This window comes from Mediterraneibacter sp. 210702-DFI.3.120 (genome assembly GCF_020561005.1).
Lineage (GTDB): Bacteria > Bacillota > Clostridia > Lachnospirales > Lachnospiraceae > Mediterraneibacter > Mediterraneibacter faecis.
This window is the reverse complement of sequence record NZ_JAJCNG010000011.1, coordinates 1-57,671: the sequence shown is the minus strand read 5'-3', so window position 1 is coordinate 57,671 and position 57,671 is coordinate 1. Positions and strand designations below refer to the sequence as shown.

General features: G+C 41.1%; 58 protein-coding genes and 1 pseudogene (1 of these 59 running past the window's edge). 4 read left to right on the top strand and 55 right to left on the bottom strand.

All coding sequences use genetic code 11. From position 1 onward, the window contains the following. From LI162_RS07565 to LI162_RS07550, 4 genes are all read right to left on the bottom strand, one after another. On the bottom strand, positions 1–1,437 hold the 5' portion of the coding sequence (locus LI162_RS07565) for a TIGR03960 family B12-binding radical SAM protein (RefSeq protein ID WP_020435988.1). 429 nt of this gene lie to the left of the window's left edge; 1,437 of the gene's 1,866 nt are visible here — the first part of the coding sequence; its start codon is at positions 1,435–1,437; its stop codon lies off the left edge, out of view. Positions 1,438–1,555: 118 nt separating this feature from the next. Then, positions 1,556–2,371, bottom strand: coding sequence for a helix-turn-helix transcriptional regulator (locus LI162_RS07560; protein ID WP_055163226.1), 816 nt, complete (start codon positions 2,369–2,371; stop codon positions 1,556–1,558). A 90-nt stretch (positions 2,372–2,461) separates the two neighbouring features. After that, positions 2,462–3,859 carry an MFS transporter gene (locus LI162_RS07555; protein WP_195941740.1) on the bottom strand — a complete coding sequence of 466 codons (1,398 nt, stop codon included), beginning with the start codon at positions 3,857–3,859 and terminating at the stop codon, positions 2,462–2,464. A 169-nt stretch (positions 3,860–4,028) separates the two neighbouring features. Continuing rightward, positions 4,029–7,067 carry a glycoside hydrolase family 2 TIM barrel-domain containing protein gene (locus LI162_RS07550; protein ID WP_195941741.1) on the bottom strand — a complete coding sequence of 1,013 codons (3,039 nt, stop codon included), beginning with the start codon at positions 7,065–7,067 and terminating at the stop codon, positions 4,029–4,031. 202 nt (positions 7,068–7,269) lie between these two features. Here LI162_RS07550 and LI162_RS07545 point away from each other — a divergent pair, with 202 nt between their 5' ends. After that, the gene (locus LI162_RS07545; RefSeq protein WP_055145504.1) at positions 7,270–8,133 is read left to right on the top strand and encodes an AraC family transcriptional regulator; all 864 of its coding nucleotides are present in this window, start codon (positions 7,270–7,272) and stop codon (positions 8,131–8,133) included. A 375-nt stretch (positions 8,134–8,508) separates the two neighbouring features. Here the strand turns inward: LI162_RS07545 and LI162_RS07540 are convergent, their stop codons facing one another. From LI162_RS07540 to LI162_RS07445, 20 genes and pseudogenes are all read right to left on the bottom strand, one after another. Beyond that, a complete protein-coding gene (locus LI162_RS07540; RefSeq protein ID WP_055163192.1) occupies positions 8,509–9,033 on the bottom strand; it encodes a flavodoxin family protein in 525 nt (174 codons plus the stop codon). Between the two features lie 120 nt (positions 9,034–9,153). Continuing rightward, positions 9,154–9,456, bottom strand: a pseudogene (locus LI162_RS07535) (VirD4-like conjugal transfer protein, CD1115 family); the annotation flags it as partial. 15 nt (positions 9,457–9,471) lie between these two features. After that, positions 9,472–9,903: a flavodoxin family protein gene (locus tag LI162_RS07530; RefSeq protein ID WP_020436648.1), complete on the bottom strand. Its 432-nt coding sequence runs from the start codon at positions 9,901–9,903 to the stop codon at positions 9,472–9,474. A 24-nt stretch (positions 9,904–9,927) separates the two neighbouring features. Next, positions 9,928–10,335, bottom strand: coding sequence for a PAS domain-containing protein (locus tag LI162_RS07525; protein WP_020436647.1), 408 nt, complete (start codon positions 10,333–10,335; stop codon positions 9,928–9,930). Between the two features lie 12 nt (positions 10,336–10,347). Further along, on the bottom strand, positions 10,348–10,740 hold the full coding sequence (locus LI162_RS07520) for a pyridoxamine 5'-phosphate oxidase family protein (RefSeq protein WP_020436646.1): 393 nt from the start codon (positions 10,738–10,740) through the stop codon (positions 10,348–10,350). Between the two features lie 177 nt (positions 10,741–10,917). Next, positions 10,918–12,213, bottom strand: a complete 1,296-nt coding sequence (locus tag LI162_RS07515; protein ID WP_015529179.1) for a dicarboxylate/amino acid:cation symporter — start codon at positions 12,211–12,213, stop codon at positions 10,918–10,920. A 1-nt stretch (position 12,214) separates the two neighbouring features. Further along, a complete protein-coding gene (gene rfbD, locus LI162_RS07510; RefSeq protein WP_015529178.1) occupies positions 12,215–13,066 on the bottom strand; it encodes a dTDP-4-dehydrorhamnose reductase in 852 nt (283 codons plus the stop codon). A 124-nt stretch (positions 13,067–13,190) separates the two neighbouring features. Next, positions 13,191–13,535, bottom strand: coding sequence for a hypothetical protein (locus tag LI162_RS07505; protein WP_020436645.1), 345 nt, complete (start codon positions 13,533–13,535; stop codon positions 13,191–13,193). A gap of 85 nt (positions 13,536–13,620) precedes the next feature. After that, entirely contained in the window at positions 13,621–14,904 is a 1,284-nt protein-coding gene (gene hisIE / locus LI162_RS07500) for a bifunctional phosphoribosyl-AMP cyclohydrolase/phosphoribosyl-ATP diphosphatase HisIE (protein WP_081016830.1), read from the bottom strand. Positions 14,905–14,930: 26 nt separating this feature from the next. Next, positions 14,931–15,521: an imidazoleglycerol-phosphate dehydratase HisB gene (gene hisB / locus LI162_RS07495; RefSeq protein WP_020436643.1), complete on the bottom strand. Its 591-nt coding sequence runs from the start codon at positions 15,519–15,521 to the stop codon at positions 14,931–14,933. Positions 15,522–15,543: 22 nt separating this feature from the next. Further along, positions 15,544–16,836 carry a histidinol dehydrogenase gene (gene hisD / locus LI162_RS07490; protein WP_020436642.1) on the bottom strand — a complete coding sequence of 431 codons (1,293 nt, stop codon included), beginning with the start codon at positions 16,834–16,836 and terminating at the stop codon, positions 15,544–15,546. 4 nt (positions 16,837–16,840) lie between these two features. Further along, positions 16,841–17,485 (bottom strand): ATP phosphoribosyltransferase, encoded by a 645-nt coding sequence (gene hisG, locus LI162_RS07485; RefSeq protein ID WP_015529174.1) that lies wholly within the window; start codon positions 17,483–17,485, stop codon positions 16,841–16,843. A 12-nt stretch (positions 17,486–17,497) separates the two neighbouring features. After that, the gene (gene hisZ / locus LI162_RS07480; protein ID WP_020436641.1) at positions 17,498–18,757 is read right to left on the bottom strand and encodes an ATP phosphoribosyltransferase regulatory subunit; all 1,260 of its coding nucleotides are present in this window, start codon (positions 18,755–18,757) and stop codon (positions 17,498–17,500) included. A 95-nt stretch (positions 18,758–18,852) separates the two neighbouring features. Beyond that, positions 18,853–19,386 carry a Holliday junction resolvase RecU gene (locus tag LI162_RS07475; protein ID WP_055157616.1) on the bottom strand — a complete coding sequence of 178 codons (534 nt, stop codon included), beginning with the start codon at positions 19,384–19,386 and terminating at the stop codon, positions 18,853–18,855. 1 nt (position 19,387) lies between these two features. Next, entirely contained in the window at positions 19,388–20,416 is a 1,029-nt protein-coding gene (locus LI162_RS07470; RefSeq protein WP_020436639.1) for an RluA family pseudouridine synthase, read from the bottom strand. 13 nt (positions 20,417–20,429) lie between these two features. Further along, the gene (locus LI162_RS07465) at positions 20,430–21,008 is read right to left on the bottom strand and encodes a hypothetical protein (protein ID WP_020436638.1); all 579 of its coding nucleotides are present in this window, start codon (positions 21,006–21,008) and stop codon (positions 20,430–20,432) included. A 19-nt stretch (positions 21,009–21,027) separates the two neighbouring features. Next, positions 21,028–21,786, bottom strand: a complete 759-nt coding sequence (locus LI162_RS07460; protein ID WP_117539854.1) for an SDR family NAD(P)-dependent oxidoreductase — start codon at positions 21,784–21,786, stop codon at positions 21,028–21,030. Positions 21,787–21,831: 45 nt separating this feature from the next. Next, positions 21,832–23,799 (bottom strand): YgiQ family radical SAM protein, encoded by a 1,968-nt coding sequence (locus LI162_RS07455; protein WP_227156192.1) that lies wholly within the window; start codon positions 23,797–23,799, stop codon positions 21,832–21,834. Between the two features lie 13 nt (positions 23,800–23,812). Continuing rightward, the gene (locus tag LI162_RS07450) at positions 23,813–24,538 is read right to left on the bottom strand and encodes a pseudouridine synthase (RefSeq protein ID WP_117497655.1); all 726 of its coding nucleotides are present in this window, start codon (positions 24,536–24,538) and stop codon (positions 23,813–23,815) included. Further along, the gene (locus LI162_RS07445; RefSeq protein WP_227156190.1) at positions 24,535–25,917 is read right to left on the bottom strand and encodes an RsmF rRNA methyltransferase first C-terminal domain-containing protein; all 1,383 of its coding nucleotides are present in this window, start codon (positions 25,915–25,917) and stop codon (positions 24,535–24,537) included. The genes LI162_RS07450 and LI162_RS07445 overlap by 4 nt, the downstream gene beginning before the upstream one ends. A gap of 127 nt (positions 25,918–26,044) precedes the next feature. Here LI162_RS07445 and LI162_RS07440 point away from each other — a divergent pair, with 127 nt between their 5' ends. After that, positions 26,045–27,001 carry a transporter gene (locus LI162_RS07440; RefSeq protein WP_227156188.1) on the top strand — a complete coding sequence of 319 codons (957 nt, stop codon included), beginning with the start codon at positions 26,045–26,047 and terminating at the stop codon, positions 26,999–27,001. Positions 27,002–27,014: 13 nt separating this feature from the next. Here the strand turns inward: LI162_RS07440 and LI162_RS07435 are convergent, their stop codons facing one another. The 7 genes from LI162_RS07435 to LI162_RS07405 all read right to left on the bottom strand — a co-directional run bounded on the left by LI162_RS07435 (position 27,015) and on the right by LI162_RS07405 (position 33,391). Beyond that, positions 27,015–27,602, bottom strand: coding sequence for a hypothetical protein (locus LI162_RS07435; RefSeq protein ID WP_015529166.1), 588 nt, complete (start codon positions 27,600–27,602; stop codon positions 27,015–27,017). A gap of 2 nt (positions 27,603–27,604) precedes the next feature. Then, positions 27,605–28,096, bottom strand: a complete 492-nt coding sequence (coaD, locus tag LI162_RS07430; protein WP_015529165.1) for a pantetheine-phosphate adenylyltransferase — start codon at positions 28,094–28,096, stop codon at positions 27,605–27,607. Next, positions 28,090–28,686, bottom strand: coding sequence for a 16S rRNA (guanine(966)-N(2))-methyltransferase RsmD (gene rsmD, locus LI162_RS07425; RefSeq protein WP_081016831.1), 597 nt, complete (start codon positions 28,684–28,686; stop codon positions 28,090–28,092). The genes coaD and rsmD overlap by 7 nt, the downstream gene beginning before the upstream one ends. 149 nt (positions 28,687–28,835) lie before the next feature. After that, positions 28,836–29,042 carry an alpha/beta-type small acid-soluble spore protein gene (locus tag LI162_RS07420; RefSeq protein WP_015529164.1) on the bottom strand — a complete coding sequence of 69 codons (207 nt, stop codon included), beginning with the start codon at positions 29,040–29,042 and terminating at the stop codon, positions 28,836–28,838. A gap of 145 nt (positions 29,043–29,187) precedes the next feature. Further along, entirely contained in the window at positions 29,188–31,248 is a 2,061-nt protein-coding gene (recG, locus tag LI162_RS07415) for an ATP-dependent DNA helicase RecG (RefSeq protein WP_055172564.1), read from the bottom strand. Between the two features lie 109 nt (positions 31,249–31,357). After that, the gene (locus LI162_RS07410; protein WP_227156186.1) at positions 31,358–33,019 is read right to left on the bottom strand and encodes a DAK2 domain-containing protein; all 1,662 of its coding nucleotides are present in this window, start codon (positions 33,017–33,019) and stop codon (positions 31,358–31,360) included. A gap of 12 nt (positions 33,020–33,031) precedes the next feature. Next, on the bottom strand, positions 33,032–33,391 hold the full coding sequence (locus tag LI162_RS07405; RefSeq protein ID WP_015529162.1) for an Asp23/Gls24 family envelope stress response protein: 360 nt from the start codon (positions 33,389–33,391) through the stop codon (positions 33,032–33,034). A 185-nt stretch (positions 33,392–33,576) separates the two neighbouring features. Between LI162_RS07405 and rpmB the strand changes: the two genes are divergently transcribed. Then, positions 33,577–33,762, top strand: a complete 186-nt coding sequence (rpmB, locus tag LI162_RS07400) for a 50S ribosomal protein L28 (protein WP_015529161.1) — start codon at positions 33,577–33,579, stop codon at positions 33,760–33,762. A 70-nt stretch (positions 33,763–33,832) separates the two neighbouring features. Here rpmB and LI162_RS07395 read toward each other — a convergent pair whose 3' ends face one another. The 12 genes from LI162_RS07395 to LI162_RS07340 form a co-directional block, all read right to left on the bottom strand. Next, entirely contained in the window at positions 33,833–33,970 is a 138-nt protein-coding gene (locus tag LI162_RS07395) for a hypothetical protein (protein WP_020436619.1), read from the bottom strand. Positions 33,971–34,009: 39 nt separating this feature from the next. Further along, complete coding sequence (locus LI162_RS07390) at positions 34,010–34,393, bottom strand: GerW family sporulation protein (protein WP_015529160.1); 384 nt, start codon at positions 34,391–34,393, stop codon at positions 34,010–34,012. A gap of 14 nt (positions 34,394–34,407) precedes the next feature. Beyond that, the gene (locus LI162_RS07385) at positions 34,408–35,217 is read right to left on the bottom strand and encodes a DUF2953 domain-containing protein (RefSeq protein WP_207661847.1); all 810 of its coding nucleotides are present in this window, start codon (positions 35,215–35,217) and stop codon (positions 34,408–34,410) included. A gap of 98 nt (positions 35,218–35,315) precedes the next feature. Then, the gene (locus LI162_RS07380) at positions 35,316–35,669 is read right to left on the bottom strand and encodes a hypothetical protein (RefSeq protein WP_117861247.1); all 354 of its coding nucleotides are present in this window, start codon (positions 35,667–35,669) and stop codon (positions 35,316–35,318) included. Between the two features lie 14 nt (positions 35,670–35,683). Next, the gene (locus tag LI162_RS07375) at positions 35,684–37,033 is read right to left on the bottom strand and encodes a peptidoglycan D,D-transpeptidase FtsI family protein (RefSeq protein ID WP_118113512.1); all 1,350 of its coding nucleotides are present in this window, start codon (positions 37,031–37,033) and stop codon (positions 35,684–35,686) included. Between the two features lie 37 nt (positions 37,034–37,070). Continuing rightward, positions 37,071–38,699, bottom strand: coding sequence for an FtsW/RodA/SpoVE family cell cycle protein (locus LI162_RS07370; RefSeq protein WP_227156184.1), 1,629 nt, complete (start codon positions 38,697–38,699; stop codon positions 37,071–37,073). A gap of 12 nt (positions 38,700–38,711) precedes the next feature. Continuing rightward, positions 38,712–41,126: a U32 family peptidase gene (locus LI162_RS07365; protein WP_227156176.1), complete on the bottom strand. Its 2,415-nt coding sequence runs from the start codon at positions 41,124–41,126 to the stop codon at positions 38,712–38,714. 179 nt (positions 41,127–41,305) lie between these two features. Next, entirely contained in the window at positions 41,306–41,716 is a 411-nt protein-coding gene (gene zapA / locus LI162_RS07360; protein WP_005609966.1) for a cell division protein ZapA, read from the bottom strand. 74 nt (positions 41,717–41,790) lie between these two features. Then, positions 41,791–42,789, bottom strand: coding sequence for a Holliday junction branch migration DNA helicase RuvB (ruvB, locus tag LI162_RS07355; RefSeq protein ID WP_118142791.1), 999 nt, complete (start codon positions 42,787–42,789; stop codon positions 41,791–41,793). A gap of 47 nt (positions 42,790–42,836) precedes the next feature. Further along, on the bottom strand, positions 42,837–43,445 hold the full coding sequence (gene ruvA, locus LI162_RS07350; RefSeq protein ID WP_020436612.1) for a Holliday junction branch migration protein RuvA: 609 nt from the start codon (positions 43,443–43,445) through the stop codon (positions 42,837–42,839). A 51-nt stretch (positions 43,446–43,496) separates the two neighbouring features. Further along, positions 43,497–43,994: a Gx transporter family protein gene (locus tag LI162_RS07345; RefSeq protein ID WP_020436611.1), complete on the bottom strand. Its 498-nt coding sequence runs from the start codon at positions 43,992–43,994 to the stop codon at positions 43,497–43,499. Next, the gene (locus LI162_RS07340; protein ID WP_081016832.1) at positions 43,984–44,361 is read right to left on the bottom strand and encodes a NusG domain II-containing protein; all 378 of its coding nucleotides are present in this window, start codon (positions 44,359–44,361) and stop codon (positions 43,984–43,986) included. Before LI162_RS07340 ends, LI162_RS07345 begins: the two co-directional genes overlap by 11 nt. A 124-nt stretch (positions 44,362–44,485) precedes the next feature. Between LI162_RS07340 and LI162_RS07335 the strand changes: the two genes are divergently transcribed. Continuing rightward, entirely contained in the window at positions 44,486–45,487 is a 1,002-nt protein-coding gene (locus LI162_RS07335; RefSeq protein ID WP_226865919.1) for an FAD:protein FMN transferase, read from the top strand. Between the two features lie 76 nt (positions 45,488–45,563). On the opposite strand, the gene LI162_RS07330 is transcribed toward LI162_RS07335, so the two are convergent. The 12 genes from LI162_RS07330 to LI162_RS07275 form a co-directional block, all read right to left on the bottom strand. Next, complete coding sequence (locus LI162_RS07330) at positions 45,564–46,361, bottom strand: RnfABCDGE type electron transport complex subunit B (protein ID WP_015529149.1); 798 nt, start codon at positions 46,359–46,361, stop codon at positions 45,564–45,566. Between the two features lie 12 nt (positions 46,362–46,373). After that, positions 46,374–46,988 (bottom strand): electron transport complex protein RnfA, encoded by a 615-nt coding sequence (locus LI162_RS07325; protein WP_227156174.1) that lies wholly within the window; start codon positions 46,986–46,988, stop codon positions 46,374–46,376. Between the two features lie 15 nt (positions 46,989–47,003). Further along, complete coding sequence (gene rsxE / locus LI162_RS07320; RefSeq protein ID WP_015529148.1) at positions 47,004–47,720, bottom strand: electron transport complex subunit RsxE; 717 nt, start codon at positions 47,718–47,720, stop codon at positions 47,004–47,006. Next, entirely contained in the window at positions 47,713–48,327 is a 615-nt protein-coding gene (locus LI162_RS07315) for an RnfABCDGE type electron transport complex subunit G (RefSeq protein WP_054751181.1), read from the bottom strand. Before LI162_RS07315 ends, rsxE begins: the two co-directional genes overlap by 8 nt. Next, positions 48,327–49,259, bottom strand: a complete 933-nt coding sequence (locus LI162_RS07310; RefSeq protein ID WP_020436606.1) for an RnfABCDGE type electron transport complex subunit D — start codon at positions 49,257–49,259, stop codon at positions 48,327–48,329. The genes LI162_RS07315 and LI162_RS07310 overlap by 1 nt, the downstream gene beginning before the upstream one ends. A gap of 16 nt (positions 49,260–49,275) precedes the next feature. After that, complete coding sequence (gene rsxC / locus LI162_RS07305; RefSeq protein ID WP_054751180.1) at positions 49,276–50,595, bottom strand: electron transport complex subunit RsxC; 1,320 nt, start codon at positions 50,593–50,595, stop codon at positions 49,276–49,278. Between the two features lie 197 nt (positions 50,596–50,792). Beyond that, positions 50,793–51,869 (bottom strand): 30S ribosomal protein S1, encoded by a 1,077-nt coding sequence (rpsA, locus tag LI162_RS07300; protein WP_020436604.1) that lies wholly within the window; start codon positions 51,867–51,869, stop codon positions 50,793–50,795. Beyond that, a complete protein-coding gene (gene ispH, locus LI162_RS07295; protein WP_055145579.1) occupies positions 51,850–52,704 on the bottom strand; it encodes a 4-hydroxy-3-methylbut-2-enyl diphosphate reductase in 855 nt (284 codons plus the stop codon). Before ispH ends, rpsA begins: the two co-directional genes overlap by 20 nt. Before the next feature lie 20 nt (positions 52,705–52,724). Beyond that, positions 52,725–53,384 (bottom strand): (d)CMP kinase, encoded by a 660-nt coding sequence (cmk, locus tag LI162_RS07290; protein WP_015529143.1) that lies wholly within the window; start codon positions 53,382–53,384, stop codon positions 52,725–52,727. Positions 53,385–53,482: 98 nt separating this feature from the next. Further along, the gene (locus tag LI162_RS07285) at positions 53,483–54,718 is read right to left on the bottom strand and encodes an NAD(P)/FAD-dependent oxidoreductase (RefSeq protein ID WP_226865920.1); all 1,236 of its coding nucleotides are present in this window, start codon (positions 54,716–54,718) and stop codon (positions 53,483–53,485) included. Positions 54,719–54,721: 3 nt separating this feature from the next. Continuing rightward, entirely contained in the window at positions 54,722–55,675 is a 954-nt protein-coding gene (locus LI162_RS07280; protein ID WP_015529141.1) for a MurR/RpiR family transcriptional regulator, read from the bottom strand. A 94-nt stretch (positions 55,676–55,769) separates the two neighbouring features. Beyond that, complete coding sequence (locus LI162_RS07275) at positions 55,770–57,560, bottom strand: aminopeptidase P family protein (protein WP_226865922.1); 1,791 nt, start codon at positions 57,558–57,560, stop codon at positions 55,770–55,772. Positions 57,561–57,671: the final 111 nt, after the last annotated feature.

Here is a 57,671-nt window from a genome sequence, read left to right as displayed (position 1 = left end):
TGCACGTCTCATATATTCTTCTGCTTTACACATCGGAGCCCACTGGAACGGTGTGAACGGCTTCGGTACAAAGAAAGAAGAACTTGCCGTGATCTGACATTTTCCATGTCTCTGATCTTTTGGAATCTCATAATATCTGCGGGCAACCTTTTCCGCAAGGTGAGCAATCTCTTTCATATCCTCCTCAGTCTCTGTAGGAAGTCCAAGCATAAAGTAAAGTTTTACCTTTGTCCATCCACCTTCGAAAGCTTCTCCGGCTCCATTTAAGATCACTTCTTCTGTCAGACCTTTATTGATCACGTCACGCATTCTCTGTGATCCGGCCTCCGGTGCAAATGTCAGACTACTCTTGCGGATATCCTGAACCTTACTCATTACATCAAGAGAGAAGGCATCGATTCGAAGAGACGGAAGAGAAATATTAATTCCCTTATTCTTAAACTCATCGATCAGATATGTTACCAGTTCTTTCAATTCAGAATAATCACTGGAACTTAATGAACTAAGAGAAATCTCCTCATGACCGGTATTCTGCAGCATATCATGCGCATACTGTTTCAATCGCTCAACATTTCTTTCTCTGACCGGACGGTAAAGCATTCCTGCCTGGCAGAAACGACACCCACGGATACATCCTCTCTGGATCTCAAGAACAACTCTGTCCTGCGTTACTTTGATAAAAGGAACAACCGGTTTCATCGGATACGGTGCATCTGTTACATCCATAACAATCTGCTTCTTAACTACAGCCGATGCATATTCATTATTCGGTGTAAATGATTTCAAAGTACCGTCTTCATTATATTCTGCATCATAAAAAATCGGAACATACAGACCCTCGATCTGCGCTGCACGTTCTAAGAACTCCCGGCGGCTCTTTCCTGAACCTTTCCATTCCTTATAAGCGTCAAGCAGCTCATCATAAGCCGTCTCACCTTCTCCGATATAAAAGATATCAAAGAACTCTGCGATCGGCTCCGGATTGTATGTGCACGGGCCACCGCCAATCACAAATGGATCATCTAAAGTTCTGTCCTTTGCATGCAGTGGAATCTGACTCAGATCAAGGATCTGCAGAATGTTCGTATAACACATCTCAAACTGAATTGTGATTCCGAGGAAATCAAAGTCCTTGATCGGATCCTGGGACTCCAGTGCAAAAAGCGGAATCTTCTGTTCTCTCATCACTTTATCCAGATCATGCCATGGAGAGTAAACTCTCTCACACCACACATCCTCTCTGCGGTTAAACATATCATAAAGAATCTGAATCCCCAAATGAGACATACCGATCTCATAGACATCCGGGAAACACATCGCGAATCGCACGTCGATGTCTTCCACGTTCTTCATCACCGCATTCACCTCTCCGCCGATGTAACGGGCAGGTTTCTCGATTTCTAATAAAATATCATCATCTAATGCTAGTTTTCTCATGGATTTCTCCTTGTATTTTGTACTTATGCATTTATATTACAAAATTGTAAATGCTACTTTTAACATCATATCTTTTGACGATAAAAAAAGCAACCTATTTTCTCTTTTTATGTAATTGTTAACTTGCTAAGCTTGTTACAGTCATATCTTTCAGACATGTACTCCGGTAGTCACTCGGTGATATTTTATATCTTTCTTTAAATACTCGGTTAAATGTTCTCTGACTTTCAAATCCACTATCTAGACAAATTTTTGTAATAGAATCACTCGTATTTTCCAAACGCTGGCATGCATAGTTCAGCCTTGCATCGTTAAGATATTGATTAAAGTTTCTATGGAATGTTTTGGAAAAGAGTCTGGATAAAACATATTTGCTCACACCCAGATCTTTTGCCATCTCTTCCAGAGAAAACTTCTTCTTGAAATTTGCTGATATATAGGAAACTGTCTGGTAAATGAGATCGTTGCTCCCCACATTACTCTTTTCTACCAAATTTAATTTTCCTATGCAGCGTGCCAACACAATTTGAAGATATGCCTGTGCAACAGTAATATCCGACTGTTCTGTCTCTAAAATTGCATTTATAACCCTATATACCTCCGGTTCAACCTTTTCCGCTTTGATGATTGGGTATTCAGGAGCCATGGATTGCATGATATCTGCAAATTTGGCTATCGTAAATGGCGATGCAATCAGATAAGTCGCTTTATTTACACCGGGTGTCAGTACCTGATAGTGATGAATAACATCTGGAAATACAAAGCCTATATCTCCTTTTTCCATATGGTATAGTTCCTGTCCGACACCAAGTTCTAATGCTCCACTTGTTACACAAACGATCTCCAGTGCATTATGAAGATGTGGTTCAATATGTTTTGACTTCCTATTTATTGCTATGATCTCCTCTTTTGTGTCAACATATTTTAACTGCATGAAATACTCCCCTTTGCAACGTTTGTCTATATATAGAAAAAAGCACTGTCTCATCGAGCAATGACTAGACAATGCTTTCTCCTGTTAATTCTAATTTATGTCTGATGCATCTGTTACTTCATCTGTAACAATTCCTTTTTCTGCTTTCAGTTTTTTATTTGCATCTTCTACATTCATTCTTGAAAGTACAAACATAATCAATACATCAAAGATTAACGGAAGCCAAAGATACATAAACTGCATCATATCAAGTGCAGACTGCGGCTGAGTTGCATTTGTTCCGATATATCCGCTGAACTCAAGCAGCCATCCAACAACAGCGGTTCCAATACCTCCACCAATTTTTACGCCAAGAGAAGTACAAGAGTACATCGTTCCGTCAATTCTCTTTCCCTGTGTAAGATAAGTGTACTCAGAGCAGGATGCGATAACTGCATTCATATCTCCCTGCCATGGTCCCTGACCTAAGGCTGCAAGAGCTGTAAACGCCATCATCAGCGGAACACTGCCCATATATCCTGCAACAACAACAAGTGCTCTACCGATGACTGCTAAGACATAACCTCTTAAGTTCAGTTTATACATACCTTTCCACTTACCAACTAATGTCGGTGTGAAAATCAGGGCAATGATCAGTGGAATATTTACTGCCCATGCAAATTGTCCAAACAAATTCTTATTTTTCAGTACCCATGTCATGTAATAAATGCCGGCTCCAATCATGGCACCATATAACTGCTGTAAAATATATGTTCCACAAATCATCATGTAATATTTGTTTTTAACAAGAAGCTTGAATGCCTGTACCATTCCGTACTTTTCATTATCATCCTTTACTTCTCCTTCGTTAAGTTCTTCCTCAGGAAGTTCCTTAACAGAAAGTGCTGAAATCGTATTTACGACAAGACCAATGATTGCATAGATAATAGCAACCGTTCTCCATGCTGCAGCATCTCCACCACATTTATCTACAAATCCAACTGTAATTGCCTGAATCAGAAGACTTGTTGAAAACGCAAAAATAAAACGGTAAGATCCCATCTGCACACGCTCTTTGCTGTTCTTTGTAATCAATGACGTAAGTGCTGAATAAGCAATATTGTTTGCTGTATAAAACACACCATTTAACAGTGTGTAAGAGATAAAGAACCACGCATATTTAGCCGTTGTTCCCAAGCTGACTGGTACTGCAAAACAGCAGACCAGCGTAATGGCACAACCAATATATCCATATAGCATCCAGGGTTTCGCTTTTCCCATTTTACTGTGTGTTTTGTCAATCATTGATCCAAAAAATATATCCGTAAAACCATCAAATAGTTTTGATACGGCAATCAGGGTACCTACGACACCTGCAGCAAGTCCTACCGAGTCCGTCAGATAGACCATCATAAAAGATGTCAGGAACGCATAGACTACATTACCTGCAATATCACCTGATCCATATCCAATTTTGTTATACCATTTCAAATACTTTTTTTCTTCCATCGAATTTCTTTGCTCCTCATCTTCATCGCACTTAGAATTTCAAGATGTCTAACAGAGTATGATGTCTAATTCTAGTTTTTTCTCTGTTTTTGTCTGATTGCTCTGTATATCCGGACTTTACATAACAATCAGACTCTCTTTCCTTGTTTACGGGTTACATGAAACTTTATTATCCCTTTATATACGGTATCAGTGTAAACTGGAACCGGAATAATACATCATCAAATCGGTACTGCTCCAATACAACTGGACCACAACTGTTAGAACCAATGCCATTTAGTGCATAGTCAACACAAAATACTACACTATCTGATTCTGTCAGTTCATAATTATGCGTTTTCTCCTCAAGTTCTTCCTGCGTATAATAAGAAGCATTGAATGAGAAGGCATTTTCCGCAGAGGCCACAATTCCATATCGGCTGTTGTTAAGCTCTACATATTCACAATCATAATGGCTTCCATTTTCCTGTGGGCGAATATAATCCTCATGCAAATCATCTACATTTGCCTGATACAAACCGTGGCTCGCAGCCTGATGTTTGTCACAATAGCTTTCCTGTGGTCCCATTCCAAAGTATCTTACAGCTGAAAGTTTTTTATCCAGGAACATCCTCACACCAAATCTCGGAAGATCCGGGAATTCATCGTCTTTTGTTACTGCAATATCTGCATCAATCTTTCCAGCAGCTTCTATTTTCCATGTAATCGTCACATCAAGTATCTTCTGTACTGTCTCTGCCACAACGGAAGCATGGCTTGTAATCTTCACACCATGTTTTCCCTGCACAACCTCTGTCGTATAGGCTCTTGTGTAAGCCTTATCATAGTGGGCTTTCTTCCATTCAGACTTGATGTACATATCGTTATCTGTTGGAGCTCTCCAAATATTTAATTCCATCGGATGGTTCAAGTATTCCCGCCCTGCGAATTTCATCTCTGTAAAGAGTGCAGTACGTTTGTCTATGGTATAAGCAAATTCACGCCCCTTGATATGAATCTGTGTATCATTTTCATTTACCTGTAATTCAGAGTCCACTACTGTTTTTGGTATCCATTTCTCTGCAAGTTTACATTTTGTATCCTCTTTACTTACCTCAATTTCATCAAATCCAAGAATATGGTCTTCATCCAACAGTGGCAATTCTTTTTTCAGATGGTAAATAAGTTTTAAATAACATTTCCCATTCTCTGGAACATTGATCTTTAGGTTTGTTTTTCCTTCCCCGTGTGGTGCCACAGAAAACTCCGGAAGTATGCCTTTGCTGATCACAAGACCATCCTGTGTCAGCTCATAACTAATCTTCACATAATCTTTCAAGTCATCAAAATCCATGTAGTTATGAAGCACCAGTTCTCCGCTTTCTTTGTTATAGGAAATAACTCTTGCCGGGCGATAAACATTCTTGTATTCCAAAAGTCCTGTATGTACCGTTCTGTCCGGATATACTAATCCATCCATACAGAAGTTGCCATCATGAATTTCTTCGCCATGGTCGCCCCCATAAGCATATATAGTCTTTCCATTCTCAGCAGTTCCATGAGCAATCGCATGGTCACACCATTCCCAGACAAAGCCGCCGCACATTTTATCATTATCCTGAATCATCTGGAAGTAATCTTCAAAATCTCCAGGTCCGTTTCCCATGCTATGACAGTACTCTACCAAAAGGAAGGGTTTGCTTCCATCTTTATCCAGATATTCCTGAATTTCGGAAAGCGCTGGGTACATCCGGCTGTACACATCCAGATTGCTGTAATCATATGTTTCATCATAATTACGATATCTTGCACTCTCATATTGTGTGATACGGTCTGGATCAAAATTCTTTGTCCATTCCAGTGCTTTTTCAAAGTTGCAACCATAAGCACTCTCATTTCCCATTGACCACATAACAATACAGAAACGGTTTTTGTCACGTTCCACCATGAGTTTTACTCGATCAACGATTGCCTCTTCCCATACCGGATCATCTGCAATCTTCTCATTCCATCGTTTGAACCGATTGTAATCGGTGTCTTCTTTTCTGTAGATCATAAATGGACCATGAGCTTCAATATCTGCTTCATCTATTACCATGAATCCATACTTGTCACACATTTCATAGAAAAATGGTGCGTTCGGATAGTGGCTGGAACGGATCGCATTAAAATTATGCTGCTTCATTAACGTAAGATCGGTTGTAATCTGTTCCGAATTGATTGTAAATCCAGTAACCGGATCAGAATCATGTCGATTGACACCACGGAATTTAATCTTCTGTCCATTTAAATAAATAACCTGGTCTTTAATCTCTATCTTTCTTAATGCAATGTGATCTACAATTACTTCATTCTCTGTTTCAAGAATCAGTTTATATAGATATGGATTTTCTGTATTCCAAAGTTCCGGACTTGCGATTTCTAATACAGCTGTTCCTTCTTCAGCAATACTTCCTAGTGCTACAACTGCTCCGTTTCTATCTTCAATCGAAATTTTTACATTTAACGGAGAGTAGAATTTCATTTCAATTTCTACTTTCGCAAGCATATCCTCAATTCTTGTTTTAATATGATAATCACTGATTGCCTGTTTTGGGCGTTTCAAAATGTACACATCCCGGAAAATACCACTCATACGGAATTTGTCCTGATCTTCCAAATAGGAACCATCACACCACTTCATGACCAGAACCGCTATGCTGTTTTCTCCGTCCTGAAGGAGGTCGGTGATATCAAACTCACTGGTCATATGAGAAACCTGGCTATACCCTACATAAGAGCCATTGATCCATACATAAAAGCAACTGTCTACCCCTTCAAAATTCAAGAAAGCTTTTGGTGCATTTTCATCTTTGTGATAAACAAAGGTATGTGCATATGTTCCACATGGAATATCCTGTGGTACATACGGTGGATCAAATGGGAACGGATACCTGATATTTGTATACTGATGTGTGTCATATCCTGCCATCTGCCATACACTCGGAACCTGAATCTCATCAAAATTTTCTGTATCATAATCTTTCTCAAAGAAGGGTTCCTGAACATCATAGATACTGTTAAAATACTGGAACTTCCAAGTTCCGTTCAATAACTGCATTCGGTCTGACTCTTCCCTGTGCTCCACCAGGTTATCCATTCTTTTGGATGCCGGAATAAAATAGGCTCTGGCTGGCATTGTATTTTCATGCAGTACGCTTAAATCCTCATAATAACGTGGTACAATCATAAATAACTCTCCTTTAATACATATACATTTTTTTGCACTTTGTTTTTCCACAGCAAACCTTGTCTTTTACTTTTATGTTTACGCTTCTCTGTTTTGCTATATATATCTTATCCTAATCTGCAAAACATGTCTATGAATTGGATTAGACAAAATATGCACTAAATGATACAATATCAAAAAAAAGGAAAAGAGGTGCTACCATATGTATATGAATACCGGTTATTTAAACCACTCCCATATGGATTTCAAAGACAAAAGTCGCCCACTGGTTGTAGGAAGTTGCGGTACTTACCGCCTTTCCAGCCATCCAAAGTTACCAACCTACCGTCCAAGGGGACGCCTGGATTATCAGATTATCTATATCACTGCTGGTTGTGGGCATTTTCATTTTGACAATATGGATAACGAAACGATTGTCCCCGCCGGTAATATTGTACTGTACAGACCGAAAGAACTTCAGAAATATGAATATTATGGAAAAGATAAGACAGAAGTATACTGGATTCATTTTACAGGCAACAATGTAAAAAATATCCTACGGCAATATGGATTCCCGGATAAAGAGCGTGTATTTCAGGTCGGAACCTCTATGGAATACGAACAGATTTTCAAGCGTATTATCATCGAGCTTCAGCGTTGCCAAGATAATTATGAGGAAATGCTTGTCCTTCTGCTCCGTCATCTTCTTATCATCTTTCATCGGGAACTGACCAGGGAACATATCTCGAAAAATGAATACCTGGATCACGAGATGGATAACGCAGTTACCTTTTTCAGTGAAAATTATAACCAGAATATTAGCATAGATGATTATGCTGCCTCACGTGGAATGAGTGTCAGCTGGTTTATCCGAAACTTCAAAAAATACACAGGTTCTACACCAATGCAGTTTATTGTGGGAATCCGAATTAACAATGCCCAGATGTTACTTGAAACAACAACCTATTCCATCAATGAAATTTCTAAAATCGTCGGGTATGATAATCAGCTTTATTTCAGCCGGCTTTTCCACAAGCTGAAAGGATATTCCCCAAGAGAGTACCGAAAGATAAGAAACAAGTTCTAAAATCCACAATATCATAAATCCCTAACTGGCTGTTAAAAGTTACTCGTAACTGTTCAGTACCTTCACAGTTGCGAGCCGCAAGCGCATTAGAATCAGCTTAGCTGATGGGCACTTGCTCCTACATAATATACATTTTCTTACGAAATATGCGGTACCGCATATTTCTGTACTGAATGGTTACGATTGATCTATATTATGATCAGGCAATGCCTGTTGTAATGATTAAATCGGGCTTTCCCCGATGTGGTATGCTTCAACTGCCTCCTTTCAAGGTGCAAGCAGAAAAAAAGCACCTTAACCATATTGGCTAAAGTGCTTGTATTTGTTTGCTATTAAATTGTTGTGAGTCAGACAAACTTGAATTTGGAACGTGCTTTATAAATTTTTTCCGATCCCCTCAAGTTCGTTCATGGAATCCTTGTTTTTTTCAAGTTCATCTCTGGCTGTTGCGTAATATGATTTTTTGAAAAGCATATCCCATGAAAGATATTTTGCCATACAGTCAAACTGCTTATCAATCAACTCATACTGGATACTGTCTACGGGAGAACCGCCTACAACAATCGTGCCAACTTTTTTATTTTTTAACTGCAATCCACGGCAGTAGCACTTATCAATGATAAGTTTCAATTGTGCTGACATTCCCCACCAATAAACTGGTGTAGCAAAAAGAATCATATCTGCGGCAACAATTTTATCAATTGTAGGATTTGTATCATCCTTATCGACGCATCCCTTAGAGCATTGACAGACATCACATCCCTTGCATGGTGCAATGTTGAGTTTGTCAGGTTCAATGATTTCAATTTCATTCTTTTCTGATGCTCCTTTTATAAATGCATTGATTGCTGTCAGCGTGTTTCCTTTTCTGGCACTTCCATTAATGATTACAATTTTCATGCGTGTATCCTCCAACTTCCGATTTGTAAAACACATTCTTTTTTACATAGGCACAGTATACCACATTTCCTATGCCTATGCTATATCATTTAATGCTTCTTCCGATATGAACTCATCCTCACTAGAAGCGTTAGCACTTTCTGCAGCATCTGACTTCTGTGATTCATCAACATACTCAAGCTCATTTGCCTGCTCCCTGTCTATCCTTGCTTTCTGCTCTGCTTCATCCTGCATGGAGAATCTTCTGCTTAATTCCGCATCACCAAGCACCATAAACTGCTCATAGGTAAGAGAATCTATATACACATTCTCGCCCTTATCCTTCAGTTTTTCATAATACTTAACTGCTTTGTCTGAAAGAATCTCAAATGGCGGACCGATAAGATTATCTGCTCCCCTTATCTGATGAACATAAGGCTCTCCCAATAATACGCATCTTCATAATACTTTTACAAACTCCACTGCGTTTTTTATATCTTCTTCATTTGGATGCCCTTTGGCAATACCACCCACCAGTTTAAATGGACCAAATGTGTCATAGCCCTTGCATCCGAATTTTCCTATCACTTTAGAACGCTTCTTGTCCAAAATCTGCTCTATGGATTTGTAATTCGCACTTCCACCATAAGTACAGATCAGAAATACCTTTTTATCGTCCGGTAGATTCTTCTCTGCAAATTCCAATATCGACTGATGAAATTTTGAAAAATAGATTCCTGATGCAAACCCAATCATATCATAACTACTCAGATCTGCATCTGGTTGTTTTACAGCATCAATCAAATCAACTTGGCACTCTTCTGCTATGTTTTTTACTAATTTTTCTGTATTTCCATGATGTACAGATGCATATACGATTGCTTTTCTCATTTATTTTCCTTTCTGCCTGCTCCATCACCACAAATCGTATTGTTTCATAGTTTCTGCATTTCGATATTCATGTTTCTCATAATATCCTATCAACTTTCCCTCATCTCTGAGTGCCACCATATAAACATCTTTATTCTGTTTCTCATTGTGAAAAGTATAAACGATATTATGGCTTTCATCTACTGCAAACCAGTCCACTACCTGCTGTATTCTATCCCTTGATTCCGGATTATGACAATCTAACAGACTTCTTCCAATAAGTTTATCACCGCCTCGCTTCGCATAGCTGATAACTGCTGCCGGATTCATGTAAATAATCTCATGTTTAAGATTGCATATAACAACGGATGCCCTGTCCTGATCAACAATACTCTTATAAAAACTGACCGCATCTATCTTTTTATATATTTTTTTCTTCTTACTTTTCTCCATTTTATGTTGTCCTTAAAACTTCACTACTTCCGATTCATGTGTAAATGATGAAAATGTAGCTGTCACATTTTTTAAATAGAATACTTCTGTATTTCCATCATCTGCTGAGTACATATTCTGTAAAGATGGATAAGCATCAAGCATAGACTGTCTTGCTTCTCTTCTGTCATCTTCTACAAGTTCTCCGGCTACACGAAGCCACTCGCCATTTTTTAATGCACAGATTTCTACCTTTGGGTTTGCGTGAATCTGTTTTGAAACATCCTTCACCTTTCCGGTCTGAATATACAGTTTTCCTTCAAAAACATGCGCTGTTCCAAAAGGTCTAACTCTTGGCTGGTCTCCTTCCACTGTTGCCAAATAATATGTCTCTGCTTCTTTTAAAAAATTTACTACTCGTTCCATTGTATAAACCTCCTGCTATTAGAATCTATCAATAATAGAATTATACCATTCCATCGCTTCTTATGCACTAATCAATCGTATCATAAAACCCCTGTTTCACATCCTTCCAGACGTAAACCAGGGGTTTCACTTATATCATTCTACACCATAGACAATACATGTACTATCTATTCACTTTTACTCCGTCTCATAAAAGACTTTCTTATCCAAAGCTTTATTCTGATGTGCAACGATTGTTGTACATACGGCATCACCTGTGATATTAACAGCTGTTCTTGTCATATCAAGGATACGGTCAATACCCATGATCAGACCGATTGCCTCAACCGGAAGTCCGACAGAGTTAAATACCATTGTCAGTGTAACCAGACCAACACTTGGTACTCCGGCTGTTCCGACAGATGCCAGTGTTGCTGTTCCGATAACTGTAATATAGTCTGCCATGCTCAGATGGATTCCAAACGCCTGTGCTGCGAACACAACTGCAACACCCTGCATGATGGAAGTACCATCCATGTTGATTGTTGCTCCAAGCGGAATCGTAAAGGAAGAAATCTTCTTGGAAACTCCGACTTTCTTAGAAAGTGTTTCAATAGAAAGCGGGATTGTCGCATTTGATGTCGCTGTAGAGAATGCAAATGCCATAACCGGGAAGAATTTCTTGATGAAGCGGATCGGGTTCAGTCCTGTGAAAATCTTTAACAGAATCTGATATACTCCCAGACACTGGATCGCAAGTGCCAAAAGTACTGCGATCATGTATTTTGCCAACGGAACAAATGCACTGAATCCGATTGTAGCAAAAGTACGGCTGATCAGGCAGAATACACCGATTGGTGCAAGGCTCATGATCATCATTGTCATTTCCATCATAATGTCATTGAACTGGCTGAAGAAGTTCGCAACTGTCTCTGCACGTTCACCCATCTTCGCAAGGATAACACCAATGATCAGCGCAAATACGATAACCTGAAGCATTGTTCCACTTGCCAGGGAATTGATCGGGTTATCCGGAATGATATTTAGGATTGTATCTGTCAGGGAAGTTGCTTCCATTGTCTCAACTGTGGACGCACTTGTCTTGATTGCACTCATATCAAGTCCGATACCCGGATTGATCAGATTACCAACTGATAAAGCAACTGTTACAGCAAGAGCTGTTGTTGCGAGGTAGAATACCAATGTTCTGACACCTACTGTTCCGAGCTTCTTCGTATCTCCGATTGCCATACTTCCGCACACAAGGGAACAAAATACAAGCGGTACAACAAGCATCTTCATCAGACGGATGAATCCCTGTCCGATCACATAGAGGATTCCTTCTACAATAATATCATTTTTTACCTTGCTGTCTGGAATCAGATAACAAAGTACAATTCCAAAAACAGCACCTAAAAGCAGAGCAATGAAAATCTTGGTCGTCAGACCAATTTTCTTCTCTTTCTTTTCATCTTTTACATTCTTATTTTTCATTCTAATTCTCCGTTCTTTCTTTCATATACTCTTCTAATGACTCTTTCCAATCCGGCATATCATACATATCAATAATACGGAGAATGAAGTTGTCCAATACCGCATACGGTGGTCTGACAGAAGAAAGGTCTGACTGTTCTGTCGGAACTGCCTTTAATTCAACGTTTTTCCCTGACAATCTCAAGATCTCCTGAGCAAATTCGTAACGATTGCAGACTCCACTGCAAGTTACATGATAAGTACCATATTCATTCGTACTGATCAGATACAGGATCATTCTTGCGAGATCTTTGGCACTTGTCGGGGAACCAAACTGATCTCCTGCTACAGAAAGTGTTTTTCCCTGTTCTGCCACTTCGAGCACACGGTTAACAAAGTTATTTCCACCTTTTCCGTAAACCCAGTTACTGCGGATAATGAAATGCTTGTGTGTGAATTCTTTCACATAATTCTCACCAGCTCTTTTGGATGCTCCATAAACAGTCAGTGGATTCGTATCATCAAATTCTGTATACGGTTTCTTGCTCTGTCCGTCAAATACATCATCTGTTGAAAGCTGGACGATCTTTGCGCCATTCTTTCTTGCGACGATACTTAAGTTTCTTGCTCCAAGTGCATTTACCCGGTAAGCATGTTCCGGTTCTTTTTCGCACAGATCGGTGTCTGTAACACCGCAGCAGTTGATAATCACATCCGGACGGTTCACAATACCGAAGTTAAGAACTTCCTCTGTGTTTGTAATATCCAGATCATCCAGATCCGTATTCAGCACTTCGATCTCTAATGGATCCAGAATGTCGTTCAGCGCCCGGCCGATCTGGCCGTTTGAGCCGGCTATCCATACTTTAATCATCTCTCATTTCCTCCTTCTCATGCAATGAAAAAGGCGCTGAATCCAATCAACGCCTCTCATATACTATAAAATAAACGTCAATAATATTTTATCAACCTACTGTTTCCGTGTCAAGATTACACTTTTAGTCTATCAAGAAAATATCATGGTTTTCCTGAATCTTCTCTATAATCTCATGGCTACTTATCCCTTGAAGTTCTACACTGTTCTGACTGACATAAAGAAACACAAGAAACAGAAAAGTGGACAGGATCAATCTGGTAGTAAAGCTTCCTCTGCTATTTTCTTTCTTATCCAGATCTTCTGCTCCATTTCCTGCACTTTGCTCCAGACCATCTGGATATAATTCCCGATATAAACGACCATATCTTGGATGAATTGCCGGTGTTATCATACCGGTATTCCGCTGTCGTCTGCGATTTTCTTCCCACAATCTACGCCTACGGACTTCTGATTCTTTTTCCTGCACGAAAGATCCTCTCCATCTTCTTTTTTTCTAGTTTATGAAAGTTTCTTCTGCTTTATTCTTCCAGGAAAATCTGATACAGCGTTTTCTACCGGTCAGCCAGTTCTCCTGTAATATCTTCCCAGGTAATCCCTTTTTCTACCATGAGAACCATTGCATGATAAAGGAAATCAGATAATTCATACTTCACTTCCTCGACATTTGGATTTTTTGCAGCGATCACAACTTCTGTCGCCTCTTCTCCAACCTTTTTCAGGATCTTATCCAAACCTTTTTCAAAAAGATAGTTCGTATAGGAACCTTCTTTTGGATTCTCTTTTCTATCCGCAATTGTCTGATATACAGACTCAAAAATCTGAACCGGATTCTTGGCATCGTAATCATTTCCAACAATTGTTGTATAGAAACAGGAGCGGTTTCCCGTATGGCATGCTGCTCCGATCTGTTCTACCTTTGCAAGCATCGTATCTCTGTCACAGTCGATTGCAAGAGATTTCACATACTGGAAATGCCCGGATGTCTCACCTTTGATCCACTGGCATTTTCTGCTTCTGCTATAGTAAGTCATGCGCCCGGTTTTCACAGTATGCTCAAATGCTTCCTCGTTCATATATGCCATCATTAAGACTTCATTTGTCTTATAATCCTGAACAATCACTGGAATTAATCCGTCTGAATTCAATTTAAACTCACCGAAATCCATCTGGCTTTCAAAAGAAGTCATTTGAATTCCATTTTCTGCACAAACTTCTTTAAATTTGTTAAAGTCCATATCCAAACGACTGATGAATCTTCCTGATATACCTTTTACACCATCACTCTTTAAAATATTAAGGATCTCGTTTTCATCCATCGTATCCGTGACAACAACACACTGCGTTTCTGTAACATTTACAACAGAATTCAGATCCAGGCGATGCATAAATATCATCTCTGTACTATATGCTTCGATCAGATGCTGCTGTTTAAACAATGCATCGAAATCATTTAATGATACAGCGATTCTCTCTTTTCCAAAACGCTTGGATACTTCCTCGATTAATTCAATGGAAAGTGCTTTGGAGAAATTCAGCATTGCACGTTTTGCTCCGGCATAAAGAATCTTCTTCACATCTTCTGCACGTCTGATGTTTCCTCCGACAACCATTGGAATACTGATTGCACGGTTGATCTGTTTGAGGAGGTTGATCGTCTCATCATGTTCTTCATCTGAGTCTGACAGATCGAAAATGATCAGTTCATCCGCTCCTCTTTCATTGTAGTGGCGTGCAAGTTCCATCACATCATCTGCGATCACAGTTCTGTCATCGAACCACTGCACCGCTTTCCCTCTTTCTATAAAAATACAAGGGGTCAGTCTTTTATACATAATTTCTTCTTACTCCTTCTGTCACGCCGTTAAAGGCTTCCCTTTGTAGACCATACTTCTTTTATTCTTGGCTCTTCTGATACCGCCATATCCAGAGCCTTTCCGAATGCTTTAAATAAAGCCTCTGCCATATGATGATTATTCCCTGCATCAAGGATCTTAAGGTGCAGGTTCATTGCAGCACTATAGGAAACTGCATAGAAAAATTCACGCACCATCTCTGTATCCATTGTTCCAAGCGCCGGTACTGTAAAATCTGCCTGAAAGTTCAGATACGGTCTGCCGGAAAGGTCAACTGCTCCAAGAGCAAGAACCTCATCCATTGGCAGTACAAAATATCCGTATCGCTTAATTCCGGCCTTATCTCCAAGTGCCTGTGCGATTGCCTGTCCCAGTACGATTCCTGTATCTTCGATCGTGTGATGGGAATCCACTTCAAGATCCCCACGCACCTTAACATTTAAATCAAATAATCCATGTCTTGCAAATCCATCCAGCATATGATCAAAAAACGGAATTCCTGTATCAATCTGATTCTTTCCCTGTCCATCCAGATTGATCGTCAGTTCAATATCTGTCTCTTTTGTCTTTCTTTTGCAGCTTCCGATTCTGTTCTGCATCACACTCACAGCTCCTTTTCTCTTATTTTTCAAATCTTACTTTGATTGAATTTGCATGTGCTGTCAGATGTTCTGCCTCTGCAAATTTCTCGATATCTGTGTGGATCTTCTCAAGTGCATTTCTTGAGTAAGAAATAATGCTTGATTTTTTAATAAAATCATCTACAGATAGCGGTGAGAAGAATTTTGCTGTTCCGTTTGTCGGAAGGACATGGTTCGGTCCTGCAAAATAATCTCCGAGCGGCTCACTGGAATATTCTCCGATGAAGATAGCTCCGGCATTACGGATCTTTGTCATCACCTCAAACGGATTCGCTGTCACGATCTCAAGATGTTCGGAAGCAATAGAATTTGCTGCATCGATTGCATCCTCCATTGTCTCTGCAACGAGAATATGTCCATAATTATCCAGGGATTTCTGAATGATCTCGCCTCTGGAAAGCTCTTTTACAAATGCATCTGTCTGTGCAGATACTTTCTCTGCAAGTTCCATACTTGTTGTAACCAGAATTGCAGATGCCATCTCGTCATGCTCTGCCTGAGACAGAAGATCTGCTGCCACGAAACGTGGATTTGCCGTCTCATCAGCAAGAACAAGGATCTCACTTGGTCCTGCGATTGAATCAATGCTTACGAATCCATAAACCGCTTTCTTAGCAAGAGCTACGTAGATATTTCCAGGTCCTACGATCTTATCTACCTTCGGAATAGACTCTGTTCCATATGCAAGTGCTGCAATTGCCTGAGCTCCACCAACCTTGTAAACTTTATCTGCACCGGCCTCTTTTGCCGCAACCAGTGTTGTCGGAGTTACCTTTCCATCTTTTCCTGGAGGTGTTACCATGATGATCTCATCTACACCTGCAACCTTCGCCGGCATGATATTCATAAGTACAGAAGATGGGTAAGCTGCCTTTCCACCCGGCACATAAACGCCGACTCTCTGGAGTGCTGTCACTTTCTGTCCAAGAATTGTTCCGTCCGGTTTACTGTCAAACCAGCTGTACTGCATCTGTTTCTGGTGATAGTCTCTGATATTCACCAGTGCTTTTCTGATAATAGCGATCAGTTCATCATCTACCTGCTCATATGCTTCTGCGATCTCTTCTTCCGTTACAAGAAGATGCTCTGCGTCCAGTCTGACTCCATCAAATTTCTCTGTATATTCAAATACAGCCTCGTCTCCCTTTTCTTTCACCGCATTCAATATTTCCTGAACACTTGCTTCAAACTTCCCATAGTTATTCGGGCTTCTCTTTAAAAGGTCATCCAGAAGATTCTTCTTCGTATTCTCATTCAGTTTCTCTATACGCATTTGTCTATTCCTCCCTCAGAAGATTTCTTAAATTTGTGATCAGCTCTTTGATTCTGTCATTTTCCATTCGCATGCTGACCGGATTGACGATCATTCGCGCTGACAGCGGGCACACTTCTTCAAGTACGACCAGTCCGTTTTCTTTCAATGTAGAACCGGTTTCTACGATATCTACGATGACTTCAGATAAGCCAACAATCGGTGCAAGTTCGATCGAACCGTTTAATTTCACAATTTCTACTGTCTGATGTTTCTTGTTGTAGAAATAATCTTTCGCGATATTCGGATATTTCGTTGCCACACGGATCAGTTCATGATGTTTCAGTTTTTCTGCTGCCTCTTCATATCCACACACACACATCCTGCATTTTCCGAATCCAAGATCCAGGACTTCATGGACTTTACGTCCCTCTTCGATAATCGTATCTTTTCCGACAACTCCAATATCTGCTGCTCCGTACTCTACATAAGTCGGCACATCCGGTCCTTTTGCGAGAAAGAATTTCAATCCCAGTTCTTCATTTACAAAAATCAGCTTTCTGGAATCCTTATCTTTCATTTCCTCGCATGTGATTCCAAGACGCTCCAGCATCTCCAGTGTCTTCTTTGCAAGTCTTCCCTTTGTAAGGGCAAATGTTAAATATCTCATTGATCTGCTCCTTTATTGCTGCTTTGTTTTCTTTTTTGTATTGACCAGCTTCTCTTCTCCTGTCTGAAGATTGATCACTTCAATCTTCCGGTCCTCTCTTAAGTAAAGCATACTTGCAACAGAAGAACGCTTTCCATACGCTTCAAAAGTCTCTCTTTCATCCCAGGAGTTTCTCTTCATCATCTCGACATTTTTTCCTTTTGCACGAAATGACCTCGCAAGAGAAATTGCCCACTGTTCCGTTGCATCCGTATAAACAAGCAGATTACGGTGTCCTGTCTCTACTTTGATCTTCTGACGATCCAGTGCACTCATAAGTTCATCCAGAATGATTGCGAATCCGATCGACGGTGTCTTCTTTCCAAACTTCTCAAGAAGGTGGTCGTAACGTCCTCCACGTACAACTGCATCTCCGGTACCATAAGTATAGGCACGGAAAATGATTCCTGTATAATATCCATAACTTCCGCTCATGCTCAGATCAAAAGTTACATGATCCTCTACTCCGTAAATTTTCAGCAGATCATAAATCTGGCGAAGACGTTCTACCGCAAGTCTTGCTGCTTCACCCGGCGCAATGCGTCCTGCATCTGCAAGGATCTCCGGTCCACCTGTCAGTTCCGGAAGCTGATGAAACGCTTCTTTCACCTGATCGGCAATCTCATAATGATCGAGAATCTCTTCCACACCAAAGAAGTTTCTGTTCGCAATCAATGTACGGATCTCTTCTTTTTGTTCGTCTTCCAGATTCGTTGCCTCGAAAAGACTCTGAATAAAATCAACATGTCCGATACTTACCTGGAATTCCTTTAGTCCGGTTTTCTTAAGTCCGTCCACAACCATTGCGAGCATTTCTGCATCTGCCTCGATAGAATCCACACCGATCAGCTCTGCACCAAGCTGTGTATTTTCTTTCAGGCGTCCACGATAACTGGAATGATTGATAAATGTATTTCCGGCATAACACAGACGAATTGGGAAATTCTCTGTCTCAAACAGTGTTGCCACTGCTCTTGCAATGGACGGTGTAATATCCGGGCGCAACGCCAGAATATTCCCCTCTCTATCAAAGAATTTATAAAGATCTCTAATCGATGTCGAACCGATCTCCTTGCGGAATACATCAAAATATTCAAATGTCGGTGTCTGTATGTCCTGATATCCATATAAATGCAATACAGTATTCAGCTTTTTCTGCAATGCCAGTTTAATGGCACATTCTCTATTATAAATATCCCGAACGCCTTCCGGGGTATGTAACTTCTGCTCCATATCTCGTTCACCTTCCTGTCTTTTCTTGGTTTTTCACTTTAGTGTGCTACCACGTTAAAACCTGTTTGTAATTATACGGACTTTGTAGGATTCTGTCAATCCCTCGTTTCCAAATCTTTCTGAATTAAATCCAGATACGGCACAAAATAGCCATTTTTCAGTTGAAAAAACCATTCAGGATCTAATTCTTCCAGCCGGACACTCTTGCGTCCCCCACTCTGCGCGCGGTCCCAAAACTTACGGATCTGTGTATACTGCATATAATAAAGCTCATTTCTTGCTGTATAATAGATCAGAAAAAAGGCAATCCCGCCCTGCCGTTCAAACTTTTCCATAAAGTCCATCTGATGCTCATGTACATTCTGAAGTGGGAAGGTATCTACATTACACTCTTTCGCATCAAAACAGACCGGGATTCCCTGCACTGCTCCGATATAGTCTACCGTACTTGCTTTGTCGAAATACGCAAGTGTGATCTGTCTGTGGTCTTTATCCATACGTACCGGAGTGATCGGTGTCGAGATTTTCTGCATCAGTGCAAGTCCCATCTCACTGTATCTTTCATTCGAATGATTGATAAATTCCTCCAGTGTCGAACCTCTAAGTCCTCTCGAGTTCCATGTTGCCATCTCACATCACTCCCTGCGCTTTACAGATTTGTTCAAATAAGGCCGGGACAGGTGCTTTGATGATCTTTCCTGAAAGCTGTTTGATATCTCCCTCGCAATTCTCCGGGAATTCCAGACGGTAAGCATGCAGAAGCTGGGAACGAAGTCCGTATTCCTTTTTCAAAACATCGTTAAATGACCGGTTCCCGTATTTGTAATCCCCTGCGATCGGATGGCCGATGGATGCCAGATGTGCACGGATCTGGTGTGTCTTACCGGTGATCAGATGCACTTCAAGAAGTGTTGTTTCTCTATTTCGTGCAAGCACCTTGTATTCGGTATCGATCGCTGATGCTTCTTTCCCATCTTTTGTCTGTTCAGCCGGCTTTTTCTGACTCACCGTAACTTTATTTGTCTTTTCATTCTTGACGAGATAACCATGAATCCTCTGATTCTCTTTTACCTGCCCTTTTACCAGGCAAAGATAATATTTCTTAAGTGTACGGTCACGGAACATCTCGCTTAATCCCTGTAATGCCTGCAGTGTTTTTCCTGCTGCCACGATTCCGCTTGTATTTCTGTCTAAACGGTTACAGACAGATGGATGAAATGTATGCAGTTCTTCTTCCGTGATTTTCCCATTTTCCAACAGATAATCAATAAAATACTCCACAAGAGAAGTATCCGTCGGGGATGCCTTCTGGGAGAGCATTCCGACCGGTTTATTGATAAATACAGCAGCCTCATCTTCATATAAGATATCTAACTGTACCTTCTTTCCCGCTGTCTGTTTTCTTGCAGAGGACGCTTTTTTCTTCGAAAACTGTGAATGATCGATAAAGTTCTCAATCGTCTCTTCCGCAAGAAATAACTTAATCACATCCCCCTGTTTCAGCTGTTCATTTCCAACTGCTTTTTTTCCATTCAGGGTAATATTCTTTTTTCTCATCATCTTATAGAAAAAACTTTTTGGCGCTTTATTGAGATACTTTGCAAGGAATTTATCCATGCGCTGTCCTGCCTCATTTTTCTGGATGCTGATCTCTCTCATCGTCTTTTCCTCTTTACATTGATATATTCAGAATAAGATTACGGATTTCCTGTTCTCTTGCTTTCGTATCTTCCTGCTCTACTACAGCAATATTTTCAAGTCCCTCCACGCGGGCCAGAAACGGTGTATACTGATTTAAGATCTTAACAGTAAAACCTGTGTACTGATTCTGCGCAAGGATTGTCTTGATATGCTTTCCAAGTTCATCTGTATTTACTTTCTCATAATGTGTGTATCCGTAAATGTTGTGTCCCGAAATTACGATACAGTCTGTTGGCATGATATGCTCTTTGCTTGTAATTATAAGATCATAACAAACTGTTAAATGTTTTGATTTTCCTGCGATTTCCTTCGCCTGTGACAGTTCAATTGATTGATATGGATAACGTGCGATCACACCTACAAGTGCCTTTGATGCCGGAAGACATCCAAGGATAGCAACAACTGTCAGAAGATTCAGCCTCGTATGTGTCTGCCAGTAACCAAGAGCAAAAATTGCCAGAACGATTGCAAAATAAATAACCGTTCTTAAAATCTCCACTTTTCTTTTATAATTCAAATAACCTGGTTTTCCTTTTTGTATTTTCTTCATTTTTCATCCTATTCTAAATTCATATTTGCTGCATACGCACGAGAAATCCATGCGGCAGCAGTTTTGTTCCAAAGTAAGTTAATTTCATTGGGATTCCATAAACGGAGACTGATTTCCCGGATCTGCAGTCCTTCAACGCCTGATGAACCACTCTGTCTGCCTTCGCCATTGTCAGTTTCTTCAAGATATTCTGCGGTTTCCCGGAAAACTCGAAGAACTCCGTATCAACCGGACCCGGGCAGACTGCTGTAACGACAATTCCTTTTTTTCTCAGTTCTTCTCCCAATGATCTGGAGAAGCTTAAGACATAAGACTTCGTTGCCGCATATACTGAGAAATACGGTTGTGGGCAAAATGCAGATGCGGACGCAAGATTGACGATCCTGCTGCCAGCACGCAGAAATGGCAGACACAGCAATGTCATTCTTGTAAGAGACCGGCAGTTTACATCCACCATATCTGTCTGGATCCGGAATTTTTCAGACAAAATCTCTTCTACACTTCCTGACTTGCCAAATCCTGCTGAATTTACAAGCATTCGTAAATCCGGCTGTTCTTTCTCAAGTGCATCTCTCAATTCCTTATATACCTTTTTCTTCTGAAGGTCACCTGCAAAAATCCGAAGAGGAACTCTACTTTCTTTCGCAAGCGTTTCCAGACGCTCTTTGCGCCTGGCGATCACCCAGATCTCATCCAGATTTTTATAAAAATATCCAAGCTGACGTACAAATTCTCTTCCCATTCCCGAAGATGCTCCGGTTACGATTGCAATTTTCATCCTGCTTCCTTTCTTGAATCCTGTCTGTCAGATACTTAAATGTACCTATTTTCTATTCTTCTTAGAATGAACATTTCTGATGGATTTCTTCTTATTCTTCCCTTCAACTCTTCCTCTGTGTTCAGAATTGTTTTGTCTTTTCTGACCATTCGAACCTTTTGATCCTTTTTTCGGTTCCTTTCTGCCGGCTTTTTTATCATTTCCTGAACCACGCATCTGTCTCGGTCTCACAAGACATTTCGGTCCGAATCCGATCAGATCAGATCTTCCTGATTTATGAAGTGCTTCAATCACCAGATCATACAGCTCCGGATTACGATATTGGATCAACGCTCTCTGCATTGCCTTCTCATGCGGACTCTTCGGAACATAAACCTTCTGCATCGTTCTCGGATCTACCCCGGTATAATACATACAGGTGGAAAGAGTTGATGGTGTCGGATAGAAATCCTGCACCTGCTCCGGCATATAGCCAAGATCACGACAGTACTCTGCAAGTTCTACCGCTTCCTTCAGAGTAGAACCAGGGTGGGAGGACATCAGATACGGAACCAGATACTGTTCTTTCCCGATTTTCTCATTCATCTTATAAAACTGTCTTGTAAACTCTTCATAGACTTTGTGCTCTGGTTTTCCCATCAGAGACAGGACAGGCCCTGCCACATGCTCCGGTGCTACCTTCAACTGTCCACTGACATGATATTCACACAACTCTCTTAAAAACTCCTGCTTCTTATCTGCGAGCAGATAATCAAAGCGGATTCCTGAACGGATAAACACCTTCTTAACTTTTGGAATATCTCTCAACTTTCTCAACAGACTGACATAATCTCTGTGATCTGCGTCCAGATTCTTACACGGGGACGGGAACAGACACTGACGCGTTTTACAAACGCCATGCTCCATCTGCTTTTTGCAGGATGGATGCCGGAAATTTGCTGTCGGACCGCCAACATCATGAATATATCCTTTAAAGTCCTTATCTTTTGTAATTTCTTTTGCTTCTTCAATCAGAGATTCATGACTTCTTACCTGGACAATTCTTCCCTGATGGAACGTCAATGCGCAAAAACTGCATCCTCCAAAACATCCTCTGTTGCTGATCAGACTGAATTTAATCTCCTTGATTGCAGGAACTCCGCCTTTTGCCTCGTAAGACGGATGGTAAGTCCTCTGATAAGGAAGAGAGTAAACATCATCCATCTCCATCTGTGTCAATGGTGCCGCCGGCGGATTCTGTACTACATACAGATGATCAGAATATGGTTCTACAAGACGTTTTCCGTTAAATGCATCCGTATTCAGATACTGTGTGTAAAAGCTGCGGGCATAATTCATCTTGTCCACTTTGAGGTCTTCAAAGGACGGAAGGATTTCCGCATCATAAATACTGTCTAATGTTTTTGCTTTTACAACCGTACCGGCTATATACGTGATATCCTCAACCGGTATCCCGGCATCCAGTGCTTCTGCAAGCTCTATGATCGAATGTTCTCCCATTCCATAAGAAATCACATCTGCACCCGAATCGAGCAGTACAGAACGTTTCAGCTTGTCTGACCAGTAATCATAGTGTGCCATTCTTCGAAGACTTGCTTCGATACCGCCCAAAATGATCGGTGTCTTTTTATAAGTCTGACGAATGAGATTTCCATATACTACGCAGGCATAGTCCGGTCGTTTTCCCATCTCGCCGCCCGGCGTATAGGCGTCTGTCTTTCTTCTCTTTTTGGATACAGAATAATGATTTACCATAGAATCCATATTTCCTGCAGAGACAAGAAATCCAAGTCTTGGTTCTCCGAACACCTGCACGCTCTCCGGCTTACGCCAGTCCGGCTGTGCAATGATCCCAACACGATATCCTCTGGATTCCAGAAGACGTGTAATGATTGCGTGACCAAAAGATGGATGATCGACATAGGCATCTCCTGATACATAGACAAAATCTACCTGATCCCATCCTCTCTCTTTCATCTCTTCTCTGGTAATTGGTAAAAAATTTCCTTTCATGCTTTCTCCCTGTTTAACGTAATAATGAACAGTCACGCAATGCTTCCAGTTCCTGTCCTGTTAATTCCCGATATTCTCCTAATGCAAGCCGCGGATCAAGTACAAGGCTCCCCATCTGCAGACGTTTCAGATAAATAACCTCTTTTCCGACTGCATGGAACATTCGTTTCACCTGATGAAACTTTCCCTCTCTGATCGTCAGTCGGATTTCAGAAATCTCTTCTCTTTTCAGAATTTCCAAATGAGCCGGAAGTGTCGGTTTCTCTTCCCCGATTTCAAGTCCTTCTGCAAATCTTCTCACATCTTCTTCCGTAACTTTTCCATCGATTCTGGCGAAATAGACTTTATCTACATGCTTCTTCGGTGACAAAAGCTGATGTGCAAGTTCGCCATCATTTGTGATCAGCAAAAGTCCCTCTGTGTCTTTATCTAATCTTCCGACAGGAAAGAGATCCTTTCTCTGCTTTTCATCAATCAAATCTAATACAGTACTGTCATTCTTATCTTCCGTTGCAGAAACCACCCCGGCTGGCTTATTTAACATGTAATATTCATATTCTGCATAAGCAACCATCTGTCCCTGGTAAAACACATGATCTTTTTCTGTGTCAATCTTGATTTCCGGACGTTTTACCGTCTCTTCATTCACTCGAACCTGTCCTTTTGTGATTGCTTTCTTCACTTCTGTACGTGTTCCGATTCCCATGTCTGCCAGATATTTATCCAGTCTCAGTTTCATGAGTTCCACCGCCATCCCGGAAGATACTTATTCTTAAGCATCTGATTCACAAGCTTTCCAAAACCAAGCGGATATCCATCCACACAGATCAGATACCATCCCTTGTCTTTCGGCTTCACAAGATCCTCCACATCCAAAGTCTCGCCTTTCAGATATTTCATAACGCGTTCGTCTTCTAATGGAAGATCGATCACCTGATCATATTCTTCCTTTTTCAGATTCATCGCCAGTGCCTGACTCGGCTCAAAACGATTCTTCTTCAGTTCACCCATCAGTAGGCCTGTTCTTAAGAAACGGATTCCACGAAGTGTCGGAAGTCCTTCCGGCATATAATATACTTTCTCTCCACGCAGATCCATGCGAGAGGAATCGAATTTTCGATCAATATGACCAAGAAATTCTTCCAATTCTCCCGGAAGCTTCTTGTTCTTCCCACTCTCCGGAAGTCTCTTTCCTTCTTCCTGTTTTTTACCCTTTTGAAGAAGTGCGAGGAAATGTCCTTCTCCCTTCATACGATGAGGGAAAATACGAACCGTCTTTTCAAGTTCCGGATTCTTGCTTTCTGTCACCTGCGGCATTCCATCTGCAAATCCTTCGTAACCTTCCATCTCACAGATCTTAAATTCCGGGTATTCCTGAAGCAGATATTCAATCGTCTGTTCATTCTCTTCCGGTGAAAATGTACAGGTGGAATAAAGCAGCATTCCACCCGGGCGCAGCATCTGGGCTGCCTGTGTCACAATGCTTCTCTGGATCTTTGAAAAAAACTCCGGTCCGTGTTCTTCCCATGCTTTCACCATCTTTTTCTCTTTACGGAACATGCCTTCCCCGGAACAAGGTGCGTCGATCAAAATCTTATCAAAATACTCTGGGAAATAAGAAACAAGCTTTCCGGGCTCTTCACTTAAGATGAGCACGTTTCCGATTCCAAATAATTCAAGATTCTTCAAAAGTCCCTTCGCTCTGGAACTGCTCAGATCATTCGCAGCCAGTACACCGGTTCCTCCAAGCTTTGCCCCAAGTTCTGTGGCCTTGCCTCCAGGTGCTGCACAGACATCAAGCACACGGTCTCCCGGCTCTACCGGAAGACGATCTGCCGGTGTCATGGCACTTGGCTCCTGCAGATAATAAAGTCCTGCGAAATAATATGGATGTTTCGACGGCTGGATATTATCTCCGTCATAATAGAATCCATTATGGATCCACGGAACCGGCTCTAACGGCCAAGGTGCGATCTTCAAGAAATCTTCCACAGAAATCTTCGCTGTGTTCACGCGCAGACCATAGTGACGCGGTTCATCATAACATGCCGTATATGCTTCATATTCAGAACCAAGAAGATCCTTCATTTTCTCTTCAAATACTTTTGGTAAATTCATATTTATTGTTTGCTCCTTTGCAATATCAAGATCAAAATACTTTACATTTAACTATATCATATTTCCATAGCTCCGGTATAGTTTCTTTTTTCTTTTCATAGAATATTTTTGTAAAAGGAGGTTTCCTATGCTTCTGGCTCTCGTACTGCTTTCACTGTTTTTTACGATGCTGCTCTTTCCTGAAACTGTATTCCGGGGAGCTTGTGATGGCCTGCTTCTCTGGTATCAGATTCTGATACCAACCCTTTTTCCTTATCTTATTGTCACAGGACTTTTGTTGAAAACAGACGGTGCTGCTATTGTCTCCCGTCTGCTTTTCCGTCCTTTCCATCTGCTCTTTGGAACTTCTTTCTATGGAAGTTTCGCTGTTCTGTCCGGGTTTTTATGCGGTTATCCAATGGGCGCAAAAATCATTGCCGACCTTCTTCTTCAAGGAAAAATTTCTCTTGAAGAAGCTTCTTACCTGCTGTCCTTCTGTAATAATGCAAGTCCATCTTTCGTTATTACTTTTCTTGTTTTAAATACAATTCATCAGAAAGCTTTCTGCATTCCCGCTTTACTGCTTCTTTTCGGAACTATGATCCTCTTAAGCTTTCTTCAACGGATTCTAAGACATTTCATCAAAAATAAAGATTGGATTTTCCCGGAAATGTCCGAAGTTTTCACACAGGAGAATTCCATTTTTTCAAAACCACTGACGCACAAAATGAATTTTTCTGTCTTAGAATCCTGTATCCTGAACAGTTCAGAAACGCTTGTAAAAGTCGGAGGTTACCTGATGATCTTTTCTGTACTTCTTGCATTATTGGAACTTCTGCCGATTCGTTTACCTGCTTTTCTTCTCCTGAAATCTTCTCTTGAGATGACAAACGGAATTCTTCTCCTGTCTCAAAGTCTTTCCCAACCCCAGGTTCTTTATCCGTTGCTTCTCGCACTCACCACTTTTGGTGGATGGTGTTCCGTTGCCCAGACACAATCCATGATTGCCGGTACAGGACTTAAACTTTCTTCTTATATAATACAAAAACTGACCGCCGCACTGGCAGTCAGTCTTTTGACATTTCTCTATCTGAAATTTTTATAATACAATGTAATGACTACCTCAGGTCTCCCTGTCCATTCTCATCATAATATCCGTCATCGGATGGAACTTCAAGTTCTGAACGGTTAGAGCGGACTGTATCGTAGCACTCCTGTAAAGAATTGATCAATCCGTCATACTTTGTTGTATAACTGTCCAAAGTATGTCCGATAATGCTTTCTGCATTCGCAAGAAGATCATCTGTATACTGGATCGCACCGACACGGATTGTATTTGCATCCATTGTTGCGTTATCAAGAATCTCCTGTGCCTGTGCTGTTGCCTGAGTTACGATCTCATTCGCCTGAGCGTATGCCTGCTGCATGATCTCATGCTCACTGACAAGCTCTGTTGTCTGAACCTGTGCTTCCTCGATCATTGCATCTGCTTTTGCCTTCGCATCTGCAAGAATCGCATCTCTGTTCGCAATAATCTTCTGATAACGTTTGATCTCATCCGGTGTCTTCATACGAAGTTCGCGAAGCAACTCATCCAGATGTTCCTTATTTACAATAATCTTTGTTGTAGACAACGGCTGAAACTTACAATCTCTGTCTATATATTCTTCAATTTCTTCAATGATCTGTTCAATACGGCTGCTCATTGTTACACTCTCCTTTTTTCTTTCATCTTTTCTCTGAGTGCGATCTCGACGGCTTCCGGCACAAACTGTGATACGTCTCCCCCAAAAGCGGCAATCTCCCGCACTGTAGTCGAACTTAAGTAAGAATATTCTATACTTGTTGTCAGAAACATGGTTTCTATATCAGGCTTCATCCTCTGATTCGTCTGCGACATCTGCAGCTCATATTCAAAATCGGTAATCGCACGTAATCCCCTGATAACCACATCTGCACCTATCTGTTCCGCAAAGTCTACCAGCAATCCATCAAATGGTATAATCTCAACATTCGGCAGATCTTTCGTCACTTCCTTTAACATTTTAACACGTTCTTCTACAGAAAACAACGGCATTTTTGCTTTATTATTCAGTACTCCGACAATTAATTTGTCTACGATTTTACAAGATCTGCAAATGATATCATAATGTCCACGGGTAACGGGGTCAAAACTTCCCGGATAAATTGCTTTTAACATACTTCTTCCTTTCCGGCTTTCTCAATAAATACATGCTTGTTTGTCTTATATCTCTTCTCTTTGATCAAAGAATATCCCAATTCTGGAAGATATCCAAAATCTGTATCTAACGAAGCTTCTACGATGATCACCGTATCTTCATAGATCAGATCCGATCCTGCAAGGTATTCCAAAACTCTTTTCTCAAATCCCATATTATACGGTGGATCCATGAATACAAAGTCAAAAACCTTTTCACCTTCCAACTGATATAATGCGTTCATCACATCCTTTGTCAGTGTAAGTCCCTTCTTCTCCAGACGTGTGAATTTCAAATTCTCCTTGACACATTCCATCGCCTTAGGATTTTTCTCTACAAATACTGCTTCTTTTGCTCCCCTGCTGAGAGCCTCTATTCCGATTCCGCCACTTCCTGCAAACAAATCAAGGAAAATACAGTCATACATCTGCGGACTTATCATATTAAACAAAGTCTCTTTGATCCGGTCCGTTGTCGGTCTTGTCTCTATCCCCTCAAGAGTCTTCAGTTTTAGGCTTCTTGCGCTTCCTGCAATTACTCTCAAATATCGACACCTCCTGTCATTAACTATGGTGAATTTTAGCAGAAAAAAGCACCCGGGTCAATGCCGAGTGCTTTTCTCTTTTTCATTTCTTGTGTTCTTTTTACTGTACATGACAGTTTTTGAACCGCTTTTCTGTCTGATGCAGACCGCTTCTGCAGACGATTTTTCTTCGCCTGTTACTTTTCTGCCATCTGCTTCTCCTGCTGTTCAATCATCTTTTTAACCATATAACCGCCGACAGAACCATTCTGTTTTGATGTGAGGTCTCCATTGTAGCCGTCTGTTAACGGAACTCCCAACTCGGATGCTACTTCGTACTTGAACTTGTTCATAGCTCCTTTCGCCTCAGGTACTGCTGTTTTGTTAGATGAACGACTTGCCATGATCTTTTTCCTCCTTTTGCATTTTGTAACTTTACTATTTAGCTTTGTTACGCTGTTAGTATGTGGAGGAAAATTAATTTTAAACTGGTAACTTCTGGCAATCACTGATGCAGCCGGATTGCTCCATTGCTGTAATCCGCAAACATCACAATGTTGTTTCCAGCATGATCTCATCCAGTTTTATCCGTAAATGTTCTTTCAATTTGCGATGCTCAGGGAATTCCAGTTCCGGATCGTCCAGAAGAAGTCTGTCTGCCTCTTCACTTGCGTTTTGAAGCAGCTTTGCATCTTGAAATACATCGGCAACTTTAAAATCAAGCACGCCACTCTGCCGGATTCCAAAAAGATCACCCGGGCCACGCAGTCGGAGATCTTCACTTGCAATAAAGAAACCGTCATTTGAATGATTCAGGATATCTAACCGTTCCTTCGTTTCTTTTGATTTCGATGCTGTCATGAAAATGCAATAGGACTGATACTTTCCACGACCAACCCTTCCTCTCAACTGATGAAGCTGCGCCAGCCCGAAACGTTCTGCATTTTCGATCATGATTACTGTCGCATTCGGCACATCAATTCCCACTTCAACAACTGTTGTTGAAACAAGCACCTGGATTTCATTTTTTCCAAATGCATTCATCACTTCATCTTTCTCTTTTTCCTTCATCTTTCCATGCAGAAAGCTGACATTGATTGAATCTCCCAACGTTTCTGAAAGCATCTCGCAATAATCGATAACATTTTCCGCTTCCATTGCTTCACTTTCTTCAACCATCGGACAGATCACATAGCACTGACGTCCTTGTGCTACCTGTTTTCTTATGAATTCATAGGCCTTCGGACGGTATCCTGTATCCACAACACAGTTTTTGATCGGAAGACGGTTCTTCGGGAGCTCATCGATCACGGAAATATCCAGATCACCATAAAGAATAATTCCAAGTGTTCTCGGGATCGGTGTCGCACTCATTACGAGAATGTGTGGCAGGTTTCCTTTACCTGCAAGCATTTCTCTTTGTTTTACTCCAAAACGATGCTGTTCATCCGTCACCACAAGTGCCAGATTATGATAGATTGCTTTCTCCTGGATCAATGCGTGTGTTCCTATAATAATTGATGATTCCCCACTCTCAATCCGGGCATAAGCTTCTCTCTTTTCTTTTGCTTTCATAGATCCGGTCAAAAGTTCTGCCCGCAGTGGGATCTGATACTGTTCCAACATGTCTTTGATATTTTCAAAATGCTGTCTTGCAAGTACCTCTGTCGGTGCCATTAACGCTCCCTGATAGCCGTTCAATCCTGCAAACAGTAATCCAAGAACTGCTACGATTGTTTTACCTGATCCAACATCTCCCTGAACAAGTCTGGACATAACATATTGACTTTTCATGTCTTTCTGCATATCATCCCATACCCGCAGCTGCGCAGCCGTCAGTTCATACGGCAGTTGTCTCAGGAATTCGCTGATTTGAGGCTGATCTTCAAAATGGAATCCGTTCTTCATCCTGTCCTGTGTATTTTTAATTTGGCGCAGAGAAAGAATAAAAACAAGAAATTCTTCAAAAACGAATCGTTGTCTTGCCGCAAGAAATGCTTCTTTATTCTCCGGGAAATGCATCTCCCGCACAGATTGTTCATAAGGCCGGAAATGATATTTCTTCGTAAATTCATCCGGAAGAAAGTCATCCTGTTCCCGCACCTGTTCTAATGCCTGACGTAGTGCTTTGATTACTGCATTGTTTGTCAGACCTGCTGTCAATCCATAAACAGGCTGCATGGTGTTGATCTTTTCCTGATAACGGACTGCCGGATCGTAAATTTCCGGATGTTCCATCACAAGGGAATCTCTTTTCTTCACAACCCTGCCGCGGAGAACAACTGCTCCTTTTCGCCCAAGTGTATTTCTCAAAAACGGCATTCGAAACCAGATTACCTTTATTGTTCCTGTCAGATCCTTTAAATATGCAGTCGTGATCTGTCTTCCTTTTCCTGGTGAAACCTGCACACGCCCAAAAACACTGCCGCAGATCGTGCAGACTTTTCCTTCCTCCACTTCACTGATTGGAACCGGTTCTCCAAAAATCTCATACCCTCTCGGATAATAATGAATCAGGTCATCCACTGTGTAAACTCCGATTTTTTCGAAGAGTTTCTCCGTTTTTTCGCCTACACCTTTGATTGTTCCAACTCCTGCTTTTTTACTCATTTATGTCTGTCTCCTAAACAAAATAACCGGAACACTTTTCCCAAATGTCCCGGTCTGTTCCTGATTTTAATACAGTACTGCTGTTCTGTCTCTTTACTGACAGTTCTCCTTATTCAACAGAAAGTACATAATAGTAGATTGGCTGTCCACCGAAATGTACATCAACATCTACATCCGGATATAAATCTTCAATCTCCTGTGCAAAGTTCTCTGCACTCTCTTCCTGTACATCCTGACCATAATACAGGCTGATCAGCTCTGTGTCTTCATCCACCAGCTGTGCAAGCATCTCTTTTGTTGTCTCTTCCACAGACTGTCCGACAGCAAGAATTCCACTGTCTCCGATTCCCATGATATCTCCCTCATGGATCTCTTTGTCATCAATGTGTGTATCACGGACTGCATAAGTAACCTGTCCTGTCTTCACATTTCCAATTCCTTCGATCATTGCTTCCAGATTCGTCTGTGCGTCTGCATCCGGCATATAGTTAATGATCGCAGTAATTCCCTGCGGAACTGTCTTGGAAGGCACAACAATAATATCCTTATCCTCTGTCAGCGTCTGCGCCTGATTGGCAGCAAGAATAATGTTCTTGTTGTTCGGAAGGATAAAAATATGTTCTGCGTTCACCTGATCGATCGCATTGAGCATGTCTTCTGTACTTGGATTCATTGTCTGACCGCCTTCAATAATGTAGTCAGCACCAAGCTCACGGAAAATCTCATTCATTCCTTCTCCGATAGAAACTGCAATAAATCCGACTTCTTTGCGCGGCTCCGCCTTTTTCGCTTCAGCCTGCTGTGCAGCCAGCTTCTCCGCATCTTTGATCAATCTCTCCTGATGCTCTTCTCTCATATTATCAATCTTCATACGTGAGAGCTGTCCGTATGTCAGAGCTTTCTGGATTGCAAGTCCCGGATCATTCGTGTGCACGTGAATCTTAACAATATCATCATCCGCTACGCATACGATGGAATCTCCGATAGACTCCAGATATGCTTTGAACTCTGTCTCATCTTTCGCTGTGAATTCTTTTTCCAGCATGATGATAAACTCTGTACAATATCCGAATTTAATCTCTGTTTCCGCCTGTTCAGAAGGCTTCACCATCTTTGTGCCGGCACTTGCCTCGATTGCAGAATAATCAATCTCTTTTCCCTGGAATGCATCGTATGCACCACGCATCACTTCCAGAAGTCCCTGTCCACCGGAATCTACTACGCCCGCCTCTTTTAATACCGGAAGCATCTCCGGTGTCTTTTCAAGAACTTCCTGCGCATAGTTGATCACTTCTAAAATAAATGTATCCAGATCTTCTGTTGTCTCTGCAAGCTCTGCCGCTTTCTGGGATGCTCCCTTTGCTACAGTAAGAATTGTTCCTTCCTTCGGCTTCATAACAGCCTTATAAGCAGTTGCAGTTGCACGTTCACATGCCTTCGCAAGTGTAATTGTGTCAATCTCTTTATGTTCCCTGATCTCCTTTGTAAAGCCACGAAGAAGCTGGGACAAGATAACTCCGGAGTTACCTCTTGCTCCACGAAGAGAGCCTGAAGAAATTGCTTTTGCAATCGCCACCATATCAGGATTCTCCAGCGCCTTTACTTCTTTTGCCGCTGACAGGATCGTCAGTGTCATATTTGTTCCTGTATCACCATCCGGCACCGGAAATACGTTCAATTCATTAATGAACTCCTTCTTTGCCTCAAGATTCGCTGCTCCCGCAAGAAACATCTTCTGAAGCAATTCGGTGTTTATCGTTTTAACAGCCACAATTGTTCCTCCTTAATCTATCACTCTGACACCTTCAACGAAGATGTTGATCTTATCTACTTTCATACCAGTAAATTCTTCTACCTTATATTTTACATTATTCATAAGGTTGTCAGAAACTGAAAGAATATTCACTCCATAGGAAACGATCACATGAAAATCAAGCGTAATTACATTATCTTCTGTGATCTCAACATGAATTCCCCTTGTCAGGCTTTCTCTTTTCAAAAGATGCACAAGGCCATCTTTCATATTAACTGCTGCCATTCCTACTATGCCAAAGCACTCAATTGCCATTGAGCCTGCATATTTTGCAATGACTTCAGGATTGATTGTAATGATTCCAAGATCTGTACTCATACTTCCCTTCATCATATATTCCCTCCAATTCTATAGGTTCTTTCCATATATAACATGACTATTATACTATTACTTTTTGTTTTTTACAATACAGTTTTGATTTTTTTAAAATAACACTTGCATTACTCGAAAGTTTCTGATAGAATATCATTGTTATGAGTCTAAAAGACCAGTTTAGATTGTTAGGAGGTGCAGTCATGGCTAAATGTGCTATTTGTGAAAAGGGTGCTCATTTTGGAAACAATGTAAGCCACTCTCATAGAAGATCACCAAAAATGTGGAAATCAAATGTGAAGTCTGTAAGAGTTAAGACAGAGGGCGGTTCTCAGAAAATGTACGTTTGTACTTCTTGCCTGAGATCAGGACTCGTTGAGCGTGCTTAATTCTCGTTTGATGATTCAATATGACACGGTATAAAGAACTTTATCTGTTTCTTCGGATAAAGTTCTTTTTTTATCTGCAGAACAAACAATATGCCAGTACAATACCGGTAATTGCGATCACAGTTCCCCATAAGACATCAGAAAGCAGCATCATGACGATCATTCCTGCTGCAAACCAAAACAATGCAAATCCAAAAACTTTCTTCACAATACTGCTCCCAATATTTTCTATATTCTAGTAACTATTTTATTCTGCATCCAGAATATCTGCTACATCTTCTTCTGTTAATTTTTCATCTTTTGATGTAAAACGGTCTACCACATCAGGTACCATATCCAAAAGTTTTGTAATTGTATCCTGATTCTTGATATTCACAAGTTTCGTCTTTCCATCCTGAATAACGATCACAGCACTCGGTGTGATCTTTCCACCGATTCCACCGCCTGCTCTGTCTTTCTTTTCAGCGTTAAAAGAACCTGCTCCAATACCAAAAGAAACATCTACCAATGGAAGAATGATTGTTCCATTGATATGGATCGCATCTCCGACAACTGTCTTTGATGAAACAACGCTGTCCATTCCCTGAAAGAGTGATTCTACTGTTTCTTTAAATTTGTTTCCGTCTGCCATAATCCTGACTCCTCTCATTTTATATATTTTCTAATGTGTTTGTAGGTAATCTTCACATCTTTATTCCAGAATAGCTTCCATGCAGGAACAGCAAAGTAAATAACCCGGATCTTCCCTTCTGCAGATGCATTCCCCTCCAGCTTTCGTTCTTCAAAATCCGGCTGAATCTGAACATACTCACCAATCAGTCCGTAAATACTCCCCAGAAAAGCTAACATATATCCTGTCCAGGAAGGATCACTGAATCCAAATGTAACATTCGTCTGAAGCTTTTTAGGCTTCAGAACATGTAACAGATGGCATAGTTCTTTCTTCACTGCCTCGAATGCCCGTTGATGTTTCTCATAAGTTAAAAAAGCGGTCAGAAATTCTTTTTTCTCTCCTGCTTTTTTTATAGTACCACAGAGTTTCTGAAATGTATATTTGATTTTTTCCAATTTAGATTCCGTCTGTACGTTTTCGGGCCTGCGCTCCTCTCGAACTTTCGTCTTTTCTGTCTCTGACTCTCTTTTTATCTCTGGCTCTTTTTCTGATGCTTTCTCAATTTTCACATCTTTTTCCGGTGGATTATTCTTTACTTCCGTCTTCTTACCTTCCAAAGGTTCTTTTTCCAACGGCTCAGGAACCGCCGGCTTCTCTGACGTTTCCTTTTGTTCCTCTTTTGAACTGTCAAATTTCTTCCAGGCAAGACGAAGCTTCCATTTTAATTCTCCATGTTCATAAGACGCTGATCCGGAAATCAGATGAAACAGCCAACTGACCTTTCCATATGCCACAAGGGTATCAAGTGTATTCTTCCCTTTTGCAGAAAATCTGTATCTCACCGGATAAAACAAGATTGTTAAAATCAGTAAGAGTAAAATTACGAGCAAAAAAAGAAGAATCCATCCAATTATTTTCAGTATAAGAAACAGGATATGTATCATACGCTTCGAATCTCCTTTTTCTCAAACTCTTCCTGACGATCCAAAAGGAACTTTCTCAAGTTTACCTCTCCCGTCTTCTCATATGCTTCTTCCGCAATCCTTTCGATCAGACTCAATGCGCCATCATACCCATTCGCAATTCCAACAATAAATAAAGATGCATTGTCAAATATATGTTGTTTTAAAAGAAGAGACGAATAATATTCTAAATGGTTCTGCTTTCCCTGTGAAAGCATAATTACATAGACTGAAGGCTGCAGTTTATTTTTCTGCAATTTTTTTATTAATTTCAGTTTTTTCTTTTCCCAGCCTTCGCTGACATATAAATCACAGAAAAATTTTGTCTGCATCTTTTCTCCTCCCATTAGTTGTAATAGGCGTCTAAAATATCCCCGGCGATTGCCACTGCTTTTCCGCTGGAACTTCCATCCGAACCTTCTGTGATCACACTGATTACCAGATCCGGATTATCCACATTTGTAAATCCCATAAACCAGGAATGTGTCTTTTCTCCATCTGACATACTGTACTCTGCTGTTCCCGTTTTTCCTGCAGCAGTATAGGATCTTCCTTTTAAGACGGATCCTGTTCCTTCCTCTACAACAGCTGTCATATACTCTTTCAATTGTGCAGCTTCATCCGATGTCATGACCTTCTTATAACTTTTCGGAACATTCTTTCGTATCTGGGAGCCCGTATAATTCGTCACACTTTCCACAAGATATGGCTGCATCATGATTCCACCGTTCGCCACTGCCTCGGCAATCAGTGCCATATGATATGGACTTACGGTTGTCTTTCCCTGTCCCATTGCCGTCATCATTACTTCTCCCTCACTGGAATTCTGATCCAGTGCAAAGGAGCTCTTCGCTGTATTCAGTACACCCGGAAGCGATTTATTGAACAATAAATCTTCCGCCGTCTGACGGTATTGCGTCAGATCCAGACCAAGACCAATATTGGCAAAAGATGAATTACAGGAATTTGCAAAGGAACTTCTCAGATCCTCTGAGCCATGTGCATTTCCATTAAAGCAGTGAATTGTAATATCTCCCTGTGAAATCTCTCCATTACAATCATATGTATAATTCGGATAATCACTGTTCTGACGCATAAAAGCAAGTGTTGTAACCACTTTAAACGTCGATCCCGGAGCATAAGATCCTTGTGTCACACGATTCAACAGCGGACTGTTTTCTTCATCTGAATTCAACTCTGACCAGTCACTTAAAATATTATTCGGATCATATACCGGTTTGGAAACCATGGCGAGAATCTTTCCCGTACTCGCCTCCATTACGATTGCCGCACCTTTGTTTGATCCAAGCGCATCATAAGCCGCTTGCTGCAGATTTGCATCCAATGTTGTTACAACTGTATCTCCTCGATTCTTCTTTTCACTGAATTCATTCTGCAGTTTTTCAAGAAAGAATGCATTTGATGTCAGAAGCTCAAAATTCTCTACCGATTCCAGGCCCGTAGTTCCAAGTTTGGAATTACTGTATCCGATCACATGAGCAAACACTTCTCCATAAGGATACTCTCTCGTCTCTGATCCATCATCCCCAACGACTGTCTGTGCAAGCACATTTCCATTCTTATCAACAATGCTTCCTCGTATAATCGTATCTGCATAAGCATCCTGCCTCTGATTATATGGACTGTTCACTACAAGTTTTGCCCGCACGACCATAAAATATACAAGATATCCCATCAACGCGATAAAGAGAATCACGAAAAAGTAAGTGACTCTAGCGAACTCTTTGTTCCGAACGCGTTCTCCGCTGTCTTTGCTGCCGCTGTTCCGGGACATCCTCGAATCTCGGTCTGCTTTTTGTTGTTTTCTTACCGGTCGTTCTTCCCGATTCATTTCTTAAATCCCTTTCTCTTTGTCTTGCTCTGTCTCTGTTATCTCCATCATATTCTCTTCGTCTGTCACGTCCATCCTGACGGGATCTTCCTGATTTTGCATTCGAACTGCTCTGGCGGCGTCTTTCATTCTGCCTGCTGCGGTTTCTCTGTCTTGCGCGCTGCATCTCAATCTGATGCTCTTCTTCTGCTTCTTCATCTTCTCTGACAATGTAGAGCCCCTGAATAATCCCAAACATGATCATCGTACTTAACAGAGAACTTCCACCATAACTGACGAATGGAAGTGTTACTCCGGTTAACGGAATGAACTTTGTCACTCCTCCGATCTGCAGAAATACCTGAAAAATATAGCAGGTTCCCAGACCAAGTGCTACTAATTTATAGAAGAAATTACGCAATTCCATCGCAATATTCAAAAACATCACATAACAGCTGACGCATACAAGGATCAGACACAGTGTAAAAATCAGTCCCATTTCTTCTGTCATTGCAGAGAAGATCAGATCCGTCTCTGCAACTGGAATCGTATCCGGCTGACCACGGAATAACCCTGTTCCAAACCAGCCGCCACTTCCAATCGCAAACAACGACTGGGCAATCTGATACCCTCCTTCGCTATAAGCTGCAAACGGATCCTGCCATGCCGCAACTCTGACCTTAATGTGGGAAAACAGATGATATCCAACCACTGCAGCTCCACACCCTGCTGCCACACCTGCAATTGCATATAACGGCTGCCTTGTCGCAACATATAGCATGATCAGATACACAATAAAGTAGATTAATGCAGCTCCCAGATCTGTTGACAATACAAGGATCAGAACATGTGCTGCCGCTATCGCAGTCGTAACAACAACATTCTTAAATTCTGTCGATTTATTCAGGCTTGCTGCTACAAAAAATACAAACAGAATCTTAACAAACTCAGAAGGCTGCAGACTCACAGGTCCTATATTGAAACTCAGCTTTGCCCCTCCAAGCGTTGCTGCAAACAATGCAACGATGAGAAGTGCTGCTCCCCCAACTGCTGCATAGATATAAGTCCAGTTCTCCAGGAAAGTCATCTTCCGGATCAGAACCGGAACAATAAGACCAAAAACAATACCAACAACAACAAATACCAGCTGACGGATTGCAATTCCATAAGGAGACTTACTCTGTGCGGAAAGCCTTGTGATCATGATCATTCCCGCTGTGATCAACATACACATATTATTGACAACCAGTCTCGAAACATTCGGGTAGATCAGATTGTATAATAAGATGACTGCCATCACAATCACTGCCAGTGCACCATATATGAACATCATCCTCAGATCCTGCGTTGCAAAATACATTACAATAAATGCAGTGATCTGTATCATAAATAGAAGTACTTCCTGACGGATCAATACTTTGTTTTCCTCATCTTCATAACTTCTCGTAAAGATTGAAAAACAGGAAAAAGTATATGCCGCCATCAAGATGATGATAAGGTATTTTGATATCTGAATAATAATATTAGCCATATTTCACCTGCTTCAAATAATTCCTCTGTTGAAATGTCCTGTTGTAAAATCTGTATCTTCTTTTCCTCTGGCAACAGTTTTTTCATCTGTTACAAAAAATGTATTCAGAACTGTTTCTGTCTGTTCTTTATCTTCCAGAGTAAACTGGATACGGCGCATCTTTGGATACAATTCATTCACTCTATCCCATTCCTGTCTTAGATTGATCGGATTTTCCGTATAAATCACATTATAACAGAGATCACAATAGTTACGCGCAAAGAATTTTTCGTCTCTTCTGTCTTGAAGCACTCGTACTCCCGGTTTCTTAGAACAGCCAGAAGTTGTTCCCTCAATACACTGTGCAGATACCATAACCGGAATTCTTCCGTAAACAAGAAGTTCACCGTTTCTGATATCAAGTTCTCTTAATTCTCTGCTGTTAAGCTCCAACGGAGCTGTAAAATCCTCAACTTTTTGCTGTTTCCAAAATTCTTTGCCATACTGATTAAAGATATATAGATTATGGTCTAATATAATCTTTTTGTCAAATCCTCTTTCTTTTAAGAAAAAGAAGGCTTCAAAATTTCGAATAACGACGCCGTCAATTGGCAATTGATTAAAGTTTTCAAATTGTCTTCCAAACCATTCCTGCGCATTCTCTCTGAAAATATGTGGAAATACCAGATACAATTCAACTCCGCTTTTTCTCCAAAAACCAATCCTGTCTCTGACATGTGTGTCTGAAAAACCTGTGCCAAACAACCGGAAATCTAATGCAATCCGGCCAATTCTTTGAGTTCCCTGTCCATAAAGTTCCTCTTTCTGATTCAAAAAGCTGAACACGGCCTCTAACTGTTCCTCTGTTTCAATAAACACAGAATATCTGTTCAGATTTCCATTTCCTGTCTCTTCTTTAAATGTTTCTACCTGTGTCGTTAAAGGATTGCATTCCCTGTAAAAAGCAGTTGCGATCTCTCTTCTCAATCCATCCAGTGCTGCTCTTCTTAAACTATTCATCTGCTGCATCGGAAGAAATGCATCCTGATCCATAGATATTTCCAGATCTTTCAGGAAAAATAGTGTACCACCTGTCTTCGCAAGCTGTGTGCGAATCCTTGTCTCTTCTAATGGCTGCTTCTGTGCACGTTCAACCGCATGTTCTGTATATGCTGTATAAGAAAATTCCCTGCAGCAGACCGTAAAAGATGCCGGATATCCAACCTGAAGGCTCAAAAATCCATAAATCTCCTCCTGCCGGTCTTCTTTCCTGTATTTCTGATCCAGACTCTCAATCAGTTCTTCATTTCGAATTCTTCTAAAAACAAAGCCTTCTTTAAAACGCATCCCCTTCGGCACAAGAAAACGTAACTTCTCTCCCTTTGTGATCTTCTTGCCAAGTGTATAATTATCTTTCCCGCTACCGATTTCAAGAACATCATGCGCATGTAGATCTGTCAAAGCCTGAGCTGTTACCTCACGTCCATTTTGCGACAGACATCTGGCGGCTGCTACTCCGGCATGATTCGGACGATCCAACGCCAGCATTTCTTTTCCATTATGCTGCTTATAATATCCGGTATCTGAATCACCGCGATTATAAAGATCCATCAGGTTTTCGCGGTCTTCCGGTTTCACCGCATAACCACTTTTCCCTCTTTTCAAATACAAATCCACATATTTTCGATACATAGCTGTTACTGCTGCCACATATTCCGGTTTCTTCATGCGTCCTTCTATCTTAAATGAGTCAATCCCAGCCTCAACCAGTTCCGGAATTAACTCCAATGTACAGATGTCCTTCAGGCTAAGAAAATATTTTTTCTGACCATCTACTGCATAAGGAAGTCTGCATGGCTGTGCACATTGACCACGATTTCCACTTCGACCGCCAATCACACTACTCATCAGACACTGTCCGGAGTAACAATAGCAAAGTGCTCCATGAACAAAACACTCTACTTCAAGGTCCGTTGTTTCATGAATCTGTCGAACTTCTTCCAACGAAAGCTCTCTTGCCGGGACAACTCTTGCCGCCCCCTGACTCTCTAAAAACTTCGCTCCTGCCGCACCAGTGATTGTCATCTGTGTACTCGCATGGATATCAAGATCCGGAAAATTGCTTCTGATAAATTGGAATACACCCGTATCCTGAACGATCACCGCATCCAAACCTTTCTCATATAATGGTGCCAGATAATCATACAGTTCTGCAATCTCATGATCTTTTAATAATGTATTTACTGTAAGATAAAACTTCTTCCCATAAATATGAGCACGCTCAATTGCTTCGATCAGCTCACCCTGTGTAAAATTGTTTGCATATGCTCTTGCTCCAAAACGTGCTCCTGCCGCATAAACAGCATCTGCACCTGCATTCATTGCTGCCTGAAAACATGCAAAGAATCCCGCCGGAGCCAAAATCTCCACCTGTCGGTCTTTTCTCATTCTTCTGTCATTATCCTTCTCTTTATTATTATGTTCACATAATTCGCGTAAACTATGAGAAACACGCTCCGCGAGTTTCTCAAGTTATCGCGACAGTCGCCAAGGTCTCGTGCAAGCACGGACTTTGGCTCGTTGTTCGCGTAAATGAAAAAGGCTGCCAAAGTGACAGCTTTTCTCATTTACCTTCTTCGGTTTTTCATCTCTGTCTCGAGCTTAACAATCTGCATCTGAAGGTCATTATTCTCTTCTTTCATCTTTGCAAGCTCTTTCTCAGCATTCTCAAGTTTGATCTGGGCTGAAATCAATTCATGCTTCAGATCATACATCTCTTTATCTTTGAGCTCGATATCGCTTTCCAGGGAATCTCCCTGTTTCTTTGCTTTAAAATAATCATCTGCAATATTAAGTGCAAGAAGGACATTCCTTGTGTCTGCACTCTGTTTTCTGTATCCTTCACTGTTCGTACATTCTGTGATTTTATGATTAAGATAGGAAGATACTTTCTGCAGATACTCTTCTCCTTCAAAGCCACTGAGAGTATAGACTTTTCCTCCGATTAATACTTCTGTAAAATGTTTTGCTGAACTCATAGCTTCCTCCTCGAGTTTCTATTCTTCTATTATAGACTATTTATCCTCAAAAACCAACTATTTTTTCAGAATTTCTATACTTCTCTCGGAATTCCAAGATGTTGGTAAGCTAATTCTGTTACAACACGACCTCTTGGAGTCCTCTGAATGAATCCATTTTTCAACAAATACGGTTCGTAAACATCTTCTAATGTGCCTGCATCTTCTGAAATCGATGCGGCAAGTGTCTCAAGTCCTACCGGTCCTCCCTGGAACTTCTCAATCATTGTGATCAGAATGTTACGATCAATATGATCTAATCCGAATTTATCCACATCAAGAAGATCCAATGCATAATTTGCTACTTCTTTTGTGATCACACCATCATATTTCACCTGTGCAAAGTCACGCACTCTTTTCAGCAGACGGTTCGCAAGTCGCGGTGTTCCCCTTGATCTTCTGGCAAGTTCCATAGCACCTTCGTCTTCAATCTCTACACCTAGAACATGTGCAGAACGCAGAATGATCGTCTTCAACTCTTCTTCATTATATAACTCCAAATGATGTACTACACCAAAACGGTCTCTGAGCGGTGCTGTAAGCATTCCTGCTCTTGTTGTTGCCCCAACCAGCGTAAATTTGGGAAGATTCAGACGAACAGACCTTGCTCCCGGTCCCTTTCCGATCATAATGTCGATCGCATAATCTTCCATTGCCGGGTAAAGCACTTCTTCCACCTGACGGTTAAGTCTGTGAATCTCATCCACGAATAATACGTCATGTTCCTGCAGACCATTCAGAATTGCAGCCATCTCGCCTGGTTTCTCTATTGCCGGTCCGGAAGTAATCTTCATATTTACACCCATCTCATTCGCTATGATTCCTGCCAGTGTTGTCTTACCAAGCCCCGGCGGTCCGTAAAACAGCACATGATCCAGTGCTTCGCCCCTTGCTTTCGCTGCTTCTATATAAATACTAAGCGTCTTCTTTGCTTTCTCCTGTCCAATATATTCTGATAAAAGCTGCGGCCTTAACTGTCCCTCTATCTTACTGTCTTCTTCCAGATTCTCTGTCGTTATAATTCTCTTCGCCATAACCGACCTCTCATTTCATAACTCTTTACTTCAAATTTTGTAACTGTTCAGAGCAGATTCTTTAACGCTTCTCTCAAAAGATCTTCTACACTCGCACAATCAACAGATACCTTCTTCACTGCACGTAAACTCTCTGCACTTCCATAACCAAGTGCTGTCAGTGCCTGTACCGCTTCCGCCTGCATTCCGGTATCTGTCGCCTCAATTTCTTTTGACTGTTCACTGCCATGTGCTGCCTGTTCCAGAACATCCTCAATGCTCATCTTATCTTTCAACTCCAGAATCAGCTTTTCCGCGGTCTTCTTCCCAATTCCAGGAGCTGATGAAATTGTTTTTACATCTCCGGCCAGCACGGCAAAACGAAGTTCATCCGGAGAAAGGCAGGAAAGAATATTCAACCCGGCTTTCGGTCCGATCCCGCTGACACCGATCAACAGTCTGAAAACCTGAAGATCTTCGCCTGTTAGAAATCCATATAATTGCATTGCATCCTCACGCACGTTGAGATATGTATGAATTTTCACTTCTTCCCCAACTGCCGGAAGCATGGATAATGTCTGCTGCGACATATAAATTCCGTATCCGATTCCACCCGCTTCCACAATCGCTTTCTGCTCCTGGACTGCTGCCAGTTCACCTCTAATATATGATATCATCTTCCTCTATCCTTTTCCCGCTGCACCAAAACCGCAACGCTTCCATAATAATTATACCAGAGAAATTCCCTGGATCCTTTTTAAAACTTCTTTTGCCACAAGTCCGATCAGCAGCCCGGTCACTTCTCCTGCCACTAACAAAACCGGCAGATAATACCCCACCTGATATGTCTGTACAACAACCATTGCAACAAGAAGCTGCCCGATATTATGTGCTGTACCTCCACCAATACTGACTCCGGCAACACTGAACCTGTCTGATTTCTTAAGGAGAACCATAACAAGGAAACTCAAAAGTCCTCCTGATAAACTATATAGAATACCAAACAGATTTCCGAACATGAAGCCCGATAAAATAATCCTTGTCACGGAAAGTGCCAGTGCCTCTTTTATCCCCATCTTGTACAGAACAAGAACTGTCATAAGATTCGCCAGACCAAGTTTTGCTCCCGGTATTCCGAAATTAATCGGAATCAAAAGTTCCACATAGCTAAAAATCAATGCCAATGCTGTAAATACGCCAAATATCGCTACTTTTCTACCGTGCAATCTCATCCACCTCCGGTTCCTCTCCGCCACGGATCGTTACTATAGTCTGATTCGGCAGGCAGATTATACTTTCCCCATCTCTTGAAATTGCTCTGTGGTTTACACAAATCTGATCCGGACAGTCAGCATCTTCCATACGAACCTTTCTGTCCTTTATGAGTACTTTATTCTTATCATTTACATCAATTTCCTGATCCTGTTCCAAGCGGTATCTTCCATACAACTCGCCATTTACCTGAATCTCTACTTCACTGTATTCATCTGTAGTTTTTAAAAGCTGTAAACCAATCGTTAAAACAGCTACAAAAAAAATAGCTGCTGCAAGTATCCAGTCATTCTTCTTCATTCCGCACCATCTTTCTTCCATAATGGTTTTGCTAATTCATCATAGCACAACCATATTTTGAATGCAACCACATGTTCGATTGTATTTTTATTCAAACCTCGTTATAATAAACACATCATTCATTTATATTAAGAACGGAGATTTTATGAAACACAAAAAAATACTGGCTTGTTTCCTTACATTTTCTTTTCTGCTGACCGGATGTTCCACAAAAGATCAGTCACAGTCGCTTTCTATGACAGGAACCTATTTCGACACCGTTGTTAAGATTGAAGTCTGGGGAGCAGATTCTAAGATCATGGATGGCTGCAAAGATATCTGTGAGAAATATGAACAACTCTTAAGTCCTACGATCGATTCCAGTGAAATCAGTCAGATCAATCAGGCACAAGGTGCCTCCGTTTCTGTATCGAAAGAAACTGCTGATTTAATTAAACTTGGAAAATATTATGGGGATCTTTCCGGAGGAAAATTTGATATCACAATCGCTTCTGCCAGTGATCTTTGGAATTTTCACGATAATGCGGATCATAGCATCCCTGACGCAGAGCAGCTGTCCGAAGCAGTTACTCATATCAATTATAAAACTATAGAGGTCAACGGAACAACGGTAACCATGTCAGATCCTTATGCAAAGATTGATCTGGGTGGTATCGCCAAAGGCTATATTGCAGATCAGGTAAAGAATTATCTTGTAGAAGAAGGAATAGAACATGCCTATATCAATCTCGGTGGTAACATACTGACACTCGGTGGAAAAACGGATGGTTCCAACTTCCGGATCGGTATCCAGAAACCATTTGCAGAAGACGGGACAGTTATGGCGGTTCTTCCGGTATCTGATAAGTCCATCGTATCTTCCGGAAATTACGAACGGTACTTTAAGAAAGACGGAAAGATTTACCATCATATCCTTGACCCTTCTACAGGATATCCAATAGAAAATAACTTAAACCAGGTCACAATCATCTCTGACAAATCGGTTGACGGGGATGCCTTAAGCACAACCTGTTATGCGCTTGGACTGGATGAAGGATTAAAACTTATCCGAAGTATGGATAATATAGAGGCTGTATTTATTACCGATGACAATACGATTTATAAAAGCAGTGACTCTGTCGATTTAATCACTGATATTGATAACTAAAGAAAAGGAAGCTGATCATTTTAAATCTTCAGCTTCCTTTTCTGATCTCTTTTTTCAATAAAATCCTGTCGTATTATTAACGTAACGTAATAATCTTTCTCGGGCATTTTTCTACACAAACACCACACTCTGTACATTTATCTGCATCGATATGTGCAAGGAAATTCGTTACAGTGATTGCTCCTGCTTCACAGTTCTTCTCACAGAGACGACATCCGATACATCCGGCCTGACAGATTGTCAGCTGTACTTTTCCTTTTGCATTGGAATTACAGCGTACAAATGTCTTCTGCTCATATGGAATCAGCTCGATCAGGTGTTTTGGACATGCTGCAATACATTTTCCACATGCTTTACATGCTTCTTTGTCAACAACAGCAATTCCATCTACTACATGAATTGCATCAAATGGACAGGCAGCAACACAAGAACCGAATCCAAGACATCCTGAATTACATCCCTTTGCTCCTCCATTCTGCATCATGCTTGCCATCGTACAATCCTGAATACCTGTGTAATCATAATCTAAAATTGCTTTTTCGCAGGTTCCGGCACATTTTACAAAAGCGGTCTGTCTCTCCTGTGTGCCTGCTGCAACACCCATGATATCACCGATCTTTGCAGCAACAGGTGCCCCACCAACCGGACATCCACTGACTTCTGCTTCACCTTTTACGATTGCAGCTGCAAGTCCTGAACAACCTGCATAACCGCATCCACCACAGTTATTTCCCGGGAGAACGCCTAAAATCGCTTCTTCACGTTCATCTACTTTTACAGCAAACTTCTTACCTGCGATTCCGAGGAAAACACCGATGAATAAACCGGTTCCACCGACGACTACTGCCGCCAAAATAATTCCTGTCATACTCATTTGCTCTTCCTCCTAAATTAATCCCGAGAATCCGAAAAATGCAATTGCCATCAGTCCTGCTGTAACAAGCACGATCGGAGTCCCCTGAAATGACTCACTGATATCATTGTATTCAATCTTCTCGCGAATTCCGGCCATCAGCACAATTGATACAAGGAATCCGACAGCTGTAGCAAATCCATTTACGACACCTGTGAGAAGCCCCATACCTGCACTCATGTCATCATAGTAGCCATTCTGTACGTTTGTCAGTGCTACTCCGAGAACTGCACAATTCGTTGTGATCAGCGGAAGATATACACCGAGCGCATTGTATAATGATGGCATCACTTTCTTTAAGAACATCTCTACAAACTGTACAAGTGCTGCGATAACAAGAATAAATACAATCGTATTCAGGTAAGATAATTCTCCTCCCATGATATTTGGATTTCCGAGAATAAACTTATAGATCAATCCAGTTACAAAAGATGCGATCGTAATAACGAATACAACCGCTCCACCCATTCCGGCAGCAGTCTTCACCTTCTTGGATACACCGAGGAACGGACATATACCAAGAAACTGGCTCAGGACAACATTATTTACAAATGCTGAACCAACTGCAATTAATAATAATTCTTTCACTTTCTGTCCCCTCCTTTATTCGTTCTTTGCGTCTTCTTCGCCTGTCGGGAAGATCTTTCCACTGCAGGATGAAGCATTCCCGCAGCTTGCACAGCCTTCTCCGCATCCGACTGTCTCCGGAACCTTCTTTCCTTTCTTTGCCATATTGTTCTTTACTTTATTCTGTAAAGCAACAAGACCTGCAAGGACAAAGAATGCTCCCGGTGCAAGGATGAAGATTGTCAGTGGCTCGTAAGATTCCGGCATAACACGGATATCAAAGATTTTACCTGCACCGATCAGTTCTCTGACAATACCGATTGCTGTAAGACCCACAGTAAATCCAAGTCCCATACCGATTCCATCAAAGATAGAAGGAAGAACCGGATTCTTTGAAGCATAACTTTCTGCTCTTCCGAGGATGATACAGTTTACAACGATCAGAGGAATATAAAGTCCAAGTGAATCATAAAGGCTTGGAACGAATCCTTCCATCAGGAACTGTACAATTGTTACGAAAGAAGCAACAATAACGATAAATGCCGGCATTCTGACAGAATCCGGAATAATCTTTCTCAACATAGAAATCAACATGTTAGACATGATCAATACAACTGTTGTAGAAAGTCCCATACCAACACCGTTGATCGCAGATGTTGTAACCGCAAGTGTAGGACACATACCAAGCATAAGAACGAAGGTCGGATTTTCTTTTACAAGGCCATTATACAGCCGTTCTGTACATTTATTCATTACTTCCGCCTCCTAACTCATTTTGAAAATATACAAGTGCAGAGTCTACTGCATTTGTCACAGCATTGGTTGTGATCGTAGCACCACTGATGGCGTCGATCATGTCATCTCCTGACTCTCCTGTCTTTGTATATGTAAACTTTTCTACATTCTTATCTTTAAACTGATCTTTGAAATCTGCTTCCTTAGCTTTCATTCCAAGACCTGCTGTCTCACTGATACTGAGCATCTCAATACCTGTTACTGTTCCATCTTCCCTGATACCTACAGAAATATCAATGTCTCCGCCGTATCCTTCATGTGATGTAACATTTACGACATAACCAACCGTCTCACCGGAAGCGTCTTTTCCCTCAGCCACCTCAGAAATATCATCTGAAGTGTATCCATTTTCTTTCAGAAGAGCAGAAGCTGCATCAGCATCAAATTCTGTATCCGATTCAAATGTCTCTGCATCTGAAAGAACAGAACGAAATGCTTCCTGTTTTGCCTCCTCCTGTGCTTTAGCGATCGGATCTTTTGTCACACCATATACAACTCCGAGAAGAAGACCTGCAACAACAGTGATTACTGTCAGAATCAACGTGTTTTTAACAATTTTATTCATTACTTCTCTCCTCCTTTACCAAATGGTTTTGGAAGAGTAACCTTCTCGATCAATGGAACTAAAAGGTTACTGATGATGATCGCATAGGAAACTCCTTCTGCTGATCCACCAAAAAGACGGAACAGACCCGTCAGACATCCAAGACAGATTCCAAAAAGGATCTTTCCTTTGCTCGTGATCGGAGATGTTACATAATCTGTTGCCATAAACCATGCTCCAAGCATCAGACCACCACCACAAAGATGCGCTGTGATGTACTGAGGATCGAATCCATGTCCTCCAAACAATGTGATAAAAATCACAAATGTCACAATGTAAGTTCCAGGAATTCTAAGATCAATTACACCCATAAGAATCAGGAACATTGCACCGATCATAATTGCAACTACAGAAGTCTCTCCGATTGTTCCTCTGATATTTCCGAGAAGCATAGACAATGTATTCACTGTTTCTCCTGCTTTCAGTTCTGCCAGAGGAGTCGGTCCTGTCACTCCGTCGTAAACAAAATAAGTCATCTTTCCTGCAAAACAGATCAGCAGAAAACAACGTGCTCCCAATGCAGGGTTCATGAAGTTCTGTCCAAGTCCTCCAAACAACTGTTTCACAACAATGATAGCAAATACTGCACCAAGCACACCCATCCACCACGGGAGTGTCGGAGGAAGATTCAATGCGAGCAGAAGTCCTGTTACAACCGCACTGAAATCATTGATCGTAATTGGCTTATGCATTAATTTTTCATAAAGATACTCAGATAAAACAGCCGCTGCCGTTGTAACAACTACAAGAATCCAGGCATTCTCATGACGGAAATTCCAGATTCCGAAAAATGTAGCCGGAAGAAGTGCGATCACAACATAAAGCATAATGTTGCTGCTTGTCACTTTATCACGGATATGCGGCGAAGAAGATACGTTATATTTCTCGTTCACTTTACTTCAACCTCTCTTATTTCTTCTTTCTATTCGCCAATGCTGTCTTACGCATTGAACCAATTGCCTGTTTCAGCTGACGTTTCGCCGGACAGACATAACTGCAGGAACCACATTCCACACATTCCAATCCATTCCATGCAACAAAAGATGCCTCATCTTTTCTCTTTGAAAAGTCTGCAAGTCTGGATGGAATAATTCTGCTTGGACAGATCTCCACACATCTTCCACAGTTAATACATGCAGTCTCAAGACTCTTTGCCACAACGTCTTCTTTAAAAAGCAGAATAGAGGAAGAAGTCTTTGTAACCGGTGCATCCATTGTCACCATGGCAAATCCCATCATCGGTCCTCCGGAGATCAGTTTCTGCGGTTCCGCTTTCAAACCTCCTGCTGCCTCAACCAGCTCTCTGTGGTTTATTCCAAAAGGAGCCATAAAGTTTCCTGGTTTTTCAACTGCATCGCCGCTCACTGTAACAACACGTTCCATCAACGGTTTTCCTTTGATTACCGCATTGTGGATTCCAATCAAAGTCTCCACGTTATCAACAATACATCCTGCATCTGCCGGAAGCATGGTAGAATTGATTGCTCGTTTTGTCACTGCATAGATCAACTGACGTTCTGCCCCCTGTGGATATTTTGTCATCAATGCTTTCACATCAATTCTTGGATCGCCGGAAACTGCTTTCTGTAACTTTTCAATACAATCTTTCTTGTTATCCTCTACAGCAAAAACACCTCTTGCATTTGGGAATAAAGAAAGGATGACCTTCATTCCGCTGACAAGATCTTCTGTATACTCGAGCATTCTTCTGTAATCTGCAGTGATATAAGGTTCACACTCAGCACAGTTTGCAATAATATATTCTATCTTATCCGGTTCCTTCGGAGAAAGCTTTACCTTTGTAGGGAATCCTGCACCACCCATTCCTACGATTCCGGCATCTCCAATCTTATTAATGATTTCTTCCCTTGTCATCTCTTCCAAAGGCTTTACCGGTTCATATTCAACTTCCTTATACTCTCCATCGTTTTCTACAACAATGCACTCCACCTGGGATCCAGTTGGATTAAAACGTTGTTCCAATCCTTTCACTTTACCGGAGACAGATGAATAGATCGGAGAAGATACAAATCCTCCCGCTTCAGCAATCAACTGTCCTTTCAGCACACAATCGCCTTTCTTAACTACCGGTTTAGCCGGTGCTCCTATATGCTGTGAAAGTGGATAGACCAGTTCACCCTGAGGTACTACAGGTCTGATCGGCTGATCCTTTGAAAAACGTTTTCCATCATCTGGATGGATTCCGCCTTTAAATGTCAAAAGCCCCATCTCATTTCCTTCCTTTCTTTTATCATTGTCATTACAACAATAATATTTTAATTTTGTAATACTTATTTTACTAGAATGCGCTCTGAAAATCTAGCAAATATGTAATAATTCTTGTATCTTTCGCTATACATCTTGTCGAATTTTTAACAGAAAAAGAACCTGCCAATGGCAGGTTCTTCTAAAAAATAATTTATATCTTATTCCTCTGTCTCTCCAGCGTTGTCAGCCTCAAGAGCTTTCATGCTCAGGCTGATCTTCTTCTCTGCTTCGTTAAGATCAACGATCTTAGCTGTGATTTCCTGTCCGATTGCAAGAACATCAGATGGTTTCTCAACATGAGCTCTTGAAATCTGGGATACATGAAGAAGTGCGTCAACTCCCGGTGCAAGTTCTACGAATGCACCAAAGTCTGTCATACGTGCAACTTTTCCTGTAACTACTGTACCTACAGCGAAATCTTCTGCTGCATTTACCCATGGATTTGTCTCTGGGAATTTCAGGCTGAGCGCAATCTTTGTATCATGAATGTCTTTTACAAGAACTTTCAGTGTATCTCCTACATGGAATACTTTCTTCGGATTGTCAACTCTTCCCCATGACATCTCTGAGATGTGAAGAAGTCCGTCAACACCACCAAGGTCAACGAATGCTCCGAAATCTGTTACATTCTTAACAGTTCCTTCTACTGTATCACCAACATTGAGTTTCGCGAACAGCTCTTTCTGCTTCTCAGCACGCTCTGCTACAAGAAGCTGTCTTCTATCACCGATCACACGGTTTCTTCTCGGGTTGAACTCGCTGATTACGAATTCGATTTCCTGTCCTTCATACTTGCTGAGATCTTTCTCATAAGAATCGGAAACAAGGCTTGCCGGGATAAATACTCTTACTTCATCAACTGTTGTACAAATACCGCCGCCAAGAATCTGTGTAACTGTAGCTTTCAGCACTTCGTGGTTTTCATATGCTTCGCGCAGTCTCTCATTTCCTTTTTCTGCAGCCAGTCTCTTATATGTAAGAAGAACCTGACCCTCTCCGTCATTTACTTTCAGTACCTTAACTGTCATTGTATCACCTACGGATACAACTGTTGTAAGGTCAAGAGACTGATCGTTGGAATATTCGCTCTTTGTAATGATACCGTCTGCTTTATATCCAATGTTCAGGATAATCTCATCCGGTTTCACGTCGATTACTGTACCTTCGACAACCTCTCCATTGTGAATTGTTTTAAATGACTCTTCTAACATCTGTTCAAAAGATAATTCTGACATTATTTTGAACCTCCTCAATTATATTGTTGGGCGTGGATGCCCCTGCTGTAATACCTACCGTTTCCACTGACCCTAATTGATTCAAATCCAAATCGCCAAGTGTCTGTATATAGTACGTATTGTTACATGCTTTGCGGCATATTTCAAATAACTTCTGGGTATTGGAACTATGTTTGTCACCAATAACGATCATAGCATCCACCGTCTCTGCTATGCTCTGCGCTTCTGTCTGGCGCTCCTTCGTAGCATTACAGATTGTATTTAAAACACTTACATCATAACTCTTTTTTTCAAGAATTTCAACTAATTCTTTAAATTTATTGTAATTAAATGTCGTCTGGGCAACGATACAAATCTTTTTTCCCTGCTCACAAGAATAATTTTCTGCTTCTTCCTTTGTCTGAAAGACCTCTACATGATCTCCTGCCCATCCCTTAATTCCCTGAACCTCCGGATGTTCCGGATTTCCAATGATAATAATATTCTCGCCCATCTCACTGTGTTTCTGCACGATATTATGGATTTTCTTAACAAATGGACACGTAGCATCTACAATCTGGATTTTCTTACTTTCCAATCTGTCATACACATCTTTTGCCACCCCATGAGAGCGGATAATAACAGTTCCCCTTTCCAGTGTATCCAGCTCTTCTTCGCTGCGAAGGACGATCACACCTTTCTGCTCCAGATCTTTCACCACTTCTTCATTATGGATAATCGGACCATACGTATAGATCGGAAGATTCTGATTCTCTTTCACCTGTTCGTAAACTGTATCCACTGCACGCTTAACGCCGAAACAAAATCCAGCTGATTTCGCCTTTATTACTTTCATTCTATCCAACTCCTGCAAATTTATCTATGACAATATCTGGAAATCGTGTTTACAACTTCTTTCAGTGTCATATCCGAACTGTCAACAAGTATCGCATCCTCTGCTTTTTTCAGTGGCGCGATTTTTCTTGTCATATCACGGTAGTCTCTTTCTTCAATATCTTTCTCTATCTCTTTCAGATCGCACTGCACTCCCTTTTCAACAAGCTCTTTATATCTTCTCTTTGCTCTGATTTCTACGCTTGCTGTAAGATAGATTTTTACATCTGCATCTGGAAGCACATGGGTACCAATGTCTCTTCCATCCATGATCACATCCTTCTCTCTTGCAAGCGTTCTCTGAAGTTCCAGGAGTTTTCCTCTGACTTCCGGAATCGCAGATGTCATAGAAGCCATATTTCCAACTTCTTCTGTACGAAGCTTTGCTGTAACATTCTCTCCATTTACATAGATCTGCTGGATTCCGCTTTCATAGCCAATCGTTACTTCCACATCTTTGCAGGCCTCTATAATCTTTTCTGTATCTTTTGGATCAATTCCAAGATTCAGAAAGTGAATGGCCAATCCACGGTACATTGCGCCGGTATCTACATAAATATATCCGTTTTCTTTTGCAACCTGCTTTGCAATTGTACTTTTCCCTGCCCCTGCCGGTCCATCGATTGCTACATTATATCCCATTTTTATTCCTCCATCTTTTCTTTCTACATTCCATTTTCAAATCTAACAGTAACATCTATTCTTCCTGTCACAGGATTCAGACATTCCCCAGTAAAATTTCAATCACATCCTGCGTTAATTCCGGCAAGATACCCTGTTGACCACGCAATCTGAAGATTATATCCTCCGGTCACTGCATCAAGATCAAGCACCTCTCCGGCGAAATATAATCCTTTCATTTTTTTTGATTCCATTGTTCCCGGATCGATCTCTTTTACAGATACTCCTCCTTTTGTAATGATTGCTTCATTATAACCACGAAGCCCTGTCAGAGTCATTGTAAAATCCTTGATCAGATGAACCAGTCTCTGTCGTTCTTCTTTTGTAATCTCATTCACTTTTTTCTCAGGTTCGATCTCTGAGAGTTCTATCATAACAGGCTTTAATTTTGCCGGAAAGAGTGAATCGATCGAGTTTTTATACTGTTTATTATGGTTTGCATCAAACTCTCTGAGAATCCTTTTATCAAGCTGTTCCTCACTCAATGCAGGTTTTAAGTCTATATGAAGTGTAAGTTCTTTTTTTCTTAAAGTTTTTCCCACCACACTGCTCGCGCTCAGAATAACCGGTCCTGTCACACCATAATGTGTAAAAAGCATTTCTCCGAATTCTTCATAAAGCTTCTTTTTCCCATCTGTAATACGGATTTCTATATTTCTAAGAGACAGTCCCTGCAATTCTTTCGCATACCATTGTCTGACTTCCATTGGCACAAGTGATGGCAAAAGTTCTGTCACTCTATGCCCTGTTTCTCTCGCGAAACGATATCCATCGCCTGTGGAACCTGTGGAAGGATAGGAAATACCGCCTGTCGCAACGATCACAGCATCTGCCTTCATTTTCTTTCCATTAGTTAATAAAACCCCGCACACTTTATCCTGTTCACAAAGCAGTTCTCCCACCTCTGTGTGAAGAGAAACAGCTACTCCTAATGATTTTAACTCTCTTGAAAATGCTGCGATCACATCAGAAGAATGATCTGAAACAGGGAAAACTCGTTCTCCACGTTCAATTTTCGTCTTCACACCAAGTTCTTCAAAGAAATCGATCACCTGCTGATTTGTAAAACTGTAAAATCCACTGTATAAAAATTTCGGATTACTTGTCACCGCCGTAAATAAATCTTCTATATCAGCGGCATTCGTTATATTGCAGCGTCCTTTTCCTGTAATGAAAAGCTTTTTCCCAAGCTTTTCATTCTTCTCAAGCAACTGAACATTCTGACCATTTCTTGCAGCAAAAACTGCCGCCATCATCCCGGCAGCCCCGCCGCCCACTACGATCACATTACTCATGCTCTATTCTTCTCCTTTATTCTGTCTGTAAGACTCGTTCGTTCCTGCGCTGCCACCTTCCTGGCTGCTTTCTTCTCCGCTGTAAACCTGATATTCACCCCAGATTTTCTCCAGAGTCTCTAATGTCGAGACAACTTCTTTCTGTTTTTTCATACAGATTGCAACAATCAGAGCATTGATCACACTCAATGGTGCAACAAGTGAATCGACAATAGATGCCATATCACTTCTTGCGATCAGATTGCAGGAAGAATACTGATTCATAGGTGAATGGATACTGTCAGTAAGTGTGATTACTTTTGCCTTTCTATTGCTTGCAAATTCCAATGCTTTCAATGTTCTCATCGAATATCTTGGGAAACTGATTCCTATAATCACATCTCCTTCCCCGATTCGAATGATCTGTTCAAAAATCTCGCTGGAACTGTTTGTATTTACTGTAATTACATTGTCGCATACAAGATTCAGATAAAATCCCATAAAAGAAGCAAGTGGTGCACAGCTTCTGATTCCCACAACATAGATTCTCTTTGCTTCTAAAAGGGTATCAATCGCCCAGTTAAATGCCTTATGATCGATTGCAGACAAGGTCATCTTGATTTTCTCAATGTCTGACTGAAGAACTGTTTCAAGGATCTCACTCTGTGTAATTCGTCCATAGGTCACTTCCATACGCTGGATTGAATTCAACTTATTACGGACAAGTTCTTCCAATGCTTTCTGAAATTCCGGGTATCCCCTATATCCAAGCTGGGTTGCAAATCGTACAACCGTAGATTCACTGACACCCACAATCTCTCCAAGACGCGCCGCTGTCAGAAATACAGCCTTATCATAATTTTCTTTCACATATTCTGCAAGGCGCTTCTGCCCCTTGCTCATCTTCTCATATTTTGCTTCGATCCTTCCGATCAGCTCATTCATATTCGCTTCAATATTGCGTTCTGATGTTTCCATTCTTTTACACTATTCCTAATCCCTAAATATTTCATTGTCCGTCCAGCAGCTTCAACAGATACATAAGAGTTCTGTTATATCTCTGCTTTGCTGATTACTTCACAGCCCGCGTGTACTCTTTCAGCCAGATTCGTTCTTCCTCTGAAAGGTAAGGGGACACTTTTTCATAAACCTGCTTATGATAATGATTCAGCATTTCTTTCTCTTCTGTATTCATTTTCTCCGGCAAGATTGCATCCAGATCAATTGGTACATAAGTAAGAATTTCAAAATTCATAAACTGTCCATACTCATTCTTAACTGTTTTTCTGACAAGCAGCTCATTTTCCAGACGAATTCCATGGGAACCCTCAATATAGATCCCCGGTTCATCTGTAATCACCATATTTTCTTCCAATGCCGGAGCCGGTCTCTCTCCCTCTTTCCAACGGAAATTGATCGGTCCTTCATGGATATTCAATAAATAACCAACACCATGCCCCGTCCCATGATTAAAGTTTAATCCTTCTTTCCAAAAGACCTCTCTTGCAATACAATCCAGATTCGCACCACTGCATCCATAGAGAAATACAGTGTTTGCCAGACGCAGCATTGCTCTTGCAACCAGTGTGAAATGTTCTTTTTCAATATTCCCCACTTCTCCAAGTGCAACCGTACGCGTAATGTCAGTAGACCCTTCCAGGTAATGACCTCCTGTATCTGTCATGAAAAGCTTTCCTTCTTTTAAAGGGACATTGCTTTTCTCATCCGCACTATAATGAACAATTGCCCCATGTTCTCCATATGCACTGATCGGGCCAAAACTTGGTCCGAGGAAATGCTCCTGCTCTGCACGTAATCCTTCCAGCCTGGCAGAAGCAGACAACTCTGTAATCTCCACTCTGCCAATATTCTTCTTTAACCAGTACATAAACTTTGTATGTGCAACAGCGTCCTTCAAATGCGCTTTTCTCAAATTCTCTGCCTGTGTTTCATTTTTAACTGACTTCATCAGGATTTCCGGGTTCTGCTTGTCGACAATTACTGTATCTTTGGAAATTGCCTGATACAAACGATAATTCATAATTTTAGAATCCAACAGAACTTTATCTTCTGATGTCATTTCTGAAACCACGCGATAAATATCTTCATATGGATAAATTTGTATCTGATTCTCTGCAAATAAATTCACTATTTCTTCAGAAAATTTCTGGCTGTTCGCAAACAGCTCAACTGAATTATTATAAACGATTGCGTAAGAAAGAACAAGTGGACAATATGCAATATCATTACCTCTTATATTGAAAAGCCATGCAATATCATCTAAACTTGATAAAATATGAGCATTGCATCCATTTTCTTTCATTTTTTCTCGAATTCGTTTTAATTTGGATTCAATATTCTCGCCCGAATATTCGTCTTCCAACAAAAATGCCGGCTCTGTAGACATTTCAGGTCTACCTGTCCAGGTGTCTGGTGCAAGATCCAGACGAAATTCGATAGATGCACCTTCCCCTTCTGCGATCTGTCGATATTTTTCCCCTTGCGCATAGCTCACAGTACGCCCATCAAACCCGAGAACAGCTCCTTCTTCGAGCTCTTTCTTTAAGAATTCTTCGATTGTGGGAACTTCCGGCTCACCCGATTTATAGAGTGTGATCCCACTCCCCTTCAACTGGGCTTCTGCCTGAATAAAGTATCTGCCATCTGTCCACAGCCCAGCCTTCTCTCTTGTAAAGACTGCAGTTCCTGCAGATCCACTGAATCCTGTCATATATTCACGAAATTTAAAGTAATCACCTACATACTCACTATGATGATAATCATCTGTGGGAATGATATAGCAGTCTATATTCTGCTGTTCCATTGCATTTTGTAATCTCTCTATTCTGTCTAAAACACTCATATCTGCCGTTACTGAAAACTTATAAAAAGTTATAAACTTCTATGTTTCATTCCTATTTCAACGAGTATGCTTTTGATGATATAAATATCTATCTACTCACAAGTTCTTGTA

Excerpts from the sequence above, each read along its gene's own strand:
- LI162_RS07560 (WP_055163226.1), bottom strand. The coding sequence starts at position 2,371 with ATGCAGTTAAAATATGTTGACACAAAAGAGGAGATCATAGCAATAAAT.
- LI162_RS07555 (WP_195941740.1), bottom strand. The coding sequence starts at position 3,859 with ATGGAAGAAAAAAAGTATTTGAAATGGTATAACAAAATTGGATATGGA.
- LI162_RS07550 (WP_195941741.1), bottom strand. The coding sequence starts at position 7,067 with ATGATTGTACCACGTTATTATGAGGATTTAAGCGTACTGCATGAAAAT.
- LI162_RS07545 (WP_055145504.1), top strand. The coding sequence starts at position 7,270 with ATGTATATGAATACCGGTTATTTAAACCACTCCCATATGGATTTCAAA.
- LI162_RS07540 (WP_055163192.1), bottom strand. The coding sequence starts at position 9,033 with ATGAAAATTGTAATCATTAATGGAAGTGCCAGAAAAGGAAACACGCTG.
- LI162_RS07530 (WP_020436648.1), bottom strand. The coding sequence starts at position 9,903 with ATGAGAAAAGCAATCGTATATGCATCTGTACATCATGGAAATACAGAA.
- LI162_RS07525 (WP_020436647.1), bottom strand. The coding sequence starts at position 10,335 with ATGGAGAAAAGTAAGAAGAAAAAAATATATAAAAAGATAGATGCGGTC.
- LI162_RS07520 (WP_020436646.1), bottom strand. The coding sequence starts at position 10,740 with ATGGAACGAGTAGTAAATTTTTTAAAAGAAGCAGAGACATATTATTTG.
- LI162_RS07515 (WP_015529179.1), bottom strand. The coding sequence starts at position 12,213 with ATGAAAAATAAGAATGTAAAAGATGAAAAGAAAGAGAAGAAAATTGGT.
- rfbD (WP_015529178.1), bottom strand. The coding sequence starts at position 13,066 with ATGATTAAAGTATGGATAGCCGGCTCAAACGGCCAGATCGGCCGGGCG.
- hisB (WP_020436643.1), bottom strand. The coding sequence starts at position 15,521 with ATGCAGAACAGAATCGGAAGCTGCAAAAGAAAGACAAAAGAGACAGAT.
- hisD (WP_020436642.1), bottom strand. The coding sequence starts at position 16,836 with ATGCGTATAGAGAAACTGAATGAGAATACGAAGAAGAATCTTCTGGAT.
- hisG (WP_015529174.1), bottom strand. The coding sequence starts at position 17,485 with ATGAGATATTTAACATTTGCCCTTACAAAGGGAAGACTTGCAAAGAAG.
- hisZ (WP_020436641.1), bottom strand. The coding sequence starts at position 18,757 with ATGGAGCAGAAGTTACATACCCCGGAAGGCGTTCGGGATATTTATAAT.
- LI162_RS07475 (WP_055157616.1), bottom strand. The coding sequence starts at position 19,386 with ATGGCAACATGGAACTCGAGAGGACTTAGAGGTTCGACACTGGAGGAA.
- LI162_RS07470 (WP_020436639.1), bottom strand. The coding sequence starts at position 20,416 with ATGAGAGAGATCAGCATCCAGAAAAATGAGGCAGGACAGCGCATGGAT.
- LI162_RS07465 (WP_020436638.1), bottom strand. The coding sequence starts at position 21,008 with ATGAAGAAAATACAAAAAGGAAAACCAGGTTATTTGAATTATAAAAGA.
- LI162_RS07460 (WP_117539854.1), bottom strand. The coding sequence starts at position 21,786 with ATGAAAATTGCAATCGTAACCGGAGCATCTTCGGGAATGGGAAGAGAA.
- LI162_RS07455 (WP_227156192.1), bottom strand. The coding sequence starts at position 23,799 with ATGAAAGGAAATTTTTTACCAATTACCAGAGAAGAGATGAAAGAGAGA.
- LI162_RS07450 (WP_117497655.1), bottom strand. The coding sequence starts at position 24,538 with ATGAAACTGAGACTGGATAAATATCTGGCAGACATGGGAATCGGAACA.
- LI162_RS07445 (WP_227156190.1), bottom strand. The coding sequence starts at position 25,917 with ATGAATTTACCAAAAGTATTTGAAGAGAAAATGAAGGATCTTCTTGGT.
- LI162_RS07440 (WP_227156188.1), top strand. The coding sequence starts at position 26,045 with ATGCTTCTGGCTCTCGTACTGCTTTCACTGTTTTTTACGATGCTGCTC.
- LI162_RS07435 (WP_015529166.1), bottom strand. The coding sequence starts at position 27,602 with ATGAGCAGCCGTATTGAACAGATCATTGAAGAAATTGAAGAATATATA.
- coaD (WP_015529165.1), bottom strand. The coding sequence starts at position 28,096 with ATGTTAAAAGCAATTTATCCGGGAAGTTTTGACCCCGTTACCCGTGGA.
- LI162_RS07420 (WP_015529164.1), bottom strand. The coding sequence starts at position 29,042 with ATGGCAAGTCGTTCATCTAACAAAACAGCAGTACCTGAGGCGAAAGGA.
- recG (WP_055172564.1), bottom strand. The coding sequence starts at position 31,248 with ATGAGTAAAAAAGCAGGAGTTGGAACAATCAAAGGTGTAGGCGAAAAA.
- LI162_RS07405 (WP_015529162.1), bottom strand. The coding sequence starts at position 33,391 with ATGAAGGGAAGTATGAGTACAGATCTTGGAATCATTACAATCAATCCT.
- rpmB (WP_015529161.1), top strand. The coding sequence starts at position 33,577 with ATGGCTAAATGTGCTATTTGTGAAAAGGGTGCTCATTTTGGAAACAAT.
- LI162_RS07390 (WP_015529160.1), bottom strand. The coding sequence starts at position 34,393 with ATGGCAGACGGAAACAAATTTAAAGAAACAGTAGAATCACTCTTTCAG.
- LI162_RS07380 (WP_117861247.1), bottom strand. The coding sequence starts at position 35,669 with ATGCAGACAAAATTTTTCTGTGATTTATATGTCAGCGAAGGCTGGGAA.
- LI162_RS07375 (WP_118113512.1), bottom strand. The coding sequence starts at position 37,033 with ATGGGATATCTTGTATATTTTATGGTCGTGCGGGCAAAACTTGTAGTG.
- LI162_RS07370 (WP_227156184.1), bottom strand. The coding sequence starts at position 38,699 with ATGGCTAATATTATTATTCAGATATCAAAATACCTTATCATCATCTTG.
- LI162_RS07365 (WP_227156176.1), bottom strand. The coding sequence starts at position 41,126 with ATGAGAAAAGACCGACAGGTGGAGATTTTGGCTCCGGCGGGATTCTTT.
- zapA (WP_005609966.1), bottom strand. The coding sequence starts at position 41,716 with ATGAGTTCAGCAAAACATTTTACAGAAGTATTAATCGGAGGAAAAGTC.
- ruvB (WP_118142791.1), bottom strand. The coding sequence starts at position 42,789 with ATGGCGAAGAGAATTATAACGACAGAGAATCTGGAAGAAGACAGTAAG.
- ruvA (WP_020436612.1), bottom strand. The coding sequence starts at position 43,445 with ATGATATCATATATTAGAGGTGAACTGGCAGCAGTCCAGGAGCAGAAA.
- LI162_RS07340 (WP_081016832.1), bottom strand. The coding sequence starts at position 44,361 with ATGGAAGAAAGATGGTGCGGAATGAAGAAGAATGACTGGATACTTGCA.
- LI162_RS07335 (WP_226865919.1), top strand. The coding sequence starts at position 44,486 with ATGAAACACAAAAAAATACTGGCTTGTTTCCTTACATTTTCTTTTCTG.
- LI162_RS07330 (WP_015529149.1), bottom strand. The coding sequence starts at position 46,361 with ATGAGTATGACAGGAATTATTTTGGCGGCAGTAGTCGTCGGTGGAACC.
- rsxE (WP_015529148.1), bottom strand. The coding sequence starts at position 47,720 with ATGAATAAATGTACAGAACGGCTGTATAATGGCCTTGTAAAAGAAAAT.
- LI162_RS07315 (WP_054751181.1), bottom strand. The coding sequence starts at position 48,327 with ATGAATAAAATTGTTAAAAACACGTTGATTCTGACAGTAATCACTGTT.
- rsxC (WP_054751180.1), bottom strand. The coding sequence starts at position 50,595 with ATGGGGCTTTTGACATTTAAAGGCGGAATCCATCCAGATGATGGAAAA.
- rpsA (WP_020436604.1), bottom strand. The coding sequence starts at position 51,869 with ATGTCAGAATTATCTTTTGAACAGATGTTAGAAGAGTCATTTAAAACA.
- ispH (WP_055145579.1), bottom strand. The coding sequence starts at position 52,704 with ATGAAAGTAATAAAGGCGAAATCAGCTGGATTTTGTTTCGGCGTTAAG.
- cmk (WP_015529143.1), bottom strand. The coding sequence starts at position 53,384 with ATGGGATATAATGTAGCAATCGATGGACCGGCAGGGGCAGGGAAAAGT.
- LI162_RS07285 (WP_226865920.1), bottom strand. The coding sequence starts at position 54,718 with ATGAGTAATGTGATCGTAGTGGGCGGCGGGGCTGCCGGGATGATGGCG.
- LI162_RS07280 (WP_015529141.1), bottom strand. The coding sequence starts at position 55,675 with ATGGAAACATCAGAACGCAATATTGAAGCGAATATGAATGAGCTGATC.
- LI162_RS07275 (WP_226865922.1), bottom strand. The coding sequence starts at position 57,560 with ATGAGTGTTTTAGACAGAATAGAGAGATTACAAAATGCAATGGAACAG.